General features: G+C 30.7%; 61 protein-coding genes (2 of these 61 running past the window's edge). 35 read left to right on the top strand and 26 right to left on the bottom strand.

Annotated features, from left to right (window positions below; all coding sequences use genetic code 11):
• The 7 genes from prmC to C8N27_RS07205 form a co-directional block, all read left to right on the top strand.
• Positions 1 to 462: the 3' portion of a peptide chain release factor N(5)-glutamine methyltransferase gene (prmC, locus tag C8N27_RS07235; protein ID WP_121146825.1), read on the top strand. 387 nt of this gene lie to the left of the window's left edge; only the last 462 of its 849 coding nucleotides appear in the window; its start codon lies beyond the left edge, outside the window; its stop codon occupies positions 460 to 462.
• Positions 463 to 770: 308 nt separating this feature from the next.
• Complete coding sequence (locus tag C8N27_RS07230; RefSeq protein ID WP_099214406.1) at positions 771 to 1,109, top strand: roadblock/LC7 domain-containing protein; 339 nt, start codon at positions 771 to 773, stop codon at positions 1,107 to 1,109.
• Between the two features lie 32 nt (positions 1,110 to 1,141).
• Positions 1,142 to 1,516: a hypothetical protein gene (locus tag C8N27_RS07225; RefSeq protein ID WP_099214407.1), complete on the top strand. Its 375-nt coding sequence runs from the start codon at positions 1,142 to 1,144 to the stop codon at positions 1,514 to 1,516.
• Positions 1,503 to 1,757 carry a hypothetical protein gene (locus tag C8N27_RS07220; RefSeq protein WP_099214408.1) on the top strand — a complete coding sequence of 85 codons (255 nt, stop codon included), beginning with the start codon at positions 1,503 to 1,505 and terminating at the stop codon, positions 1,755 to 1,757. The genes C8N27_RS07225 and C8N27_RS07220 overlap by 14 nt, the downstream gene beginning before the upstream one ends.
• Before the next feature lie 276 nt (positions 1,758 to 2,033).
• Positions 2,034 to 2,363 carry a hypothetical protein gene (locus C8N27_RS07215; protein ID WP_099214409.1) on the top strand — a complete coding sequence of 110 codons (330 nt, stop codon included), beginning with the start codon at positions 2,034 to 2,036 and terminating at the stop codon, positions 2,361 to 2,363.
• A 43-nt stretch (positions 2,364 to 2,406) separates the two neighbouring features.
• Entirely contained in the window at positions 2,407 to 2,781 is a 375-nt protein-coding gene (locus tag C8N27_RS07210) for a hypothetical protein (RefSeq protein WP_099214410.1), read from the top strand.
• Between the two features lie 11 nt (positions 2,782 to 2,792).
• A complete protein-coding gene (locus tag C8N27_RS07205) occupies positions 2,793 to 2,984 on the top strand; it encodes a hypothetical protein (protein WP_099214411.1) in 192 nt (63 codons plus the stop codon).
• A 6-nt stretch (positions 2,985 to 2,990) separates the two neighbouring features.
• Here C8N27_RS07205 and pdxR read toward each other — a convergent pair whose 3' ends face one another.
• A complete protein-coding gene (pdxR, locus tag C8N27_RS07200) occupies positions 2,991 to 4,478 on the bottom strand; it encodes a MocR-like pyridoxine biosynthesis transcription factor PdxR (RefSeq protein ID WP_121146824.1) in 1,488 nt (495 codons plus the stop codon).
• Positions 4,479 to 4,559: 81 nt separating this feature from the next.
• Here pdxR and C8N27_RS07195 point away from each other — a divergent pair, with 81 nt between their 5' ends.
• From C8N27_RS07195 to C8N27_RS07175, 5 genes are read left to right on the top strand one after another with little or no spacing between them, the layout of a single operon-like run.
• On the top strand, positions 4,560 to 5,078 hold the full coding sequence (locus C8N27_RS07195) for a DinB family protein (protein ID WP_121146823.1): 519 nt from the start codon (positions 4,560 to 4,562) through the stop codon (positions 5,076 to 5,078).
• Between the two features lie 36 nt (positions 5,079 to 5,114).
• Positions 5,115 to 5,405, top strand: coding sequence for a DUF1272 domain-containing protein (locus tag C8N27_RS07190; protein ID WP_099214414.1), 291 nt, complete (start codon positions 5,115 to 5,117; stop codon positions 5,403 to 5,405).
• Positions 5,406 to 5,408: 3 nt separating this feature from the next.
• Positions 5,409 to 6,068 (top strand): pyridoxamine 5'-phosphate oxidase family protein, encoded by a 660-nt coding sequence (locus C8N27_RS07185; RefSeq protein ID WP_121146822.1) that lies wholly within the window; start codon positions 5,409 to 5,411, stop codon positions 6,066 to 6,068.
• A gap of 38 nt (positions 6,069 to 6,106) precedes the next feature.
• A complete protein-coding gene (locus tag C8N27_RS07180) occupies positions 6,107 to 7,024 on the top strand; it encodes an ATP-grasp domain-containing protein (protein WP_121146821.1) in 918 nt (305 codons plus the stop codon).
• The gene (locus C8N27_RS07175) at positions 7,008 to 7,694 is read left to right on the top strand and encodes a hypothetical protein (RefSeq protein WP_121146820.1); all 687 of its coding nucleotides are present in this window, start codon (positions 7,008 to 7,010) and stop codon (positions 7,692 to 7,694) included. The genes C8N27_RS07180 and C8N27_RS07175 overlap by 17 nt, the downstream gene beginning before the upstream one ends.
• A gap of 75 nt (positions 7,695 to 7,769) precedes the next feature.
• On the opposite strand, the gene C8N27_RS07170 is transcribed toward C8N27_RS07175, so the two are convergent.
• The gene (locus tag C8N27_RS07170) at positions 7,770 to 8,633 is read right to left on the bottom strand and encodes an outer membrane beta-barrel protein (protein ID WP_121146819.1); all 864 of its coding nucleotides are present in this window, start codon (positions 8,631 to 8,633) and stop codon (positions 7,770 to 7,772) included.
• A gap of 132 nt (positions 8,634 to 8,765) precedes the next feature.
• Here C8N27_RS07170 and C8N27_RS07165 point away from each other — a divergent pair, with 132 nt between their 5' ends.
• From C8N27_RS07165 to nhaA, 5 genes are all read left to right on the top strand, one after another.
• Positions 8,766 to 9,947 (top strand): class I SAM-dependent methyltransferase, encoded by a 1,182-nt coding sequence (locus C8N27_RS07165; RefSeq protein WP_121146818.1) that lies wholly within the window; start codon positions 8,766 to 8,768, stop codon positions 9,945 to 9,947.
• A gap of 148 nt (positions 9,948 to 10,095) precedes the next feature.
• Positions 10,096 to 10,899, top strand: coding sequence for a formate dehydrogenase accessory sulfurtransferase FdhD (fdhD, locus tag C8N27_RS07160; RefSeq protein ID WP_121146817.1), 804 nt, complete (start codon positions 10,096 to 10,098; stop codon positions 10,897 to 10,899).
• Between the two features lie 101 nt (positions 10,900 to 11,000).
• On the top strand, positions 11,001 to 11,642 hold the full coding sequence (locus C8N27_RS07155) for an SPOR domain-containing protein (RefSeq protein ID WP_099214421.1): 642 nt from the start codon (positions 11,001 to 11,003) through the stop codon (positions 11,640 to 11,642).
• A gap of 10 nt (positions 11,643 to 11,652) precedes the next feature.
• Positions 11,653 to 13,176 (top strand): hypothetical protein, encoded by a 1,524-nt coding sequence (locus C8N27_RS07150; RefSeq protein WP_121146816.1) that lies wholly within the window; start codon positions 11,653 to 11,655, stop codon positions 13,174 to 13,176.
• A 113-nt stretch (positions 13,177 to 13,289) separates the two neighbouring features.
• Positions 13,290 to 14,618 carry a Na+/H+ antiporter NhaA gene (nhaA, locus tag C8N27_RS07145; protein ID WP_121146815.1) on the top strand — a complete coding sequence of 443 codons (1,329 nt, stop codon included), beginning with the start codon at positions 13,290 to 13,292 and terminating at the stop codon, positions 14,616 to 14,618.
• Positions 14,619 to 14,627: 9 nt separating this feature from the next.
• On the opposite strand, the gene C8N27_RS07140 is transcribed toward nhaA, so the two are convergent.
• On the bottom strand, positions 14,628 to 17,162 hold the full coding sequence (locus tag C8N27_RS07140) for a DUF559 domain-containing protein (protein WP_121146814.1): 2,535 nt from the start codon (positions 17,160 to 17,162) through the stop codon (positions 14,628 to 14,630).
• Between the two features lie 61 nt (positions 17,163 to 17,223).
• Between C8N27_RS07140 and C8N27_RS07135 the strand changes: the two genes are divergently transcribed.
• Both C8N27_RS07135 and C8N27_RS07130 read left to right on the top strand, forming a co-directional pair.
• Positions 17,224 to 18,435 (top strand): RsmB/NOP family class I SAM-dependent RNA methyltransferase, encoded by a 1,212-nt coding sequence (locus tag C8N27_RS07135; RefSeq protein WP_121146813.1) that lies wholly within the window; start codon positions 17,224 to 17,226, stop codon positions 18,433 to 18,435.
• Between the two features lie 295 nt (positions 18,436 to 18,730).
• The gene (locus C8N27_RS07130) at positions 18,731 to 19,162 is read left to right on the top strand and encodes a hypothetical protein (RefSeq protein ID WP_121146812.1); all 432 of its coding nucleotides are present in this window, start codon (positions 18,731 to 18,733) and stop codon (positions 19,160 to 19,162) included.
• A gap of 50 nt (positions 19,163 to 19,212) precedes the next feature.
• On the opposite strand, the gene C8N27_RS07125 is transcribed toward C8N27_RS07130, so the two are convergent.
• Genes C8N27_RS07125 through C8N27_RS07110 form a run of 4 tightly spaced genes read right to left on the bottom strand, consistent with a single transcriptional unit; the run spans position 19,213 to position 21,842 of the window.
• Positions 19,213 to 19,674 (bottom strand): MaoC family dehydratase, encoded by a 462-nt coding sequence (locus C8N27_RS07125; RefSeq protein ID WP_121146811.1) that lies wholly within the window; start codon positions 19,672 to 19,674, stop codon positions 19,213 to 19,215.
• A gap of 6 nt (positions 19,675 to 19,680) precedes the next feature.
• Positions 19,681 to 20,301: a trimeric intracellular cation channel family protein gene (locus C8N27_RS07120; RefSeq protein WP_121146810.1), complete on the bottom strand. Its 621-nt coding sequence runs from the start codon at positions 20,299 to 20,301 to the stop codon at positions 19,681 to 19,683.
• On the bottom strand, positions 20,302 to 21,420 hold the full coding sequence (locus tag C8N27_RS07115; RefSeq protein WP_121146809.1) for a DEAD/DEAH box helicase: 1,119 nt from the start codon (positions 21,418 to 21,420) through the stop codon (positions 20,302 to 20,304).
• Between the two features lie 35 nt (positions 21,421 to 21,455).
• Positions 21,456 to 21,842, bottom strand: coding sequence for an acyl-CoA thioesterase (locus C8N27_RS07110; RefSeq protein WP_121146808.1), 387 nt, complete (start codon positions 21,840 to 21,842; stop codon positions 21,456 to 21,458).
• Between the two features lie 89 nt (positions 21,843 to 21,931).
• Here C8N27_RS07110 and C8N27_RS07105 point away from each other — a divergent pair, with 89 nt between their 5' ends.
• Positions 21,932 to 23,269, top strand: coding sequence for an MATE family efflux transporter (locus tag C8N27_RS07105; RefSeq protein WP_099214431.1), 1,338 nt, complete (start codon positions 21,932 to 21,934; stop codon positions 23,267 to 23,269).
• Here the strand turns inward: C8N27_RS07105 and C8N27_RS07100 are convergent.
• Complete coding sequence (locus tag C8N27_RS07100; protein WP_121146807.1) at positions 23,266 to 23,940, bottom strand: DUF2461 domain-containing protein; 675 nt, start codon at positions 23,938 to 23,940, stop codon at positions 23,266 to 23,268. The two genes, C8N27_RS07105 and C8N27_RS07100, sit on opposite strands and share 4 nt — an antisense overlap.
• 81 nt (positions 23,941 to 24,021) lie before the next feature.
• Positions 24,022 to 25,113 (bottom strand): redox-regulated ATPase YchF, encoded by a 1,092-nt coding sequence (gene ychF / locus C8N27_RS07095; protein WP_121146806.1) that lies wholly within the window; start codon positions 25,111 to 25,113, stop codon positions 24,022 to 24,024.
• A 179-nt stretch (positions 25,114 to 25,292) separates the two neighbouring features.
• On the opposite strand from ychF, the gene C8N27_RS07090 reads away from it, so the two are divergent.
• Positions 25,293 to 27,980 (top strand): TonB-dependent receptor, encoded by a 2,688-nt coding sequence (locus C8N27_RS07090; protein ID WP_121146805.1) that lies wholly within the window; start codon positions 25,293 to 25,295, stop codon positions 27,978 to 27,980.
• Between the two features lie 79 nt (positions 27,981 to 28,059).
• Here the strand turns inward: C8N27_RS07090 and C8N27_RS07085 are convergent, their stop codons facing one another.
• A complete protein-coding gene (locus tag C8N27_RS07085; RefSeq protein ID WP_099214435.1) occupies positions 28,060 to 28,410 on the bottom strand; it encodes a 4Fe-4S dicluster domain-containing protein in 351 nt (116 codons plus the stop codon).
• A gap of 70 nt (positions 28,411 to 28,480) precedes the next feature.
• On the opposite strand from C8N27_RS07085, the gene C8N27_RS07080 reads away from it, so the two are divergent.
• From C8N27_RS07080 to C8N27_RS07030, 11 genes are read left to right on the top strand one after another with little or no spacing between them, the layout of a single operon-like run.
• Positions 28,481 to 29,542, top strand: a complete 1,062-nt coding sequence (locus tag C8N27_RS07080; RefSeq protein WP_121146804.1) for an acyl-CoA reductase — start codon at positions 28,481 to 28,483, stop codon at positions 29,540 to 29,542.
• 52 nt (positions 29,543 to 29,594) lie between these two features.
• Positions 29,595 to 30,659: a 3-phosphoserine/phosphohydroxythreonine transaminase gene (gene serC / locus C8N27_RS07075; RefSeq protein ID WP_121146803.1), complete on the top strand. Its 1,065-nt coding sequence runs from the start codon at positions 29,595 to 29,597 to the stop codon at positions 30,657 to 30,659.
• 44 nt (positions 30,660 to 30,703) lie between these two features.
• Entirely contained in the window at positions 30,704 to 31,657 is a 954-nt protein-coding gene (locus C8N27_RS07070; RefSeq protein WP_121146802.1) for a D-2-hydroxyacid dehydrogenase, read from the top strand.
• A 3-nt stretch (positions 31,658 to 31,660) separates the two neighbouring features.
• Positions 31,661 to 32,899: a DUF1015 domain-containing protein gene (locus C8N27_RS07065; protein WP_121146801.1), complete on the top strand. Its 1,239-nt coding sequence runs from the start codon at positions 31,661 to 31,663 to the stop codon at positions 32,897 to 32,899.
• A gap of 26 nt (positions 32,900 to 32,925) precedes the next feature.
• The gene (locus C8N27_RS07060) at positions 32,926 to 33,594 is read left to right on the top strand and encodes a YggS family pyridoxal phosphate-dependent enzyme (RefSeq protein ID WP_099214440.1); all 669 of its coding nucleotides are present in this window, start codon (positions 32,926 to 32,928) and stop codon (positions 33,592 to 33,594) included.
• 34 nt (positions 33,595 to 33,628) lie between these two features.
• Positions 33,629 to 34,726 (top strand): exonuclease domain-containing protein, encoded by a 1,098-nt coding sequence (locus C8N27_RS07055; protein ID WP_121146800.1) that lies wholly within the window; start codon positions 33,629 to 33,631, stop codon positions 34,724 to 34,726.
• Between the two features lie 33 nt (positions 34,727 to 34,759).
• Positions 34,760 to 35,575 carry an ion transporter gene (locus tag C8N27_RS07050; protein WP_099214442.1) on the top strand — a complete coding sequence of 272 codons (816 nt, stop codon included), beginning with the start codon at positions 34,760 to 34,762 and terminating at the stop codon, positions 35,573 to 35,575.
• Entirely contained in the window at positions 35,576 to 36,484 is a 909-nt protein-coding gene (gene miaA, locus C8N27_RS07045; protein WP_121146799.1) for a tRNA (adenosine(37)-N6)-dimethylallyltransferase MiaA, read from the top strand.
• A 58-nt stretch (positions 36,485 to 36,542) separates the two neighbouring features.
• Positions 36,543 to 37,046 carry an OmpH/Skp family outer membrane protein gene (locus C8N27_RS07040; RefSeq protein WP_099214444.1) on the top strand — a complete coding sequence of 168 codons (504 nt, stop codon included), beginning with the start codon at positions 36,543 to 36,545 and terminating at the stop codon, positions 37,044 to 37,046.
• Positions 37,047 to 37,052: 6 nt separating this feature from the next.
• Complete coding sequence (locus tag C8N27_RS07035) at positions 37,053 to 37,874, top strand: DUF1853 family protein (RefSeq protein ID WP_121146798.1); 822 nt, start codon at positions 37,053 to 37,055, stop codon at positions 37,872 to 37,874.
• Positions 37,875 to 37,916: 42 nt separating this feature from the next.
• Positions 37,917 to 38,315 carry a hypothetical protein gene (locus C8N27_RS07030; RefSeq protein WP_121146797.1) on the top strand — a complete coding sequence of 133 codons (399 nt, stop codon included), beginning with the start codon at positions 37,917 to 37,919 and terminating at the stop codon, positions 38,313 to 38,315.
• A gap of 63 nt (positions 38,316 to 38,378) precedes the next feature.
• On the opposite strand, the gene yiaA is transcribed toward C8N27_RS07030, so the two are convergent.
• Entirely contained in the window at positions 38,379 to 38,870 is a 492-nt protein-coding gene (yiaA, locus tag C8N27_RS07025) for an inner membrane protein YiaA (protein ID WP_121146796.1), read from the bottom strand.
• A 149-nt stretch (positions 38,871 to 39,019) separates the two neighbouring features.
• On the opposite strand from yiaA, the gene C8N27_RS07020 reads away from it, so the two are divergent.
• A complete protein-coding gene (locus C8N27_RS07020; protein WP_121146795.1) occupies positions 39,020 to 40,534 on the top strand; it encodes a hypothetical protein in 1,515 nt (504 codons plus the stop codon).
• A 62-nt stretch (positions 40,535 to 40,596) separates the two neighbouring features.
• Here the strand turns inward: C8N27_RS07020 and C8N27_RS07015 are convergent, their stop codons facing one another.
• The 4 genes from C8N27_RS07015 to C8N27_RS07000 all read right to left on the bottom strand — a co-directional run bounded on the left by C8N27_RS07015 (position 40,597) and on the right by C8N27_RS07000 (position 44,128).
• Positions 40,597 to 41,520, bottom strand: a complete 924-nt coding sequence (locus tag C8N27_RS07015) for an EamA family transporter (protein WP_099214446.1) — start codon at positions 41,518 to 41,520, stop codon at positions 40,597 to 40,599.
• Between the two features lie 121 nt (positions 41,521 to 41,641).
• Positions 41,642 to 42,316 (bottom strand): type 1 glutamine amidotransferase domain-containing protein, encoded by a 675-nt coding sequence (locus tag C8N27_RS07010; protein ID WP_099214447.1) that lies wholly within the window; start codon positions 42,314 to 42,316, stop codon positions 41,642 to 41,644.
• Between the two features lie 77 nt (positions 42,317 to 42,393).
• On the bottom strand, positions 42,394 to 42,963 hold the full coding sequence (locus tag C8N27_RS07005; RefSeq protein ID WP_121146794.1) for a Crp/Fnr family transcriptional regulator: 570 nt from the start codon (positions 42,961 to 42,963) through the stop codon (positions 42,394 to 42,396).
• A gap of 10 nt (positions 42,964 to 42,973) precedes the next feature.
• Positions 42,974 to 44,128: a class I SAM-dependent methyltransferase gene (locus C8N27_RS07000; protein WP_121146793.1), complete on the bottom strand. Its 1,155-nt coding sequence runs from the start codon at positions 44,126 to 44,128 to the stop codon at positions 42,974 to 42,976.
• Positions 44,129 to 44,246: 118 nt separating this feature from the next.
• Here C8N27_RS07000 and C8N27_RS06995 point away from each other — a divergent pair, with 118 nt between their 5' ends.
• Positions 44,247 to 45,713 (top strand): serine hydrolase domain-containing protein, encoded by a 1,467-nt coding sequence (locus tag C8N27_RS06995; RefSeq protein WP_121146792.1) that lies wholly within the window; start codon positions 44,247 to 44,249, stop codon positions 45,711 to 45,713.
• Between the two features lie 106 nt (positions 45,714 to 45,819).
• A complete protein-coding gene (locus C8N27_RS06990) occupies positions 45,820 to 47,241 on the top strand; it encodes an amidohydrolase family protein (protein WP_121146791.1) in 1,422 nt (473 codons plus the stop codon).
• An 89-nt stretch (positions 47,242 to 47,330) separates the two neighbouring features.
• Here C8N27_RS06990 and hisIE read toward each other — a convergent pair whose 3' ends face one another.
• The 11 genes from hisIE to C8N27_RS06935 all read right to left on the bottom strand — a co-directional run.
• Positions 47,331 to 47,915 (bottom strand): bifunctional phosphoribosyl-AMP cyclohydrolase/phosphoribosyl-ATP diphosphatase HisIE, encoded by a 585-nt coding sequence (gene hisIE, locus C8N27_RS06985; protein WP_121146790.1) that lies wholly within the window; start codon positions 47,913 to 47,915, stop codon positions 47,331 to 47,333.
• Entirely contained in the window at positions 47,912 to 48,664 is a 753-nt protein-coding gene (gene hisF, locus C8N27_RS06980) for an imidazole glycerol phosphate synthase subunit HisF (RefSeq protein WP_121146789.1), read from the bottom strand. The genes hisIE and hisF overlap by 4 nt, the downstream gene beginning before the upstream one ends.
• A gap of 3 nt (positions 48,665 to 48,667) precedes the next feature.
• Positions 48,668 to 49,384 carry a 1-(5-phosphoribosyl)-5-[(5-phosphoribosylamino)methylideneamino]imidazole-4-carboxamide isomerase gene (hisA, locus tag C8N27_RS06975; RefSeq protein WP_121146788.1) on the bottom strand — a complete coding sequence of 239 codons (717 nt, stop codon included), beginning with the start codon at positions 49,382 to 49,384 and terminating at the stop codon, positions 48,668 to 48,670.
• A 13-nt stretch (positions 49,385 to 49,397) separates the two neighbouring features.
• The gene (gene hisH / locus C8N27_RS06970) at positions 49,398 to 49,979 is read right to left on the bottom strand and encodes an imidazole glycerol phosphate synthase subunit HisH (RefSeq protein WP_099214454.1); all 582 of its coding nucleotides are present in this window, start codon (positions 49,977 to 49,979) and stop codon (positions 49,398 to 49,400) included.
• Positions 49,980 to 50,062: 83 nt separating this feature from the next.
• On the bottom strand, positions 50,063 to 51,196 hold the full coding sequence (gene hisB / locus C8N27_RS06965) for a bifunctional histidinol-phosphatase/imidazoleglycerol-phosphate dehydratase HisB (protein ID WP_121146787.1): 1,134 nt from the start codon (positions 51,194 to 51,196) through the stop codon (positions 50,063 to 50,065).
• A 14-nt stretch (positions 51,197 to 51,210) separates the two neighbouring features.
• Positions 51,211 to 52,269, bottom strand: a complete 1,059-nt coding sequence (hisC, locus tag C8N27_RS06960) for a histidinol-phosphate transaminase (protein ID WP_121146786.1) — start codon at positions 52,267 to 52,269, stop codon at positions 51,211 to 51,213.
• Positions 52,262 to 53,551: a histidinol dehydrogenase gene (gene hisD / locus C8N27_RS06955; RefSeq protein ID WP_099214603.1), complete on the bottom strand. Its 1,290-nt coding sequence runs from the start codon at positions 53,549 to 53,551 to the stop codon at positions 52,262 to 52,264. The genes hisC and hisD overlap by 8 nt, the downstream gene beginning before the upstream one ends.
• Positions 53,552 to 53,639: 88 nt before the next feature.
• Complete coding sequence (gene hisG, locus C8N27_RS06950) at positions 53,640 to 54,497, bottom strand: ATP phosphoribosyltransferase (RefSeq protein ID WP_121146785.1); 858 nt, start codon at positions 54,495 to 54,497, stop codon at positions 53,640 to 53,642.
• Between the two features lie 308 nt (positions 54,498 to 54,805).
• The gene (gene typA / locus C8N27_RS06945; RefSeq protein ID WP_121146784.1) at positions 54,806 to 56,578 is read right to left on the bottom strand and encodes a translational GTPase TypA; all 1,773 of its coding nucleotides are present in this window, start codon (positions 56,576 to 56,578) and stop codon (positions 54,806 to 54,808) included.
• Between the two features lie 193 nt (positions 56,579 to 56,771).
• Positions 56,772 to 57,080, bottom strand: coding sequence for an LETM1 domain-containing protein (locus tag C8N27_RS06940; RefSeq protein WP_099214460.1), 309 nt, complete (start codon positions 57,078 to 57,080; stop codon positions 56,772 to 56,774).
• Positions 57,080 to 57,671, bottom strand: partial view of a proline dehydrogenase family protein gene (locus tag C8N27_RS06935; protein ID WP_099214461.1) — the 3' portion only. The gene runs 572 nt beyond the window's last position; 592 of the gene's 1,164 nt are visible here — the last part of the coding sequence; the start codon falls outside the window, past its right edge; its stop codon occupies positions 57,080 to 57,082. Before C8N27_RS06935 ends, C8N27_RS06940 begins: the two co-directional genes overlap by 1 nt.

Raw genomic sequence — 57,671 nt, 5'->3', positions numbered from 1 at the left:
ATTAGTTTGAAAAAGCATTTACCTAAAACAACTGTAAGTACTATTGATGTTTCTGAAGAAGCTTTAAAAACAGCCAAACAAAATGCTGTCTTAAATAAAGTTGAAGTATCCTTTATGCATCAAGACATTTTAAAAACTGAGGAATTAAGTGGGGAGTTTGATATTATTGTTTCTAATCCACCATATGTACGTGAATTAGAAAAAGTAGAAATAAAAAATAACGTATTAAAAAACGAACCACATTTAGCTTTGTTTGTTGAAGATAACAATCCATTAATTTTCTATAAAAAAATAGCCGATTTAGCTAAGAATAGCTTAACTAAAACCGGACTGCTTTTTTTTGAGATTAACCAGTACCTTGGTTTAGAAACTGTTGAAATGTTAAAAAACAAAGGATTTAGACAGATTGAACTTCGAAAAGATTTATTTGGTAACGATCGAATGATTAAAGCTTCTTTGTAACTCCAACTCTTTAAATCCCTCTATATTACCTTATCAAATTAACTTTTTTATTAAAAAGTTAAGAAACGTATTTTTATACTTAAACCCTGTTTTATCAAAAAAAAATACTAGTATATCCTCTAAATATTCAGTTAAATTGAGACTAGAAAACTTTTGTTTTTAATTTAATTATCCTTAAAACATAAGCGATAAAACAAAAATTAATTCATTTATTTAACAAATAACCTGCGTTTTATTAATAAAAATAATATTCAAAGTTTTTTTTCAATAATAAAAAAGTTTATATTAGCTGTAAAAGTTATTTAAAATTGGATTTACAAAAATTACTATTAGAAACTAAAACAAGAGCAATTTATTTAATTGACGAAGAAGGTAAAATTATTGACTTTTACCCTCACGATAACGACTTGGTCGAAATAAAAGATAAAATTGCTGCATTCGATGCTGTTATCTTTAATATGTCCAGTAGTTTTTTTAACCTTTTCTTTAAGACAGAATTAAATGAAATGATTTTAAAATCTGACAAAGAAGCACTTCTGCTTTTTAAGTATAAAGAGTACGTACTTTGCTTTTTAGCCGACAAGAACACTAACATCGGTCTTTTAAACTTAATGTTTAAAAAAGAGACTAATACTATTAACATTTAATTATTACTTAACCTAAAAACCCCCCGGAATTTATGGAAAAAATCCTAAACGACTTAGTTCAAAATGTAAAAGAAAATATACCTGGGTATATTGCAATTAGTGTAGCTGAAATAGCTTCAGGTGAATCTTTAGCTTCTGATTCTGCCGACTCAAATTTTGATCCTGCTTTAGCTTGTGCTTATAATGTAGAAATTATAAATGCCAAGCGAAAAGCTATAGACATCTTAGGTCTAAAAGAAAACATTAATGACATTCATTTTAAACTTGATAATCATATTCATGTTGTAGATTTATCCCCAAGCGGAGAGTACTTTATTTATCTAGCTGTTGATTCTAATAGAGCTAACTTAGCTCTCACAAGAACAATGCTAAAAAAATATAAAACAGAGTTAAATGAAGTCTTATAAAGCTATTGATATCAAAAAAATGAGTATCGATAGTGAGTTTCAAAAATATATAAGTTTTTTTCAGAATGAATATAAAACTAAAGTTTTACTAAATGAATCAGCTATCGATTATAACGAAACTTCTAACATAAACAATGTTAATGACTTAAAAAATGCTGTTTATGATTTCTTTTTTGAACCTAGATTTGAGAATGTTCTCGATTTAGTCAAATTCAAAAAACAAAAACCACAAGATGATTAACAAAAAAAAGACTAGATATTAATCTAGTCTTTTTTATCTACTTCTATCTTCTATTTTCACTGGAATAAACAACTTTATTTTTCAACTTCTGACTTTTTAACTTGCTGTTTTTTACGCATCTAAAATTGTTAAAAAAATCATAAAGCATCACTTGTAAAAAAAAAAACAAAAATAAGGTAGTATTTTTGTGACCCTTTCTAAAAAACAGTGTCTTATATAGAGGAAGGAAAAAAAACAAAGAAAACAAAATAATATTATTTAAAGTTTTTAAACTTAATGGGGGAAGTAAGCTTACGAGCATTAATAGAAGAGTCTGAAGCAGATAAAGGACTTATTTTTAATTCCGAAGGAGAAGTAATTGATTCTCATAATATCACCAAAGAAAATAACATTGCAGCAATGGCAAACGTCATTGTTACAATGACTCATGAATTTTTTCAAGATGCTTTAGAATCTGAAAGCCTTGATCAGTTAGTTTTAACCTCAAATGAAGGAGTAGTAGTTATTAATAAATTTGATAAGAATCATATTGTTTGTTTGTTGGCTGATGACGTTTCAAAAGCGGCTATGATTAAATTAACCCTTAAAAAAGTTACCCTTCAATAAATACAGAGTCTTTTTTTATTAATTATATAACAACCATTTTACAATGAAAGAAATCATCAATGATTTTATCGAAAACTTAAAAAGTAAAGTTCCTGGATTTATTGCTGTATCAATAACAGATGTTGGTTCTGGAGAGGCCTACGATTCTTTTACAGTAAACCCAGATTTTGACCCTAACTTAGCTTCTGCTTACAATTTAGGAGTAGTAAAAGCTAAATTAAAAGCAATTGATGCGTTAGCATTAAATGAAGAAATTCAAGATATAACTATTACTTTATCTAGCCAAGTGCACATTATTAACATTGCTCCTAGTGGCACTTATTTTGTTTACTTAGCTGTAGATTCTAAAGAAGCTAACTTAGGTATAACCAAAGCTTTATTAAACAAGTATAAAGTAGAGTTAAATAACGCATTATAAAAAATATAACTGTGAAAAATACGAATCATTTATCTATAGATAAGCCTTTAAAAAAACACCTCAATCAAACACTAAAAGAGTTTCGTAAATATAGATTTTCTGAAGGTGAGTTGAAATCAGAAGAAAAGAAGAGTAAAGATTTTTTCGGGTTCTTATTTAAAGAATACGACAGTATGAATGATTTAGTAAAAGATATGTTTTAAAAGTGCTTAATAGGCACTTTTTTTTATACCCTCGAATGTCAGTTTCAACCTTTCAAAAAGCATCTTTATTTCCTCATTACTATAACTAGCAAAACCAATTCGTATTGAATTATGCTTTTTATTTGCTAAATCATATCGCTGCCACTCTCCTATTTCAAGTTGATGTTTTCTTGCTTCTTTTGCTACTTCATTCCAAGAATATTGTTTATTTAATTGAACCCAAATAGCCATTCCTCCTTTAGGAACCTTAAATTGAAAATAATCTCCAAATTCTTTTTTCAATAAATTACAGAATAAATCACGACGTTGTAAATATATCTTCATTAATTTACGTATGTGCCTATCTAAATCCCCAGACTTAATAAACTCAGCAAAAGTTAACTCTAGTAAAGCATCCCCTTGCCTATCTATATATCCTCTTAATTTAGCTGCTTCATTCACAAAGTCTTCAGATGCTACTAAGTATCCAATTCTAAAAACTGGAGCTACAGTTTTACAAACAGAACCTATGTAAATAACATTTCCAGATGTGTCATGACTTGCCAATGGTAAAATTGGAGCATGGTTATAATTAAAATCATAATCATAGTCATCTTCAATAATAGCAAAATTGTGTTTTTGAGCTAGATTTAATAAATGAATCCTCCTTTGAGCAGATAAAGTAACAGTTGTAGGGTGATGATGATGAGAAGTAACATAAACAGCCTTTATAGGTTGTTTTTTACATATTTTCTCTATTTGATCAACTACAATACCGTTTTCATCTACAGAAACTCTTTTTATTTGTGCCTTTTGATATTGAAAAGTTATATCTGCTGAAGAATAATTAGTTTCTCCAACAATTATAACATCATTTTCCTTTAAGAGTAATTGTGTAGACAACCACATTCCCATTTGACTACCACGAGTAATTAAAATATTCTCTTTAGTTACTTTTAAGCCTCGAGAACTGTTTAAGTAGGTAGCTAACACTTCTCTTAATTTTATATTCCCATGTGTTGAGTTGTAATCTAAAAAAGTATAAATACTCTTTTTAGAAGCTATTTTTCTGTAAATTCTAGCAATTTCTTCTGTTGGAGTAAGTCTTGTGTCTGAAGTGCCATCATTTATATAGATAACTCCTTCTTTTTTCTCCGTTTTCTTCTCTAATAAATGATTATTTTCATAGAAACCATACCCTGCACTTTTACTTTTAGATGTTTTAATAGTATTTACTAATGTTACTTTTTGAACAAGAGGTAAGTTCTTATTCACAAAAGTTCCTTTTTTAGGAACACTTTCTACCCACCCTTGTAATAATAATTCTTCATAACAAGCAACAACCGTTTTTCTGTGTACTAGTAATAAATCAGCCAAAGTTCTTGAACCTACTAACTTTGTTCCTGGTGGTAGCTTTCCCTCTCGGATTAATAAAATAAATTGATTTGCTAATTGCAAGTACAAAGGCTCTTTAAGACTTTTATTAAGCTTTAACGAAGTTTTATAAGGAAACATCTGGACTACTAATTATTTAAAACCTGGATTAAAACAATAGACCATAAATATACTACATTTGAAAAGTAAATAATATAAATAATGAAAAAACAAGAACTTCAACCAACTGAATTTAATGAATTTTACACGGGATACTTATCTAAAATACCAGACAATACAAGCTTAAAGAAGGGGTTTGAAGATGATAAAGAAAATGTTATAAAATTTTTCTCTTCAATTTCTAAAGATAAACTTGAATACCGTTATCAACCAGGAAAATGGAGTATAAAAGAAGTGTTACAACACATAATTGACACTGAACGCATATTTATGTACCGCGTATTGCGAATTGCCAGAAAAGACATAACTCCTATTGAAGGCTTTGACCAAGATATTTATATAAAACCTTCAGGTGCTAATGATAAAACAATAGAAGCTTTATTGGAAGAATTTAAAACAACCCGCTTGTATTCAATTAACTTATTAAACAGTATTTCGAACGAGAACCTATGCAGCATTGGAGTAGCAAACAACTCTCCTGCCTCAGCAAGAGCTTGTGCTTTTATCCTATTAGGTCATAGCGTTTGGCATATGGATATTATTAAAGAACGTTATTTATAGACTAAACAAGAAAAATCTAAATAAAACGACTTAAAAATGTTAGAGATTAGACCTAATTGTGAACACTGTGGTAAAGATTTACCAAATACTTCTACTGAAGCTATGATATGTAGTTTTGAATGCACTTATTGTAAAGAATGTGCTTTGGACGTTTTTGAAAATGTATGCCCTACATGCTCTGGAAATTTTGTTCCCAGACCAATTAGACCTCAAAAGTTTATTGAAAAACACCCAGCATCTTTGAAAAAAGTTTATAGTCCAAAGGATATAGACAAAGCAAGAGAAAAACGCTTGAAATTTAAAGATGTTTTACCCGAAAACAGATAACGTATGAAAGAATATCAAAAATCAAAAATCAATAGAGTAAAAAGAGGTCAAAATAGAGCAGTTTATGATGTTGAAAAAATCAATACTATTTTAGATGCAGGGTTTATTGGTTTTGTAAGTTACACATATGAAGGAAAAGCAATTTCTTTGCCTATGGCTTACGGAAGAAAAGAAGATAAAATTTATCTACATAGTTCACAGGCAAACAGAATGTTATTGTCGCTTTTAGAAGCTGGAGAAATGAGTATGACAGTAATGCATTTAGATGCATTAGTATTAGCGCGTTCAGGATTGCATCATTCAGTAAACTACCGTTCTACTACATTATTTGGTTCAGTAAAAACAATAGAAAAACCTAAAGAAAAAGAAGCCGCTTTATACTGTTTTATGGAACATATGATGAAGGGGCGTTGGAATGGAATTAGACCTATGAAACCTGAAGAATTAGATAGAACATTAGTTGTAGAAATGACAATTGAAACTGCTTCTGCAAAAGTGAGAGATGTTGGAGTAAATGATGAACCTGAAGATTATAATTCACCGATTTGGGCAGGTTTAATACCTTTAAAGCAGATAGCCCTACCTCCTATTTCTGATGAAAATTTAAAAGAAGATATACAAATACCAAATCACGTAATAGAGTATTATAACATGCATAAATAAGCATTTTATAACTTTAAAAATAGCGTTACATTGCATATATGAAAAAATACGATGTTATTATCCTTACCGATGAAAGGTATATAAAGCCGAAAATGCTTGATCGCTATATTCAAAACGTATTAGATGAAGATAACTATGTAAAATTAGCTCTTGAAAATCAAGGGCTAAAAGTAGCTCGTCTTTCTTGGGATGATACAGATTTTGACTGGTCTACAACAAAGTATATTTTATTTAGAACTACTTGGGATTACTTTGATCGATTTCCAGAATTTTCTAAATGGTTAAATGTTGTAAGTAAACAAACAACATTGTTAAATTCAGAAAAAATCATTCGTTGGAATATAGACAAACACTACCTACAAGATTTGCAACAAAACGGAATACATATTTGTGAATCCTATTTTATTGATAAAGGAACTCAGTTTACATTAAATGATATTTCTGAAAAATATAATTTAAAAGATTTTGTTTTAAAACCCTGTATTTCAGGTGCTGCAAGACACACTTACAAAATCAATATTGAAACCATAGACGAATATGAAACTATTTTTTCTTCATTAATTGCTAAAGAGGATATGATTATCCAACCTTTTCAGTACAACATAGTTGAAAAAGGAGAAATTTCGTTAATGATTATGAATGGTAAGTTTACACATGCTGTTTTAAAAATAGCCAAATCAGGTGATTTTAGGGTGCAAGATGATTTTGGAGGTTCTGTTTACAATTACACACCTACCGATGATGAAATTTTGTTTGCTGAAAACGCCGTAAAAGCCTGCATAGAACTCCCTATTTATGCACGAGTAGATGTTTTTACTGATAATAGTGGTAAATTAGCTATTGCAGAACTAGAACTAATAGAGCCAGAACTTTGGTTTAGAAACTACCCTTCAGCAGCAAATGAGTTAGCTAAAGGAATAAAACAATTAATGAATAAAAATGAAGAAGTTATTTAAAATATTAGGAGGATTATTACTTGTTGGAGCTATTGTATTAGCTGTTTTTTATTTTAAAAACAATGAGAGTCTTCCTAGAGGTCAACAAGGACCAAAAGCGGACGCTTTAGCAACAAAAATGCTTAAAGCGTTAAATTATGAAGCTTATAAAACCACTCATTTTATAGAGTGGAGCTTTAGAGGAAAGCATTTTTATAAGTGGGATAAACAAGAAAATATAGTAGAAGTATCTTGGGACTCTAATAAAGTAACCTTATATACAAAAAGCCCTGAAAAAAGTATTGTTTTAGTTGATGGAAAAGAAGTTGAAAACAAAGAAATACTTCAAAAAGCCATAGACTATTTTAATAATGATAGCTTTTGGCTAGTAGCCCCATATAAAGTTTTTGAAAACGGTATTGAACGTAGAATTGTAGAATACGAAGGTAAAGAAGCTTTATTAGTTACTTATACTACAGGAGGATCAACCCCTGGAGATTCTTATTTGTGGATTTTAGATGAAAAAGGTAGACCTACTAGCTATAAAATGTGGGTTTCTATAATTCCTACTGGCGGAATGGAAGCTACTTGGAATGATTGGATTACAACAGAATCTGGAGCTGTATTACCAACTAAGCACGAAATGTCAGTCGGGACATTAGATATGGGAAATGTAAAAGCTTACAATTAGTTTCACTTCTTACATAAACAATAAAAAAGAGCAGCAAAATTGCTGCTCTTTTAATTTTTATATAACTCGAAAATATTATTTACCGAAAGTATAAGTAATACCAAAATTAATTCCGAAAGAAGAATATGGTACTTTTTGAGATAACTGCTTAGAAGTATCTGTGTTTCCTAAAGGTAACTCATCAACATACTCTATATTATCATGAAATAATGCAGCTGCAGAATTCCCTCCTGCTGTTAAAATACCTCTTACCTGATCGATATTTAATGTTGCTCCATTTTCTCTAATAGAAGCTGAAAACTCAGACATTTTAGAAGTATCTCTAGTAACACTAATCCCCATATACTCAAATTCACCAAAAATAGCTACATTTTTAGATAAATCATGCTTATAACCAATTGCTGCAATAGCACCTAAAGGAAAACGTCCTTTAAAATCATGAACAAAATCAACATCTAAAGTTGTTTCTACTGGCACACCTGGTAAAGTTCCTGCAGGTAATTTAATTCCATGCATTTTTCCAATAGCTTCAGTTCTACCTCCTATTTTTGTTAAAAAACCTACTCTACCATAAATGTTATTAGTAAACTTATAAATTAAAGAAGCAGATGCACCGTAAGCTCTACCTCTTGAGTAAATATCAATTTCAGGTTGACCTGCTAGATTAACTTTGTTTATAGTTTGATCTGCTCCGTGTAAATAACCAAAAGAAGCTTCAACTCCAAAGGTATCATTAAAAAAATACCCTCCTCTTAACTGAGTATGTAATCCTTCTCCATAACTACCGTAGGTATTTTCTACGCCTGCAGCTGTTGTTTCAGTTCCAAAACGTACTCCTGCACTAGAAATTGAATAACCTCCTGCTGCAGAAACATAAAATTGAGCACTTGCGCTCGCTGTTGCTAAAATCATAGCAAGCATTAAAATACTTTTTTTCATAATAAATTATTTGTTAACTTTAATTTGATAATAAGTAAACAAACGTAGTGAAAATCTAGGATTAACAAGGCTTTATAACTGTTAAATTATTAGTATTATTGCGGTTAAAAGCTCAATTAAAACCACTTCTTTTTGAATAACAATATTTTACATCCTGAGGTTCAGAGTTATATTAATGATAGCTTAAAAGTCAATATCGAACAATTTATTTTTAAAGGAAGTCCCTTTAAAGACGTTTCTGTACAAGAATTAGCCAATCAAGTTATAGCAAAACAAAAATCAGAGAAGAAATTACCTACTTGGTTTCAAACAAAAAACATTTATTATCCACCTAAACTAAGTATCGAACAAACTTCTTCTGAAATAACAGCTGAATACAAATCAAAATTAGTTAATGGGGATTCAATAATTGATATAACAGGAGGATTTGGTGTTGACTGTTATGCTTTTTCTAAACGATTTAAAAAGGTTGTACATTGTGAGATAAATGAAGAGCTTTCAGAGATCGTTTCATACAATTATGAGCAATTAGAAGTTTCAAATATTAGAACTGTTGCCACAGACGGATTAGAGTACTTAAAAAATGCTTCTGAAAAATTTGATTGTATTTATATTGACCCTTCTCGAAGAAATGATACGAAAGGAAAAGTTTTTTTACTAAGCGATTGTTTACCAAACGTACCCGAAAATTTAGATTTTCTGTTTGAAATGTCAGATACAATTCTTGTTAAGAATTCTCCCATTTTAGATATTTCATCAACCATAAATGAACTAAAATTTGTAAAAGAAATTCATGTTGTAGCTGTAAATAATGAGGTAAAAGAGCTTCTCTTTCTGTTAAAAAAAGAATATAAAGTATTGGTTGAAATAAAAACACTTAACATACTGAAAAGCAAAAATCAGTACTTTGACTTTAAACTAGGAAATGATTTTAAATTTGAATACTCGATGCCATTTAAATATCTTTATGAACCTAACTCAGCTATTTTAAAGTCTGGTGGATTCAATCAAATAGCAAGTCAACAGAAAGTAAATAAATTGCACCAACATTCTCACCTATATACTTCAGAAAAATTAGTCAAAGATTTCCCTGGAAGAATTTTTGAAATCAACAATGTATTTTCCTACAACAAAAAAAAGATAAAAAAGGAGATAACAGAGACAAAAGCAAATATTACAACACGTAATTTTCCTAAAACAGTGGCTCAAATTAGAAAAGAAACTAAGTTAAAAGATGGTGGAAATTCTTACCTCTTTTTCACTACAAATATAAATAATGAACTAATAGTTATTGATTGCACAAAAACCGATTAATATTTATACTATTACTTATAATTTATCGTTTACCTAATTGATAGAAGCCCCTATCGAAAAGTATGTTTTATTGTTTAGGGGTAATAAAACATACTAAAAGCCTTGATTAACATCAGGGCTTTTCTTTTTTATATACATTTGTTTTATCATGAAACAGACACAAAGCTACCAATCTATTAAACTTTCTACTGATTCTTTAGAGAAATTTGATGACACTCTTGTTATAGAAGCTCCATTACAAATAAACATTAACAAAGAACCATATACAGTAGTTATGAGAACTCCTGGTAATGATAAAGAGTTAGTGAGAGGTCTATTATATACTGAAGATATTTACAAAAAACAAGATGATGTAAAAGTAGATATAATTAAACAAGAAAAAGACTTTTCTACAGTTCTAAACATAGAGGTTCCTGAAAAAAAATTAGGAAAAGGTTATTTAAATAAGCGTACTCTTTTATCAGTTTCTTCATGTGGTATTTGTGGAAAAAAAGAACTAAAAGATTTAAAAACTAATGGTAAAGCTCTAAAAAACGGTAACAACACAGGTGTTAAAGGGTTAGTAGAAGTTGTAAATCGTATTTCATTGAAAATGAACGACAAACAGTTTTTATTTAAAACTACAGGAGGTAGCCATGCTTGTGCTATTTTTAATAAAAATGAAGAGTTATTAACTATTAAAGAAGACATCGGTCGTCACAATGCTGTAGATAAATGTGTTGGTGATTTAATCAATCAAAACAAACTAAAGGAAGCCTGTTATATGTTAGTTAGCGGAAGAGTTTCTTACGAAATAGTTTCTAAAGCTTTCTTAGCAAAAATCCCAATTATAATTGCAGTTTCAGCATGTTCTTCTTTAGCTGTAGACTTTGCTAAAGAATTTGGAATTTTCCTTATCGGTTTTAGCAGAGATAGTAAAATGACTATATATTCCACACCACATGATTTATAGAAACAATCGAGTACAAAACCAATTATATTCTTTAAAACTCACGTATAAAAAAAGATTTGTACTTTAGTGCTTTTAATAATTATTAATTAATCCAAATACTTATGCCTTTTATAGAAGAAGAGAAGTTTAAGTTAATGCACGAAGACTTAGATAACGCTAAATTAAAAAGAGAAGAAGCAGAAAGCGAATTAAGTAGCACACAAGAAGAATTAGCTGCACTAAAAAAGAGCTCAAAAACTCTGCCTATTTTCTTGGGACTTCTATTAGGTTTAGCTTTAGGTGCTGCATACTATTTTTATGCTAATGGAGGTAGTAGCGCTATCAATAACATTGATATTGAAGCTGTAAAAAAGAAAGAAGCTTATAGAGTACTAGATAGTATAAATAGAGCTCAAGCTAGAGCAGCTAGAAATGCTGAAGAATCTGACAGTGATGTTTCATCTAATTCTAATTCTGATATTAATACAGAAACATTGGCTGATGAAGTAGTGCAAAATACAAATGGGCAAACAATTTATTCAGTACAAATTGGAGTACTTTCAGAAAACAAATATCCATTATTATCTTCAGAAGTTATTCCATCAACAGTTACTACTAATGATGGTTACTTTAAATACTCTTTAGGTTTATATACTACTTTGGATGAAGCTAAAGGTTTACAAAAAGAATTAATTAAAATTGGATTTAACGATGCATTCGTAGCCTCATATATAAACGGAAAACGCCAGAAAATACATAATTAAATAAAATTTAATGCTTAACATTATTTTTAAAAGAGCACTCATAGTAAGTTTACTAATGAGTGTTCATTTTTTTTACGCACAAACAAGTATTATACCTGAAAAGAAAACACAGTTTGGATTTGGTCAAATTGATTTTCTATCGATTAAAATGCCTGACGGAGAACAAAATATGGACTACACAGGGCTCCACTATAACCTAAAATTAAATGATTGGAGTTATGCAGGAGTTGGTCTATATGGAGCTGTAGGAGGTATTAGAGGAGGTTTTTTTACTTTGGGTGTAAATGCAGGAATTCAACAAAAAATAACTGATAAACTTTTTATTGATGCTGGACTTCATTTTGGTGGCGGCGGTGGTGCTTCTGCTCCTGATGGTGGTGGTGCATTTATATTACCCCATCTTAACTTAGGGTACGACTTTAAACATTTTTCTGCAACTGCAGGATATAGCTATGTTGACTTTTTTGATGGAGGAACTATTAACAGTAGCCAACTCAATGTGGCTGTACAAATCCCTCTATCTTTTGAAACAGCTAGATTTAAAAATAGAGAAACTACTTTTTCTGTAGAAGATTTAAAAAATACTTCATGGAACTCTTTAAGCAATAGAATTTCATTATTAGTTCATCTAAACAATGCTAAAGTAACAAAAGGTTCTTATAAAGGAAACACAATACGTTTAGCAGGTTTTGAATTAAATTCTTATCTTACAGATGATTTTTTCTTTTTCGTTAAAGCAGATGGTGCTTATCATGGAATTAAAGCAGGTTATATGGATGTTTTCCTTGGTGGAGGTTATCATTTGTCAATGAATAAGAATCGTACAAATATTTTAGCTAAATTTGGAGTAGGTGCCGGTGGCGGTGGCGGAGTAGATACTAAAGGAGGTTTTTTAATCTATCCAGACCTCTCTTTAGAGCAAAAATTATTTGATAATGTATATGCATCAATCAATAAAGGATACTTAATGAGTCCTGATTCTCACTTTGTGTCTTCAACTTTTGGTCTAGGATTGAAGTATTATATGGATAGAGATGGTATTTTACCAGATGAAAGAGAATTTTCAGAAGGAAAATTCAAAGGGTTTGACGCAGTTATTAAACAAGATTTATACTTGGATGCTGCTAGAGATGGTGATTTTGATCAAGATATGCATCAAATATCACTGCAATTAAATTTTTTCTTAAATAAATATTTATATGCGGCAGGTCAAACTTCTTTTGCTAACTTTGGTAATGCAGGAGCTTATGCAGAAGGAATTGTAGGTTTAGGAGTTCAAACAAATGACTTCTTTAATGGAAAAACCTCATTTTTTGCACAAGTTTTAGGAGGTGCAGCTGGTGGTGGTGGTATTAGTACAGGGCAAGGATTAATTGTTAAACCTAGTATTGGAGTTAATCAAAAACTTACTAATAACTTAAATTTAAGATTAGGAGCGGGTTATGTAAAAGCTAGAGGAGGAAATTTAAGTAGTACTCAAATAAATTTGGGTATTTCGTATCGTTTTTCCTTCTTAAGTGTTAAAAAGTTTTAAAAATTTAACTTTTCGTTAAAGTTTGATGAATTATCTTCGCTTTCTGAAACAAAAAAATTAATATCCTTGCTTTTTTTCAAGTTAAAAAAGCAAGTTACAATCTATATACAAACATGAATAAAAAGAGTATAGCATCTCCATTTAAAAAATTTTTAAAAACTGAAAGTGCTAGTGGTGTTTTATTATTAGGAGCTACTTTATTGGCCCTCATTTGGGCAAACTCTCCTTTTAGAGACAGTTACAGTGCTTTATGGGACTATAAAATAGGTTTTAAGTCTGAACACCTTGAATTATACAAACCTTTAATACTTTGGATTAACGATGGGTTAATGGCTGTATTTTTCTTTTTAATTGGGTTAGAAATTAAAAGAGAATTCTTAATAGGTGAATTAAACTCTACTAAAAAGCTAGCGTTTCCTCTTTTTGGAGCAGTAGGTGGAATGTTATTTCCTGTTTTGTTTTTTATTCTTTTAAATGAAGACCCGGAAACAGCACATGGTTGGGGGGTTCCAATGGCTACAGATATTGCCTTTTCTTTAGCTGTTTTAAATACTTTAGGTAAAAGAATACCACTAAGTTTAAAAGTATTTTTAACTGCTTTTGCTATTGTTGATGATATAGGGGCTGTTTTAGTAATCGCTTTATTTTACAGTACTAGTATAGATATTACATTGATATCTATCGCTATAGGTTTATTAGCTTTTCTTTATTTTATTGCTCATAAAGGTTTTTATTCTCACTACGTAACTTTTATGTTTGGTGCAGTTATTTGGGTTTTATTTTTAAAAGCAGGAATACACCCAACGGTTGCAGGTATATTAATGGCTTTTGCTGTACCGATTAGACAAAAAGCACATACCCCTGAGTTTTTAGCTAATTTGTCTCAGATAATGGATAATATTAAAAAAGCGAAGGTTTCACCTAAACCAATATTGTCAAAAGAGCAAATTAATGAAATAGATAACTTAGATCACTGGATAGAAGATTACCAATCTCCTCTTCAACTTTTAGAACATAAATTACACGATATAGTAGCGTATGCAATTATTCCTGTTTTTGCTTTAGCTAATGCAGGGGTTTTAATAATGGATAGTAATGCGCATTTAGACTCTTCCTTAATAATACACATAGCTTTATGTTTAGTTCTAGGGAATAGTATTGGAATCACCACAGTTATTACCACAGTTAAAAAGCTTAAAATAATTGAAGTTCCTAAAGAAATAAATGGTCAGCACATTGTTGGTGTATCATTTTTAGCAGGAATCGGGTTCACTATGGCAATATTCATTGCTAGTTTAGCTTTTGCTAAGAGCCCTGAATTTTTAGGATCTGCCAAAATTGGTGTACTTTTAGGTTCTCTTATTTCTGCAATAATAGGATATATAATACTTAGGCTTAATAAAAGCGACAACGAAGAAGAAGAGTTAAGTACTACTAGCTAGTACTTAATTCTAACTTATATTACTCCAAATTCCACTTGTCTTTCTAAGCTTTTCATAAGCTTTCAGCAAGCTGGAATTTTTTGTTTCTGATAAATTAGGATCTTCTTGAAGTAAATTTATAGCAGCTTTACGAGCTATATGTAATATTGGACTATCCTTAACAACATCCGCTATTTTAAGGTTTAAGACTCCACTTTGTTGTGTTCCCATAATATTTCCTGGACCACGAAGTTTTAAATCTACTTCGGCAATTTTAAATCCATCTGTAGTTTCTACCATTGTTTGTAAACGAGTTTTTCCGTCAGAAGATAATTTATAACTCGATAATAAAATACAGTAGCTCTGTTCTGCACCACGCCCTACTCTACCTCGTAATTGATGCAACTGACTTAATCCAAAACGTTCTGCACTCTCTATAACCATTACAGAAGCATTAGGCACATTTACTCCCACTTCAATAACTGTAGTAGCTACCATAATTTGAGTATCTCCTTTGGCAAATCGCTCCATTTCATAATCCTTATCAGCAGGTTTCATTTGTCCATGAACAATACTTATTTGATATTTAGGAGAAGGGAACTCCCGAGAAATACTCTCATAACCATCCATTAAGTCTTTGTAATCCATTGCTTCAGACTCTTGAATTAATGGATATACTACATATGCTTGTCTTCCTTTAGCTATTTCATCTTTCAAAAACTTAAAAACCCCTAAACGATTACTATCATAGCGGTGTACAGTTTTTATTTCTTTACGTCCTGGAGGCAGTTCATCAATTACAGAAATATCTAAATCACCATAAACGGACATTGCCAATGTTCTTGGTATAGGCGTTGCAGTCATAACTAAAATATGTGGAGGAATAACAGCCCCTCCAACCTCCCCTGAGGGGAGGCTTTTTAAAGTTTCTTTTATGTTTTCTAGAACATTATCAATGTTGCCAATAACTTCTTCGTTGGTAAATCTAATTACCTTATATCCAAAATCAGTTAAAATTTCTGTACGCAAATTGTCTGCTTCTTCTTGTTCAGGAGTTTCATGATATTTCCCATCTACTTCAACTATGAGTTTTTTCTCTAAACAAACAAAATCAACTATAAATTCATCAATAATATGTTGTCTTCTAAATTTATAGCTTAATTGTTTTGTTTTTAAACTTTCCCATAAAACTCGCTCAGCAGGTGTTGTCTGTTTTTTACGTTGTTCTTGTAGTTCTTTTAAAAGTTTATATGTTGAAGGACGAGCTGTCATATATTTTTTACGAACTTCTTCTCCCTTCCCTTTGGGAAGGGCTGGGGTTGGGCTTCCTTTTTCCCATAACTTTCTTCTCTGTGCAACTCCAAAACGATGTTGCTCATCAATAATAGCAATACCTAGGTTTTTAAATTGTACTTTATCTTCTAAAATAGCATGTGTTCCTATCAGGATATGTAGCGAACCATCTTCTAAACTTTCATGAATTTCTCTACGCTTTTTTGTTTTGGTAGACCCTGTTAATAATTCAACTTTAATATCAGTTTTCTCTAATAATTCTATTATCCCATTATAATGTTGTGTTGCAAGAATTTCGGTGGGAGCCATAATTGTAGCTTGATAACCATTATCAATGGCCAACAACATAGTCAATAATGCTACAATCGTTTTCCCAGAACCTACATCCCCTTGCAATAATCGATTCATGTGTGCTCCAGAGCCAACATCTTTACGAATCTCTTTCAATACTCGTTTTTGAGCCCCTGTTAAGTCAAAGGGCAAGTGATTGTTATAAAAATTGGTAAACTCCTCTCCTACCTGTTCAAAAACGAATCCTTTTAGTTTTGATTTTCGGATGAGTTTTTTCTGTAGTAATTGTAATTGAATAAAAAATAACTCTTCAAACTTTAATCGATATTGAGCCTTTGCTAGTAGTTCTTGATTCTTAGGAAAGTGAATATTTAAAAGTGATTCTTTTTTACCTAAAAATTGATGTTCTTCAATAAAATAAGCAGGAAAAGTTTCTTCAATATCATTATAAGCTTGCTGAAACAAGTTTTGAATCATCGTACGCATGACCTTGTTACTTATTCCTTTAGTGCTTAGTTTTTCAGTAGAAGGATATACTGGTTGCATAGCCATTTGTAGCTTGCTTTTGTATTCTTTTACTGTTTCCATTTCTGGATGTGGCATATTAGGAGTGCCATTATACCAATTTAATTTTCCATAAATAACATATGGAACATTTACTTTTAAACTATCTTTAATCCATTTAGCCCCTTTAAACCAAACCAATTCCATGGTACCTGTAGTGTCAGAAAAAGTAGCCACTAACCTACTACCTCTTTTTTGTTTTACGGTTTTTACGCCTGTAATCTTACCTACTATTTGTACTTCAGCAGAGTTTTGTTGCAACTGATTAATCGTATAAAACTGTGTTTTATCGATATATCTAAACGGAAAAAGGTGCAATAAATCGTTACAAGTTTTAATACCTAACTCGGTAAATAACAACTCTGCTCTAGCAACACTAATTCCTTTTATATATGTTACGGGGTTATTTAAATTCATTAAGAACGAAAATACAAAAAGCCATTAAAATCAACTATCTTTGCACTCTTAAATTCATCAAATGAGATTACATAGAAATTTAGTTTTCGCGGTTATTGATAGCTTACGCGATATTTTTAATGAAGATGTATATGCAGATAAAGCTGTTGAAAAAGCTTTGAAGAGAGATAAACGTTGGGGAGCACGTGATAGAAAGTTTGTTGCTGAAACTATTTATGATGTGGTTCGTTGGAAACGATTATATGCAGAAATAGCAAATGTAAAAGCACCTTATTCTCGTCCTGATTTATGGCGATTATTTGCTGTTTGGTGTGTGTTAAAAGGAATTCAATTACCAGATTGGAACCAGATAGAACCTACTCCTACAAGAAGAATTAAAGGTAAGTTTGATGAGTTATTAAAGATAAGAAAGTTTAGAGAATCTATTCCTGATTGGATTGATGAAGTTGGGGTTCAAGAGTTAGGAGAAGAAGTTTGGACGAAAGAAATAGCTGCTTTAAATAAACAAGCAGAGGTTATTTTACGTACAAATACCTTAAATACAACCAAAGCTCATTTACAAAAACAATTAGCTTCTGAAGGAATTGATACAGAGTTTATCAAAGGATATGATGATGCTTTAAAATTAGTAGAAAGAGCGAATGTTTTTAAAACAGAAGCCTTTAAAAAAGGTTTTTTTGAAGTTCAAGATGCATCTTCACAATTAGTAGCTGCTTATTTAGATGTTGAACCTGGTATGAAAGTGGTAGATACATGTGCTGGTGCTGGTGGTAAAACATTACACTTAGCTTCGTTAATGAAAAACAAAGGGCAAATTATAGCAATGGATATTTACGAAAGTAAATTGAAAAAACTAAAAGTTCGTGCTCGTAGAAACGGAGCTCATAATATTGATACTCGTGTAATTGATTCTACAAAGGTTATTAAGAAGTTACAAGGAAAAGCTGATAGAGTATTAATTGATGCTCCATGTTCTGGTTTAGGAGTTATTAGAAGAAATCCTGATAGTAAATGGAAATTACAACCTGAGTTTTTAGATAAAATTCGTGGTACTCAGCAAGAAGTATTACAACAATACTCTAAAATGGTAAAGCCAGGAGGAAAAATGGTATATGCTACTTGTTCGGTATTACCATCTGAAAATCAACAACAAGTTGAATTCTTTTTAGCTTCTGATGCAGGAAAAGATTTTAAATTTGTAAAAGACGAAAAGGTATTGTCGCATAAATCTGGTTTCGATGGGTTTTACATGGCTCTTTTAGAAAGAAAATAATCTTTTTAAAAATAAAGTATATTAAAAAAGGCTCGGGATAATATCTCGAGCCTTTCCTTTCAATCAACTATTAAAAACTAACTAATCACTAAACATTACTGTTAAGTAATTATATGCTTATATGACGATTATTTTCTATTGTCGTTACAATTACCATATGTCTTTAACATTATTTTAAGAAGACAAATTTACCACTTTCACTTATCTACTACTCTACTGACTGATTTACAGTGAGTTTTGTATTTTGAGTTATTTATAACTACATTTATCAGTAACTAACTAAAAAACTATTTTTATGACAGATTCAAACAAACCCACTACACTTTTTTGGATTATTGGTGTTGCAGCCTTAGTTTGGAATGGGCTAGGTGTTATGCAATATTTAGGAATGGCTTACATGACAGATGAAGTTAAAGCTGCTTTACCTGAAGCAGAAAGAGCTTTATATGATAATATTCCTTCATGGGTTACTGCTGCTTTTGCTATTGCTGTTTTTGGCGGATTAATAGGTAGTGCTTTTTTACTAATGAGAAAAAAGTTAGCAAGACCTATGTTTTTAATTTCATTAATAGCTATTATTGTTCAAATGTCGTATAACTTATTTATGAGTAGAGCAGCTGAAGTATATGGACCAGGAAGTGTTATAATGCCTATAATGGTAATTGTTATAGGTGTATTTTTATTGATGTATTCTAAAAAAACAATAGCCAAAGGCTGGTTGTCGTAACCCTAAAAATATATAATTTAAATGCTGTCTTGAAAAGGACAGCATTTTTTTTATTCAAATAGAACAAAAATAAATTCAGCAACACAAGCAGGTTTTTCTTGGCCTTTTATTTCTATTGTGCAATCAAAGGTTAGCTTTTTACCATTCTGAAAATCTTCTATTAGTTTAACAGCACTAATTAAACGTAATTCACTATTTACAGGTACAGGGTTTGGGAAACGAACTTTATTCAATCCGTAGTTTAACCCCATAGTTACACTTTTTACTTCAAATTGTTTAGAAATCAGTTCCGATAACATAGAAACAGACATAAATCCGTGTGCTATCGTTGTTTTTGTTGGAGAATATTTAGCTGCTTTTTCTTCATCAATGTGAATCCACTGTTTATCTAATGTGGCATTCGCAAAATCATTAATCATTTGTTGAGTTACGGTATACCACTCTCCTACTGGTAATTGTTTTCCTTCTATATTAGAAAGTTCTTTTAAGTTTTCAAAAACTAATTTTTTCATATTCTTTTATTTACCAAAAACATCCTTTTTAATACGAGGAAGCTCTAATTTATACTGTACGGCAATTGTTCTTACAAGAATAATTATTCCTGCAGAAATAACAAACAGTACATCTTCATTCATGTTTAAAGGATATAAAAGTAGGTATACAATTCCTCCCGATAAACAGGCTGATGCATATATTTCTCTATGAAAAATTAACGGAATTTCATTTGTTAGCACATCCCTAATTACACCTCCCATTACTGCTGAAGACATCCCCATTACTAAGGCTACAAACGGATGTAGATTAAAATTTATTCCTTTTTGAACACCTAATAACGTAAACACACTTATACCAATAGTATCGAATAGAAACATTGTTCTTCTTAACGGTGCTATTTTACTTCGAAATAAAAAAGTTGCTGCAACAGCTATTAATATTGTCCAGATATAGTTAATATCTCCAATCCAGTTTATAGGATGCGCGTTAATAAGCACATCTCTTGTCATTCCGCCTCCTACGGCAGTAACAAAAGCTATGATAATGACTCCAAAAACATCAAACTTTTTTCTAATAGCAACTAATGCACCACTAATAGCAAAAGCAAAAGTTCCAGCAATGTCTATGGCGTAAATTACATCCATTTATATTGATATTTCAGAAAATTGTATTTGTAATATTCTTTCAACTTCAGCTAAACGACTTCTTTCATTTTGAAGAATTAATGCTAATGAAACTCCCCTTTTTCCTGCTCTTGCTGTTCTACCGCTTCGGTGTGTATAATATTCCAATTGCTCTGGTAATTGATGATGAATAACAAAAGCTAAGTTTTGAACATCTATTCCCCTTGCAGAAACATCTGTAGACACCAATACTTGAAGATTTCCATTTTTAAAAGCACGCATTACCTTATCACGCTCTTTTTGCTGCATATCTCCTTCTAAAGCCTCTACCGAAAAGCCTTCTTCTTTTAATTCTTTTGTTAGCTTTTGAGCACCTGCTTTAGTTCTTGAGAAAATTATACCTCTTTCAGTATGTCTTTTTTCTAAAAACTTAATAATAACATCTGTTTTTTCAGGAATGGTAGTTGTTACGAATTGATGTGTTATATTGGCATTCACCAATACATTTTTGTTTACTTCAACTTGTTTTGCTGAAGCATTCATGTATTTTTTTATAATACTTCGTATTTCATCAGGCATTGTTGCTGAAAACAACCATGTTTTACGAGTACCTGAAGTGTATTTTAAAATACGATTTAACTCTAATTTAAACCCCATGCTAAGCATTTCATCTGCCTCATCAAGTACTAAGGTTTTAATATTTTTTAAATCTACATCACCTCTTTCTATTAAATCAATCAAACGTCCTGGAGTTGCCACAATAATATGTGTGGTTCTCTTTAAATTGTTGATTTGACGTTCAATCTTTTCACCACCGTAAACAGCTTCTACAAAAATTTTATTATCAACATATTTTGTAAACTTAAATAGTTGTTTCTTTATCTGTTGTACCAGTTCTCTTGTAGGTGATAAAATTAACGCTTGAACATTGTCTTTTGAAGCATCTATTTTATGCAAAATAGGTAGACCATAAGCAGCTGTTTTACCTGTTCCAGTCTGTGCTAACCCTATAAAATCTGAATTATTCTCAAGTAAATAAGGTATTGCTTCTTTTTGTACTTCAGTAGGAGTTGTTATTCCTAACTCTTTCAATCCCTTAACATATTCTTTTCGTACTCCTAATGCGGTAAATGTTGTCATTCTATAAATTTATAAGTGCAAAGATATTGTTTCTTTTACGGTAACAATAAGTTTGTTACTTCTTTCGTAATTCTTTTAGGTTTTTTGGTATTAGCATCTAACAAACAAAAAGTAGTTTGAGATTTTACTAATAAAGTTTCACCTCTGTACATTTCAAAATGACGAACAGATCTTATCCCTTCTGTTTTACCAACCCATGTTCTAAGCGTAACTTCGTCCCCTAATACGGCTTGATTTTTATAATCAACTTCATGACGAATAACAAACCAAACATAGTCGATGTTTTTAACATTTTTAGAAAGTTCTTTCCAATGAGCATCAGAAATATTTTGCATCCATTGTACATACACTACATTATTTACATGGTTATATTCATCTATCTCTTCTGGAGTTACGATATGTTTTTGTTCAAATAAATTCATAAAGCAAACTTACAGGATTGATGTTAATTATTACTTAAATCTAACGCTGTTTTTATTTTTGATGGATAATTCACACTAATTTAGTCAACATGAATAAAATCGCCAACGACTTAGGTACTAAAAGTATCAGTCAACTTATTTTAAAACAAGCTATCCCTGCTTCTATTGGAATTCTAGTAATGTCGATTAATATGATTGTTGATACCATTTTTGTTGGTAGATGGATTGGCGTACTCGCTATCGCAGCAATTACCGTAGTATTACCCATAGCTTTTTTAATATCATCAATAGGTATGGGAGTTGGAATTGGAGGTAGCTCTATAATTTCTAGAGCATTAGGAGCTAACAAAGATGATAAAGCATTTGAGGTTTTTGGAAATCAAATTTCATTAACTATTGCATTATCTATTTTATTTGTATTGTTAGGAACGTTTTTCAGCACTCCTATTTTAAGGCTTTTTGGAGCCAATGGAGACATTATAACACCCGCTACTGAGTATTTTAATGTAATTGTTTGGGGAGTTCCGTTTTTAGCTTTTGCTATGATGGGTAATCCTGTTGTTAGAGCAGTTGGGAAACCTAATTATGCCATGCTCACCATGTTATTTCCTGCAATTGCTAATATTTTTTTAGATGTTATTTTCATTAAGTTTATGAATCTGGGAATGTATGGAGCTGGTTTAGCTACTTCTATTTCATATGCAGTAAGTGGATTATTCATTTTATGGTTTTTTATTTCAAAAAGAACTGAATTAAAAATTATTCCAAAGTATTTTAAATTGAATTTTTCTATTGTAAAAGAGATTATTTCTTTAGGAGGAATAACTGTAGTAAGACAAGGAACAATAAGTATTTTGACCATTATTTTAAATTATTCTCTTTTTAAGTACGGAGGTGAAATTTCAATAGCAATCTATGGTATTATTAATAGAGTTATGTTATTTGCTTTGTTCCCTGTTTTAGGAGTAACACAAGGCTTTTTACCTATTGCTGGATACAATTATGGAGCTAACAATACAAAGAGAGTTAAGGAAGCTATAAAAACATCCATACTTTATGGTACTGGTATTGCTGTTTTAATTTTTATTATGATAATGTTATTTCCTAATGAGTTGGTTGGTATCTTTACAGAAGACGAAAAGTTATTAAACCTTACTCCTAATGCATTAATTATAGCTTTTTTAGCAACTCCTGTAATTACTACTCAATTAATTGGGTCTGCATACTTTCAAGCGGCAGGCAAAGCTTTACCTGCGCTATTGTTAACACTCTTAAAACAAGGAATCTTTTTAATTCCTTTAGTGTATATACTTCCTAAATTTTATGGTGTAAATGGTGTTTGGATGTCTTTTCCTATAGCTGATGTTTTATCTACTGTACTTACCTATGCTTATTTAAAAAGAGAAGTTAGATTACATCTGAATTAATCTAAAATACTTTCTCCATTTAAGTTTGTGGTTAACACATCACTCATGTAATTAAAAAACGGACGCAAAGCTTTAAAAGCACCATCTACCTTTGTTAAAAAGTCTGGTGCTAACACTTCTTTATCAGAAAAACGCTGAATAGCTATATAACCTTTTTTACGAATCAAATCGATATCTGGATGCTGTTTATCAAATCCTTTAGGAGCAGTTTTAAGCTCATCTCCTTCTAGTTTACCTCCAAAATGTTGTACATAGTTCTTTTCTTTTAAAATCTCTCTAATTTCAGAAGCATCTACTTCAAATTCTTTACGAATACGTAAAAGATCCTCTTTGTTTGGTTCCCAGAATCCACCAGCAACAAAACTATCTCCAGGACAAATATGTAAATAATACCCACCTCTTAATTCTGGCTTTTTTCTATGAAAAGAACCTCCAAAATGCGTTTTATAAGGTGTTTTATCTTTTGAAAAACGGACATCCCTGTAAATTCTAAACAACTTAAACTTATCAATCTCATCATGCTTATTTAAGTTTTCTTGAATAGTCTTGTACACTTCTTTCGCATTATTTTGGGCTTCAGTAAAGTCTTTTTTATGCTCTGTAAACCAATCTCGATTATTATTTTCTTTTAAGTCTTTTAAAAACTGAAATGTTTGTTTTTCTATTTGCATTATAAGCGATTTTAAACTTCTAAGGTACAAAAAAACTCCACTAAAAATTAGTGGAGTTTATGCTTTATTCTTTAAAAAAAATTACACGTTAAATCTAAAATGCATGATATCACCATCTTTAACTATGTACTCTTTTCCTTCTACTCTCATTTTACCAGCTTCTTTTACTTTAGCTTCACTACCAAACGCTACATAATCATCATAACCAATTGTTTCAGCACGAATAAATCCTTTTTCAAAGTCTGTGTGAATAACTCCTGCTGCTTGTGGTGCAGTTGCTCCTACAGGAATTGTCCAAGCTCTCACTTCTTTTACACCTGCAGTAAAATAAGTTTGTAAGTTCAATAATTTATAAGCCGAACGAACTAAACGAGAAACACCCGCTTCTTCTAATCCTATGTCAGCTAAGAACATTTGACGCTCTTCATAATCATCTAATTCTGTAATATCTGCTTCTGTTCCTACAGCTAATACAATAACTTCAGCATTTTCATGTGCTACAGCTTCTTTTACTTTATCAACATAGGCATTTCCTGAAACTGCTGAACCTTCATCTACATTACAAACATATAAAACAGGTTTTGCAGTAATAAACTGTAAAGGCTTTACAAATTCCTCTTCTTTTTCTGTAAACTCTATAGAACGAACAGATTTTCCTTCTAGTAATGTTGCTTCAACCTTTAATAAGATTTCTAACTCTACTTGAGCCTCCTTATTACCAGTTTTAGCAGTTCTTTTTACACGCTCTAAACGTTTTTGAACTGTTTCTAAATCTTTTAATTGAAGTTCAATATCAATAGTTTCCTTATCTCTTATAGGATCAACAGAACCATCAACGTGTACTATATTATCGTTATCAAAACAACGTAATACATGTAAAATAGCATCTGTTTCGCGAATATTAGCTAAGAATTGGTTACCTAAACCTTCTCCTTTACTTGCTCCTTTTACCAAACCAGCAATATCTACTATTTCTACAGTTGCAGGTAAAACTCTTTCAGGATTCACTAGTTCTTCTAGCTTTTCTAAACGAGTATCAGGTACGTTTACTACTCCTAAATTAGGCTCAATGGTACAAAACGGAAAGTTTGCACTTTGCGCTTTTGCATTAGATAAACAGTTAAATAAGGTTGATTTCCCTACGTTTGGTAATCCTACAATTCCAGCTTTCATTCTATTGTTTTATTGAAATTTTGCGAGTGCAAATATAGTGCTTTGCTTTCTAAATTTTCTATTTATTTATGATTCATTTAAGTTTGTTTTTAGTTAGCAATTTTATGTTTTTAACATTTTTTTAAGATTTAGATTGATTTTTTACTATTTTTAAGAAATTAACTAAAAAATATATTTAAATGAAAAAACAGACCCTTCTTATTATTTACCTGTTTTTTTGGGGACTTCATATGTTAAGTGCTCAAACATTAATTAAAGGAACAATAAAAGATACAAACAACGACCCTTTACCTGGAGCTAATGTTTTAGAAAAAGGAACTTCTAATGGTACTTCTACAGATTTTAATGGTGAATTTTCTCTTAACGCTAATGCTAATGGAACTTTAATAATTAGTTTTTCAGGTTTTGAAACACAAGAAATTCCTATTAATGGAAAAACTAGCTTTAATATAGTTTTAAAAGAAGGTTTAGAATTAGATGAAGTTGTTATTGTAGGGTCTAGAAACCCTAAAAGAACTGCTATAGACACCCCTGTACCTGTTGATATAATTGATGTAGCGGATTTAGCTACTAAAAATGGTAAAGTAGAAGTAAATGACATACTTCAATACGCAGCACCTTCGTTTAACGCAACAAAACAATCAGGATCAGATGGTGCCGACCATATTGTACCTGCTTCTTTAAGAGGTTTAGGACCTGATCAAACATTGGTATTGATTAATGGAAAAAGACGTCATCAATCATCATTGGTCAACATTTTTGGAACACGAGGACGTGGTAATTCAGGAACTGATTTAAATGCTATTCCTTCTGCAGCTATCAAAAGAATTGAAGTTTTAAGAGATGGAGCTTCAGCTCAATATGGTTCTGATGCTATTGCAGGAGTTATTAATATTGTTTTAAAGGATAATACCGATGGTGTTTCAGGGAGTGTTGGATATGGTGCCTACAGTACAGCCATCGGAAATGGATGGGCAGAAGCTACAGGAGAAACTTTATACAATGTGGAAGGAAAAAATAGATTAGATGGAGAAGACAAAAGTTTTGATGGAGGAACTTTTAAATTAGATTTAAACTACGGAGCAAAACTGAATGATAAAGGAGGTTTTGTAAATTTCACCACTGAATTGTTATCTAAAGAACGAACGTTGAGACCAGGATTTTCTTGGCGAAAAGGATATGGTAGTGCAGCTATTGATGGGTTCAACTTTATGGTAAATGCAAGTTTACCTATAAATGACAACACTGAAGTATATGCTTTTGGAGGCAGAAACTTTAGAGATACCGACGCCTATGCTTTTTCTAGAGATAGTTTTGATGAAGGTGACAATAGAAGTGTTCCTAGTATACATCCAAATGGTTTTACACCAAGAATCACCTCTAACATTACTGATATTTCAGTTTCCGCAGGAATTAAACATAAATTAGAAAATGGTTGGGAAATTGATTTTAATAATACTTACGGAGAAAATAAATTCCATTATTTCATCAAAGACTCAAACAACGCTTCTTTAAAAGATGCTTCACCTACCGATTTTAATGCAGGAGGACATAGTTTATCACAAAATACTACTGGATTAGATTTTAGTAAGTACTTAGAAGATTTAATGAGTGGAGTTAACCTAGCTTTTGGTTTAGAATATAGAACAGAAAACTTTATCATTTTTGCTGGAGAAGAAGCTTCTTATGGATTGTATGATGATAACGGAGTATTAATGACAAATCCTGCTGTTCAACCAGTAGCTGTTGACAGCAATGGAGATGAACTACCTGGGGGATCTCAAGGTTTCCCTGGCTATGGACCAGATAATGAAGTAGACCGTTCAAGAAGTAATGTAGGTATCTATTTTGATTCTGAGTTTAACTTTACAGAAAAATTCTTAGTAGGAGCAGCAATTCGTTTTGAAGATTACAGCGATTTTGGTAGTACATTCAATTTTAAATTAGCTTCAAGGTTTAAAGCAAATGATAATTTAACCTTGAGAGGTTCTATTTCTTCTGGTTTTAGAGCACCATCTTTAGCTCAATTATATTATAATTTAAAATTTACCAATATTGTTAATGGTGAATCACTTCCTTCATTATTATCTGCTAATAACAGCACCGTAACTAGAGCTTTCGGAATAGAGCAGTTAAAAGAAGAAACAGCATTCAATGCTAGTTTAGGATTTACTTATAAAATAGGTGGATTTACCGCTACCATTGATGCATACTCTATAACTGTTGATGATCGTATTATTTTAACAGATAACTTTGATGCATCAGGATTAAACTTAGGGGTTGATGCAGCACAATTCTTTGCTAATGGTGTTGATACAAAAACTCAAGGATTAGATATTGTTTTAAACTATAAGAAATCTTTTGAAGATCATAGAATAGACGTAGGATTAGTAGGAAACTTTAACGATACTAAAATTGAAAAGATTAAGAACGGAAATTTAAATAGATTTACTTTCTTTAGCCCTTTTTCTGAAGCTTATTTAAAAGCAGCTGCTCCAGATCACAAACTCGGTTTAAATCTTGGATATGGATATAAAAAACTAGATGTTGCTTTAAACTTTACAAAGTTTAGTGAAGTTCAATTACAAGATTTTCAATGGGTAGACTCACCAGCAACTACACAAGCAGAAGCAGACGCTTTATATGCTGTTGCTACAGATGTTTATGATAGTAAAATAACAACTGATTTAAGTTTAAGTTATGCTTTCACTGATAAAATTACGTTCACAATTGGAGGAAATAATATTTTTAACGTGTACCCTACTCCACAATTTGATGGGTGGACTGATCAGGGAGGATTAGCTGATTCTGTACAAATGGGATCAGACGGTGCTTACTTCTTTACTCGGCTAGGATTTAAACTTTAATAGACTTTTTATAAAACAAAAATCCTGAGAATACTCTCAGGATTTTTTTTATTTCTTAACTCTAAAAGCCAAGACTTTATTATTCATTATGCATAAAACGTTGTTTCGCTAATAACTCTTCTTCTGTTTCTACATTATCTTCATCAGGAACACAACAATCAACAGGACAAACAGCAGCACACTGAGGTTCTTCATGAAAACCTTTACATTCTGTACATTTATCTACAACGATGTAATAAATTTCATCCGAAATTGGCTCTTGATCTTCATCCGCATTAGCAGATTTACCGTTTGGTAAAACTATATTTCCTGTTAAATCAGTTCCGTCAGCATACTTCCAGTCATCTGCACCTTCGTAAATAGCTGTATTTGGACATTCAGGTTCGCAAGCCCCACAGTTTATACATTCATCAGTTATTATAATTGCCATAATTAATCTCTTTCAGTTTTGTAACTTTGCATTCGCAAAAATAGTTCCAATTTAATTTAGAACCAAATAAATGGATAGTATAAAAAGTAGAATTAACGCTTTTCATAAACTAGGAGGATTTTTAAGCCAGTTTTCTCAAGAGAAAATAGAGAAAAAAGAAGGTATAGAACATAACGAATTGTTTTTTGATGGATTTAAGCATCAACTAAAAATAGCAGGAGAAAATAACACTTGGTTTACTAGAGAAAACCTATTGTTTTCTATTAAAAATTGGGCAAAAGCACTCACTTCTGATAATTTAACTCAATGGGTAGCTAACGAAGATTTAGGTAAAAATAAAACTAAATTAGTTGCTGTTATTATGGCTGGAAATATTCCTTTAGTTGGCTTTCATGATTTTTTATCAGTTTTAATTTCAGGACACTCCGTATTAGTTAAACAATCTTCTAACGATAAACACTTACTTCCTTTTTTGGCAAAGTATTTAGAGTATGTTGAGCCTGAATTAAAAGGAAAAATTACGTTTACTGAAGAAAAACTAACAGGTTTTGATGCCGTTATTGCCACTGGTAGTAATAATACAGCACGTTATTTTGAATATTATTTTAAAGATAAACCTAGTATCATAAGAAAAAATAGAAACTCTGTGGCTGTTCTAACAGGAAACGAGTCTGAAGAACAACTGCAAAACTTAAGCGAAGATGTTTTTCGTTACTTTGGATTAGGTTGTCGCTCAGTTTCTAAAGTATTCATCCCAAAAGATTATAATTTTGATGCTTTTTTCAACGGAATGTATCAACAACATGAAATCATTAATAATACTAAATATGCTAATAATTATGATTACAACAAAGCAGTGTATTTAATGAGCGAATTTGACATTCTAGAGAATGGTTTTTTAATGATTAAAGAAGATAAAAGCTACGCCTCTCCTATCGCTTCTGTTTTTTATGAGTATTATGACAATGCAGATGATTTAAAAATTAAACTGTGGGAAGACAGAGATCAAATTCAGTGTATTGTAGCCAATAATTTTATTGAAAATGAAATAGCGTTTGGACAAACACAACATCCAAAGTTATGGAACTATGCCGATGGTGTAAACACACTAGAATTTTTAGCTAAAATTTAAAAGAGTCTCTATATAAATTTGCACCTTTGTGTAGCAAAACACAACAACACAAATGAAAAAACATAACTTTAGTGCAGGACCTTGTATTTTACCTGAAGAAGTGCTAAAAAAAGCATCTGACGCTATTATTAATTTTAATAGTGACAATTTATCTTTAATCGAAATATCACACAGAAGTCAACCTTTTGTTGATGTAATTGAAAAAGCGAGAAATTTAGCATTAGAATTATTAGGACTAGAAAATAAAGGTTATAAAGCATTGTTTTTACAAGGTGGAGCTAGTATGCAATTTTTAATGGTTGCTTATAACCTATTAAACAAGAAAGCAGCTTACTTAAATACAGGAACTTGGAGTGACAAAGCAATTAAAGAAGCTAAACTATTTGGCGAATTAGTAGAAGTAGCTTCTTCAAAAGATAAAAACTTCAGTTATATACCTAAAGCATATGAAATTCCTACTGATGTAGATTATTTCCACTGTACTAGTAATAACACTATTTATGGAACACAAATGAAGAGTTTTCCAGAGACTTCTGTTCCAATGATATGTGATATGAGTTCTGATATTTTTTCTCGTGAATTGGATTTTTCAAAGTTTGATTTGATTTATGCAGGGGCTCAAAAAAATATGGGACCAGCTGGTACTACACTTGTTGTAATAAAAGAAGACATTTTAGGAAAAGTAGAACGTCAAATCCCTTCAATGTTAAATTATCAAATAATTATTGATAAAGAAAGTATGTTTAATACACCTCCTGTATTTGCAGTATATACTTCCATGTTAACTTTGCAATGGTTAAAAGATTTAGGAGGTATCGAATTCATTGAAAAAGTGAATGAGAAAAAATCAGCACTGTTATATAGTGAAATAGACAGAAACCCTTTATTTAAAGGAGTCGCTGCTATAGAAGACCAAAGTCATATGAATGCTACTTTTACCTTAGCTGATAAAAACTTACAAGCTAAGTTTGATAAAATGTGGCAAGAAGCCAATATCAATGGATTAAGTGGTCATAGAAGTGTTGGTGGTTACCGTGCAAGCATGTACAACGCCTTACCTTTATACAGTGTCCAGGCCTTAGTAGATGTAATGCAAGAATTAGAAAGAATAAGTTAGATACAACGTCATTTTTTATAATGGCATTTTTAATATAAAGAACGATGAAGATATTAGTGACCGATGGAATTTCCGCTAGCGGAATACAAGCTTTAGAAGACAAAGGCTTTGAAGTAATAAACACTAAAGTTGCACAAGAGCAATTAGAAAACTATATAAACGACCATACTATTGATGCTATTACAGTAGGTAATACTACACAAGTACGACAAGAGTTAATTGATGCTTGCCCAAGCATTAAACTTATTGCTTGTTTAGGAACCGAAATGGATAATATTGATGTTGATTATGCTATTGATAATGGAGTTCACGTTGTGAATAGCGAAAATGCTTCTGCTACTTCAATTGCAGAACTAGTATTTGCGCATTTATTCGGAATGGTTCGTTTTTTACATCAATCGAACCGTGAAATGCCTTTAGAAGGAGACATGCGTTTTAATGCTTTAAAAAAGCAATACTCACAAGGAACTGAATTAAGAGGTAAAACATTAGGAATTATTGGGTTTGATACCATAGGACAGGAAGTTGCAAAAACTGCATTAGCTTTGGGTATGGAAGTAATAGCTAGTGATGCTGAAGTAGATAATGCAACTATCACAATTCCTTTTTTCGATGGTCAATCGGTAGATTTCTTTATTGAAACAGAAACTATAGATAACCTATTATCAAAGTCAGACTTTATAACCTTACACCTTCCTGCACAAGAAGGATATGTTATCGAAACATCTTTATTAAATAAAATGAAAGACGGTGTAGGAATTATAAATACTTCTCATGGAGGTGTTTTAAATGAAGTTGATTTAGTAAAAGCTATAGAAAGCGGAAAAGTTAAATATGCAGGATTAGACGTTTTTGAAAGTCAACCGAGGCCAGAAATTCAACTATTAATGAATCCTGAAATATCGATGACACCTCATATCGGTGCTTCAACTGTTGAAGCAAAAGATAGAGCTGGAATTGAACTTGCTAATAAAATCATCGAATTACTAAGCGAATAATCTATGGCAATTGTAAAACCATTTAAAGCTGTTAGAGCCACTCGAGATAAAGTCGCTTTAGTATCTTCTAAATCGTACGAAATTTATACCCCTGCGGAAATTGGAGCAAAACTCGATTTTAATCCATACACTTTTTTACACGTAATTAACCCAGGTTATAAATATCATAAACAAGATGTGACAGGAGAGCAACGCTTTAAATTGGTACACAATCGTTATTTAGAGTTTAAAGAAAATGAAGTCTTTAAGCAAGATGAAGCCCCAGCATATTATGTATATCAAAAAATAACTCCAAATGATGATTTCTGTGGAATAATCGCAGCAACTTCAGTTGAAGATTATCATAATGAAGTTATTAAAAAGCATGAAGACACTTTAAAAGAACGTGAATTACTGTTTGAAAACTATCTAAAAAATACAGGTTTTAATGCAGAACCTGTACTACTCACCTATCCTGATAATACTGTAATTAATTCTATTGTAAAAAAATATCAGAAAAAAAGAGCTGAGTATGAGTTTTCTACATCTGATAAGGATTTACATTTTTTATGGGTGATAAGTGATGAGAAAGATGTTGAAGAAATAGCTAAAGCGTTTAATGATGTTAACACCTTATATATTGCAGATGGACATCATCGCTCAACATCTTCGTGTTTATTAGCACAAAATTTAGCTGAGAACAATCCTAAGCACACAGGAAAAGAAGACTATAACTTTTTCATGAGCTACCTATTACCTGAAAGTCAGGTGAAAATTTATGAATTCAATAGATTTATAAGAGATTTAAACGGATTAACTCCTGAAGAACTTTTAATGGAACTTGACACCCATTTTAGAATTGAAAACCGTGGACAAGAACTTTATAGACCTAAAGAAAAACATCATTTTAGTATGTACTTAAATGGTGAGTTTTATGCATTGTATTTACGTAAATCAGCTTATAATTTTACCGATTGTTTAAGTGAATTAGATGCTTATATTTTATACACAACTGTATTAGAACCTATTTTAGGAATTGAGGATATAAGAAACGCTTCTAAAATTGTATACTCACAAGATAAATCTGACGGATTAGAGCTAAAAACAAAAGTAGATAGTGGTGAGTTTAAAGTTTCTTTTGGAATGTTACCCACTAACATTCAAGAACTAAAAACTATTGTTGATGCTGGTTTAATGATGCCACCGAAAACAACCTATATAGAACCAAAATTAAGAAGTGCTTTAACTATTTACGAATTTTAGGTTATAAGACCTGACAAACAACTATTATGATTACAGGAATTAAAGAAAATCTTCAAAAAATAAAATCAACACTACCAGAAAATGTAACGTTAGTTGCTGTTTCTAAAACCAAACCTATTGCTGATTTACAAGAAGCTTATGATGCTGGTCAGCGTATTTTTGGTGAAAATAAAATACAAGAAATGGTAGCTAAATACGATGAATTACCTAAAGACATAAAATGGCACATGATTGGCCATTTACAACGTAATAAGGTTAAGTATATGGCACATTTTGTTGATTTAATTCATGGTGTAGATAGCTTTAAAACATTAAAAGAAATAGATAAGCAAGCCAAAAAACATAATAGAGTTATTAATTGTTTGCTACAAGCTCGAATTGCTAAAGAAGATACTAAATTTGGCCTACCATTTACTGATATTGAAGATATTTTAGCTTCAGAAGAATTCAAAGAGTTAAAAAATGTAAAAATAGTAGGCTTAATGGGAATGGCCACTTTTACAGACAACCAAGAACAATTACAAGAGGAGTTTTCATCATTAGCTAATTTCTTCAATAAAAATCAGGAAAAATACCCCGATTTATCAATTCTTTCAATGGGTATGAGTGGTGATTATGAGTTAGCCATACAAAATGGCAGTACTATGGTACGAATAGGAAGCTCTATTTTTGGAGTTAGAAATTATATTGCTTAGATTTACATAAATCAGCTTAAAAAAAGGGAGAGATTTGTACGCTATTTTAGACATTGAAACTACTGGAGGAAAATACAACGAGGAAGGAATTACTGAAATTGCCATCTATAAATATGACGGACATCAAATTATAGATCAGTTCATTAGCCTTGTAAACCCAGAAAGAGATATTCAAGAGTTTGTTGTAAAACTTACAGGAATTAATAATAAAATGCTACGAAATGCACCTAAGTTTTATGAAGTAGCGAAAAGAATTGTTGAAATAACCCAAGATTGTTTCATTGTAGCACACAATGCTAATTTTGATTACCGCATTCTTCGTACTGAATTTGATAGGTTAGGTTATAAATACAAACGCAATACACTTTGTACAGTTACTTTAAGTAAGAAACTTATACCTGAATCTCCATCACATAGCCTTGGAAAATTATGTAAGTTTTTAGGAATTCCTATGTCAGATCGTCACAGAGCTACAGGTGACGCTTTAGCCACTGTACAATTATTCAAATTATTAATAGATAAAGATGTTGAAAAGAATATTATTCAACAATCTATAAAATACTTTGATAATAGACACGAAAAGTTTCGCATTCAAAGAATATTAGATAGTTTACCTGAAAAAGAAGGTGTTTTTTACGTTCATAATCATGAAGGAACTATCATTTTTGTTGGTAGAGGTAAAAACATAAAACAAGAAACCAACAAACTCTTTTTAAAAGAAACTAGAAAAGCTTTAAAAGTAATAAAAAGGGTAGCTAGGGTTTCTTACGAAGAAACAGGGAATATGCTTTTTACGCGTTTAAAATACCATTTAGAGCTCGAAAAACTACGACCTAAGTACAATATCATACGAAAAAGAAAGATTACAGATAAAAGCTTTAATCACGATAATATGCTTATTATCGATAAAGGCAGAGCTCCAGAAGAACACGCTGTAATTTTAATTGAAAAAAACGAAGTTGTAGGATATACATATACCAATCTTGCATTTCAAGAAAACCAGTTGTCTATTCTAAAATCAATGCTCACTCCTATTGAACACAAGGAGCTAGCAAAAACAATAATTAAAAATTATTTACTAAAAAATAAAGTGTCTAAAATAGTACGATTACAAGTTGAAAATAATTTGTAATATTGCTATAAAGCATTCAAAAAAACTAATCTTTTGGATAAAAAAACACTTAATTGGAGAGATAAATTACATGAAGTAATCTACGAAGCAGACACGCCTGCTGGTAGACTATTTGATATCGTTTTGTTATTTGCAATTTTAGCAAGTATTATACTAGTAATGCTTGAAAGTGTAGAAAGTTTTGATAATAAGCATCATGATTTCTTATATATTTCTGAATGGATTATTACTTTCTTTTTTTCAATTGAATATATCCTTCGAATTATTTCAATAAAAAAACCAACAAAATATATTTTTAGCTTTTATGGTATTATAGATTTACTTTCTACCATTCCTATGTACCTAACGTTCTTTTTTGTGGGTACACATAGTAGTTTAATAGCTTTGAGAGCATTACGCCTATTAAGAGTTTTTAGAATTTTAAAAGTATCTAGATACATTGGAGAATCAAATCAATTAATCAAAGCATTAAACGCGAGTAAAGCTAAGATTGGGGTATTTCTTTATTTTGTATTGATTATTTGTATCATTTTAGGTTCTGTGATGTATTTTATTGAAGGGGCAGAAAATGGTTTTACAAGTATTCCTAGAAGTATTTATTGGTCAATAGTAACACTTACAACTGTTGGTTATGGAGATATTGCTCCTCAAACCGCTCTAGGACAGTTTATTGCGAGTATTACTGTAATTATTGGTTATGCTATTATTGCAATTCCTACAGGGATAGTAAGTTCTGAAATGACTAAAAAGAAGGTGCATCTAAATACACAATCTTGCCCAAATTGTTCTTATGATGGGCATAAAGATGATGCAGAATTTTGTTATCATTGCGGAACAAAACTGAACTAAATGTTACAAAAAAACACGTTAATTACAATTGTTGGAGCTACGGCTATTGGTAAAACAGCACTAAGCATTAAACTAGCTCAACATTTTAATTGTGATATTATTTCGTGTGACTCTCGTCAATTTTATAAGGAAATGACCATAGGAACAGCGGTTCCTGAACCTGAAGAATTAGCTGCTGCTCCACATCATTTTATCCAAAACAGAAGTGTTTTTGAAGATTATTCAGTAGGTCAGTTTGAAAAAGATACTTTAGCTAAGTTAGATGAGTTATTTTCCAAAAAGCCTATTCAAATTATGGTAGGCGGAAGTGGTTTGTATGTAGATGCTGTTTTAAAAGGATTAGACTATTTTCCTGATGTAGATCTACAAATAAGAATAGATTTAACTATCGAATTAGAGAATAAAGGAATAGAATATCTTCAAAAAAAATTAAAAGAACTTGATATTGAAGCTTACAATACGATTGCTATTGACAACCCACATCGATTAATCCGTGCCTTAGAGATTTGTATAGGAACAGGAAAAACATATAGTTCTTTTAAAAACAAACCAAAAACTCCTCGTAATTTTCAATCTATAAAAATTGGATTGACAGCCGATAGAGAAATTATGTACGACCGTATTAATCGTCGTGTAGATATTATGATTGAAAAAGGTTTGATAGAAGAAGCTAAAAAGCTACATCCTCATAAAAACCTAAACGCACTACAAACAGTAGGATATAGAGAGTTATTTGAATATTTTGAAGGTAACTTTACTAAAGAATTTGCTATTGAGGAAATTAAGAAGAACTCAAGAAGGTTTGCTAAACGGCAAGGAACATGGTTTCGCAAAGATTCAAACATTTTATGGTTTGATTTTCAAGAAGATGTTCAAAATATTATAAAAGCTATTGAAAATAAACTTTAACGCTTTTTAAGAACACTAAAAAAATCACTTTTTTATATTTGTCAAAAAACAGAAATACATGAAACTTAAAATCACTTTTATAATAGCTTTAATTTTTATCGGTTTTACCAATGCTCAAACCAAAGTTGGAACGGTAAACAGTGAATTGATTATTAGTAAAATGCCACAAATGAAAGGAGTTTTACAACGAGTAGAAAATTATGGTAAAAAACTAGATTCTAGTTTTCAAATAAAAGCTAAAGAATATAAAGCAAAAGTAGATTCTTTTAAAGCAGAAGAAAAAATTATGACGGAAGACGATAAGAAAACAAGATTCCAAGAACTAAGAACGCTTGAACAAGAAATGGGTAAGTTTCGTCAAAATGGATCAGCAATGATGCAAATACAAAAAGAGCAAAGCTTACGTCCTTTATATAAAAAATTAAGTGAAGTAATTACAGAAGTAGCAAAAGCAAACGGGTATACGCAAATTTTAACGACTACAGGAAATGAGTTTGGATACATTGATGAGCGTTTTGACATTACTCAATTGGTACTAGATAAGTTAGGAATTAAAGAGTAATTCTTTATGTATCAAAAACAAAAAGATTTACAATTACAATACGAAGGATTTTTAAAAACACCTTTTCTATGGCATGGAAAAGGTGTTTTTAATTTAGAACAATTTACTATTTCAATAACTCGAACAAGTTCGTTTAACCAAGAGATTACACAAAAATTACGTTTAGGAAAATTGGTAGAACGTTTTGTTTCATTTGAATTAAATCAAGATACTTCTGTATCAATCCTTGCTGAGAACATTCAAATTCAAAAAGAAAAAATTACTATAGGAGAATTAGATTGTTTATTGTTAAAGGATAAGAAACCAATTCATTTAGAAATTATATATAAGTTCTACTTATATGATGCTTCTGTTGGTAATTTTGAAGTTGAACATTGGATTGGACCAAATCGACGAGATTCTCTTATTCAAAAGCTAACAAAGCTTCAAGAAAAACAATTACCACTACTCTACTCCAATCATACTGAAACTTATTTAGATGAATTAAAATTGAGTGTAGATAAAATAATACAACAAGTATATTTTAAAGCACAATTGTTTGTTCCTTTAAAGGATTTCGGAAAAAACTTTAAACAACTAAATAATGAGTGCATTTATGGGTTTTATATCTATCCGAAAGAGCTACAACAATTTTCCGATTGTAAATTCTATATTCCAACTAAACATAATTGGTTAGTAAATCCACATTCAAATATTAACTGGTTAACTTATGAAGCTTTTCAAAATAAACTTCATCAATTTTTAAACGAAGAAAATGCTCCTCTTTGTTGGCTAAAGAAACCAAATGGTGAACTTTTTAAGTTTTTTGTGGTTTGGTGGGATAATTAGTGTATATCAAATTACTTATTAAATTTGCCCACTAAAAAATCTATGAAATATTTCAAACTCTCTTTTTTACTTCTATTCACTTTAATCACATTCACATCTTGTTTTGAAGTAGAAGAAGACACTCCTTCTTGTATTAATACTGATATAACTTTTCAAGATGATTATTACAAATTAGAAGCTGAAGTTTATTCAAGTAAGTATATAGAAGTTAACCTAATAAATGAATGTAACTTGGATATAAAGGTTACTGGAATAAAGGTTGAAGGTCAACACCGTGAAGATATTCAGGTTGAAAGTCTATCAATAGGCACAAGTATAACAACAGCTACTTATTTTAATATTGTTTTTACCCCTACACAATTGGGAACTAGAAAAGGAATCATTATAATAAGGCACGAAGCGGGTGAATTAGTAGTTAACTTATCAGGTGAAGGAATATAACTTTTAATAATAAAAAACGCTTAGAAATGATTTTCTAAGCGTTCTATTTATTATAAATTAAGACTATTCACTACCTTCTTTTTCTTCTATTTTATTTATATACTCTAAATCTCTAGTGTTTTTTTGTACAGAAATGGCTGCATAAACACTTAAAGAAAAAGACATTGCATAAAATCCTTTTTCACTTAATAATAAGTTTGCATTCCATAGTCCAACTACGAGTAAAACTATAGAAGCAACGGTTGTAAACCAGCTAATACTATAGTAAATCTCTGTTACTTTTATTCCTTCTAATCTATCTCTAACAGATTTTTGAACAGATATTACTGAGAATAACGCGAACAATAAAACCGTAAAATAATAACCTTTTTCATTAAGTTCCATCTCTACGTTCCATAAACCAATACAATAAGAAGAAATTCCTATTAGTAATGCTACCCATGACGCACCAATATAGGCTGAAGTTGGTTTTTGATTGTATACTTTTAATATTTTCTTTTTTTCTTTCTTTGTTTTCTTGTTTTGATCTAACGACCATTCTGATTGATTATTCATAACTTTTAGTTTTTAATTATGCTCAAAAATGCTTCATTTTGAAAGATTCATAAAAACATTATTAATAAAAACCTAATGATATAATTCACAAATTAAACTTAATAATCGCTATATTTACTAATGAAAATACAATTATATATAACGATTAAATGAATCAACTTCATAGTATAATCTCTTCTTTTTCTATAGAAGAACAGCAACGTTTTATGTTATTTTTAGAAAAGAGGAACAAAAGAGTAGATACCAAAAACATTCAATTGTTTAAAATAGCTCAAAAAGGAGAAACTTCTACAAAACTTATTTGTGAAGAATTATACGGTACTCAAAAAAAAGAAGCTTTTTATACGCTCAAGCAACGTTTGTATGAATCGTTAATTGATTTTATAGCCAATAATAAAATCCAAGGAGAAAACTCTGTAGACATGCTTTTGATAAAGTATATTTTAGCTGCTAGAGATTTTTTACTTCATAAAAACAACAAAGCAGCTTATAAAATTTTAGATAAAGCCGAAGTAATTGCAAAGGAATATCAACTATTTTCTATTTTAAATGAAATATATCATACCAAAATTCAGTATGCACATACCAATCCCAATATAAACTTAAATGAAACTATTACATACTTCAAAGAAAATCAAAGAAACCTTTTTTTAGAAGAAGAATTAAATATTGTATACGCAAAAGTTAGAAACACATTAAAAGTAAGTCCACATAAAAAGAGCTTAGATTTTCATTCATTAATTAATACACTTTTTGAAGAACATAAAATTAATGTACAACAAGATTTATCTTTTAAATCTCTTTATCAACTGATTTCCATCGTCAACATTTCGGCTTTTATACATAAAGATTATTTAAAAACGGAAATCTTTTTAACCGAGACTTATCGCCTACTGAATGAAAAAAAAGGAAAAGAAAAACAGGTATTCTATCATATTAGGGTTTTGTATTTAATTGCTAATACTCTTTTTAGAAATAAAAAATTCAAAGAATCATTAGAGTATTTAAATAGTATGCACTCTTATATGTTACAGAATAAAAAAAAGTATTTTAATAGTTTTTATTTGAACTATACCCTATTATTAGCTCTAAATTATAATTACACTAATAATCAAGAAATTGCTATTAAATTATTAGAAACTGTTTTGAAAAAAAAGCATTCTGATATAAAAACTATTTTAGAAATAAAATTAAGCCTAATTACATTTTATTTTCAGAGTAATGAGTTTAGGAAAGCTTTGCAATTATATAATACGTTTTATCATTCAGATCAATGGTATATTGATAAAGCTGGAATTGAATGGACTGTAAAAAAGAATTTAATTGAAATTCTATTACATTTAGAATTACAAAATATAGATTTATTTGAATCTAGATTATTAAGTTTTAAACGAAAACATATTCAGTTTTTACTAGAGATTAATCAAGAAAGAGTAATCACATTTTTAAAACTAGTTGAACAGTATTATAAAAACCCAGACATAGTAACTACTTCTGATTTTTTTAACTTAGTAGAGAATTCATTTGTTTTTGTTGGAGCTAAACAAGAAGATATTTTTGTAATGAGTTTCTATGCTTGGCTAAAAAGTAAAATGACACAACAACCTATTTATGACGTTACTTCAGCTTTAATAAAAGAAGTACAACTTCAAAGTCCACACTAAAAACTTTAATTTTTTTAATATTAGAGAACAACTCTTTCTTTAAGAATATAAAGTTAAACTGCTTATACTTTTTGTGGTTTCGAAGTTACTTTCAATTTTGATATTCGTTTTCTTGAAGTAATAAAATAAACTCCTGATAATAATACAATAGATGCTATTACCGATTGTGTTGTTAAGGTTTCATCTAAAAAATACCACCCTAAAAATAAGGCTACAACTGGATTTACATACGCTGATGTCGATACTTTTTCCGTTGGAACAATTTTTAATAAATAATTAAAAGATGTAAATGCAACAATACTTCCAAAGACAATTAACAAAAACATAGCTCCTTGCGCTTTAAAAGACCAATCTAAAGGAGAAGACCAAGTTTCTTTTAATAAAAAGGAACCTATAAAAAGAAAAAATCCTGCAAATAGCATTTGATAACCTGTACTTACAAAGAAGTTTTTAGGAAGCGTAGCTTTTGCCACAAAAACACTACCGTAACTCCAACTTAATACGCATGAAAAAATCATAAAAATTCCTATTAGCATATCTTTTGAAGTCGTGATTTCATTTTGACTTACTAACAAATACATTCCTATAATTCCTAAAACAACTCCAATAATAGATTGTCTTTGCATTTTTTTTCCATCAATTAAACGTAATAGTAACAATACAAATAAAGGCTGTGTTGCCGCTAATAAAGCACCAAAACCACTATCTACAAATTTTAATGCCCACACAAACATCCCATTTCCATACACTAAAAAAAGAAAACCAGCTATCGCAGAATTTAAAAGTTGCTTTTTAGTCACTTTTATTTCTCTTTTTAAAAGTTTAGCTATTAGCATGATTAGCGCTCCCGATATAGAAAAACGAATAGCTGCTAATAACAGTGGAGAAACCTCAGTAACAACAATTTTATTTAGCAAATAGGTTGATCCCCAAATAACATAAATAGCTATAAAAGCAGCTATAACAAGCGGTTTAGATTCTTTCATTTTATCTATATTCTAATATGCTAAAAGTACAATAAAACCTTTTTGCTTGTTCTTGAAAAAGAAAAAATCGTTTGAAAATATTTTCAAACGATTTTTTTCTTAAACACTCACTATTTAATAGTTATAATTTTGCAAATAATTTTTCTGCGACTAATTCTGATGATGCTGGATTTTGTCCGGTAATTAAGTTTCCATCTTCAATCACATACTCTTGCCAGTCTCCTGCTTTGCTATAAATACCACCATTATTTTTTAGTTCATCTTCTACTAAAAACGGTACAATTGAAGTTAATTGCACTGCATCTTCTTCTGTATTAGAAAAGCCTGTTACTTTTTTATCTTTAACTAAAGGATCTCCATTTACTTTAGCGTCTTTTAATACAATAGGTGCATGACAAACTGCTCCTACTGGTTTATTGTTTGTATAAAAAGTTTCTATTAAAGCTACAGAGTCTTTATTTTCAGCTAAATCCCATAAAGGTCCATGTCCTCCAGGGTAAAAAATTGCATCATAATCACCTTCTTTAACTTCACTCAATTTCATTGTGTTTGCCAATACAGCTTGAAGTTCTTCATCTTTATTAAAACGATGTGTAGCAGGTGTTTGAAAATCTGGTTCGTTACTTTTTGGATCAATTGGCGGTTGTCCTCCTTTTGGAGATGCTAAAGTTACTTCTACTCCTTTATCTTTTAATAAATAATAAGGTGCTGCAAATTCTTCAATCCAAAATCCTGTTTTTTCTCCTGTATTTCCTAGTTCTTCATGACTAGTAAGTACAAATACTACTTTTTTCATATTATTTCTATTTTTAAGTTACCTCAAAATTAGTATATGAAAGTTGAAAAAAAATTGATGTATGGTAATAAAAACCTTTATAAAGTTTCTTTTCGTATTCTACTTAAACTTTCTGTTGTTATTCCTAGGTAAGATGCTAAATGATAATTTTTAATTTGCTGCTCTATATTTGGGTAGTTTTGTAAAAATAGATGATATCTTTCTTTGGCTGATAACACTAAATTATTTAAAATTCTTTTTTGAAATCTTACCGTTGAACGTTCTAACTTCTTTCTAAAAAAATGTTCTATTTTGGGTACTTTTTCATAGATATTATCCAAATCCCTCTTTGCTACTTTTAACACAGTAGCATCTGTAATACACTCAATAGAAAGTACGGATTCTGATTCAGAAAAATAACCTATATAATCACTTATCCACCAATCGTTAATAGCAAATTGTATCGTATGCTCTTTTCCTTTAGCATCCATAAAAAACGTTCGTAAACAACCTTTTATCACATAATATTGGTAGTATACTTTTTCATTCGTTTGTAATATGGTATCGCCTTTTTTATACGTTACCTCCGAAAAAATACTCTCAACTACTTTTAACTCTTCATTTTCTAGCTGAAGATTTTTAAATACATTACTAACAGATGTACTCATTATAAAAACATTATAGTAATCCTTCTAAATAGTGTTGCTCAATTTGATAAGCTTCTTTTAAATCTGAAATTTTAGCTTCAATACGTTTTTTATCTACTTTTTTAGATGATTTAGCACCAATTAGCATTACATTTTTACGCGTGTGCTCATTACTTATAAACTCAAAAACCTTGGTAGTATAATTGTTTTTCTCTAAAATTAAAGCACGAATGGTGTCAGTAACCATTTCAAACTGACGTTCCTTAAAAATTCCATATTTTAATAAAGGGCTCTCCTGCTCTTTTCCTTTCACTTGCTGACGGATTTGCTTATGACAGCACGGAGCACAGATAATCAATTCTGCTTTTGAAACCAAACCTTTGTAAATAGCATCATCGGTCGCTGTATCACATGCGTGCAAAGCAATTAAAATATCTATTTTATTGTTATCGTATTCCTGAATTGGTTGTGCTACAAAAAGTAATCCTTTAAAATCACACTTTTTGGCAATATCATTACAATAATCAACTAAACTCTGGCGTAACTCAATACCTGTTACACTGGCAGTATATCCTTTTTGATTGACCAAGTAATCGTACAATGCAAAAGTTAAATAGCCTTTTCCTGAGCCCATATCTACAATATTGATATGCTTAGGTAATTTAACTGATTGTATTTGCGCTTCTATAATTTCTAAATACTTATTGATCTGACGGTATTTATCTGCCATTTTAGGAATTACTTTTCCTTCTTTATCCGTTACCCCCAAATGATATAAATATTCGCTGTTTTCAGCTCTTTTTTCTTTGGGCTTATCATGAGTTTCTGGTAACTTGTTTTTAAAACTAGGCTGTGTAGTTTTATAACTTACTTTTTTCTTTTTAGAAATAAAGACTAGCAAATCGTTTTCTAACGTAAATAATGTCGCCGCTCTAAACTTTTCTGAAAGTAAATGAGTTAGTTCTTCAATACTTTCTTCAAACGAATAGTTTTTTGTTTGATCATTTGTTTTATATCGATATAAGAACTGAAAACAAACGTCTCCTTTCAACGTTATCTGGCGAACGTATACATTCGATAATTCATCACTTTTACGAATTGGTTTACTTAAAGTTAATTTTACAAAATCATTTTTTTGTATGCTATTTTGAAACTCAGTAAACAGTTGATGTAAGGCTTCTTTCATATTACAAAAATAGACAATCAAATTTGTTTAGTAACAAATAAAAAGTGCTATCATTTCCATTAAAACTGCAACGCTAAATAAAAGTTATCGTTTCTATTAAAACAAATAACGAAATACTATGAAAAAATTAATCACACTTTCTTCCCTTTTACTATTATTATTTAGTTTTTCTTGCTCTAACCAAAAGAAGGAAAACAATACTGCTACCATTAAAAATGAAATTGACTCTTATTTAACAAAAGCTATGGAGCTACATAATATTCCTGGATTAGCTTTAGCAGTAATTAAAGATGATGAAATAGTTTATAAAAATTATTTTGGCGAATCATCTTTAGAAAATAACAAACCGGTTAATGAAAATACATTATTCAGAGTTTTTTCAGCGACAAAGCTTATAACTTCCACAGGAATATTTCAGCTTATACAAGACAAACAGCTAAGTTTAGAAGATAAAATTTCAAAATACATAAATGATTTACCACAACAATGGCAAGAGATAAAAATTGAAAATTTACTAAGTCATTCTTCTGGTTTACCTGATATTATAAGATATAAAAGTACATTAACTGACGAGGAATTAATGAAAAAACTATTTAATGGCAGAATGAATTTTGCTATTGGAAATCAGTTTCAATACAATCAAACAAACTATTGGTTACTCGCTCAAATTATAGAGAAAGTTACAAAAATGTCTTTTGATGATTATATTCTTAAAAATCAGTTTGATAATTCTACAAATGGAGTTTTATTTTCTTCTAACTCGCTAGAAAATATTCCAAATCGTGCTACAAGATATTTTTATAATGAAAAGACAAAAGAATTTGAAAAAGACACAAATAATAGTGGTGTAAGAGGACATTCAGGAAACGGGCTAAACATCACTCTTAAAAAATTCATTGAATGGAACAAGAAATTGGACGACGATATCTTGTTAAGTGATAAGATGAAAACAGAAATGTGGGAACCTTTCAGTTTTACGAATCAAAAAGACCATTTTTTACATGGTTGGAATAGCATTCAAGTAAACGGATTAAATTCTTATGGATTTTCGGGTGGAAATTTAGCTGCATTTAGAAAATTCACAGATAATAATACAACGATTATTTTATTGTCTAACGGTTATAAAATACCAGCTTATGATATTATTATTAATGATATAGCAAGAATTTCAATCCTTGAACTTAAAGTAAAAAAGTTAACAAAAGAGGAAGATGTTATGAGTTTTGTTATTCGTCATCAACTTAACGAAGCTATTCAATCATTCAAAAAGTTAAAAGAAGAAAATCCAAATTCAGACTTTGATAACTTAAAATGGAATATTAACAGTATAGGTAATTCTTATGTTTATAGTAAAAATAACATTGAAAATGCTATTGATGTATTTAAGTTTAACGCCGAAGTTAATCCTAATTGGTGGGTATCAAAAGCGAGTTTAGCTGAAGCTTATGAAATGAAAAATGATAGTCTTAAGGCAATTAAAAACTATAAAAAAGCAATTCTACTCAATGAAAGCAATGAATGGAATTATAATGAGCAAATGAAAAACAAAATTGCAGAATTAAAAAATAACATAATAAACATATAAGTAAATCAATGGCTGAATTTAGTATTTAAAAATTCAGTCATTTTTTTAAATATTGGTTTCTTGTAACATTTTTTATTCTAAAACGTCTACAAGAAAACTAAACTGCATGAAATATCTAAAAATTAGTAATTTATTATTACTCCTAACAGTATCATTTTTATTTCTTAACTGTACAAAAAACAACAAAACTAAAATTGAAAAAGAAAACAATACCTACGTTATAAAAAACGTCAATATAGTACCAATGACAGAAAATAATAATGTTATTGAAAATGCTATAGTGGTAATTCACAATAACAAAATAGAATCTATAAATGATTCTGTACCTTCTAAAGCAACAATTATTGATGGAAAAGATAAATGGCTTATTCCTGGACTAATTGATATGCACGTACATACGCTGAGCAATGGTAGTTTTTCTCAAGGATATGCTACTAGAGGTTCTACAGTAAACTTTAACACACAGAACTTAATGACTCCATACATTGCTAATGGAGTTACTACAGTATTTGAGTTAAGTGGAAGGCTTGGACACTTTTCGCAAAGAGATAAAATAATGGAAAAAAGTGTTATTGGGCCTCGTATGGCAATAGCTGCTGTAATTGATGGTAAAGGCAATGAAATAAAAGCTACAACTCCTATAGAAGGAAGACAATCGGTTAGAAATGCTAAAGGTTTAGGATATAGATTTATAAAGGTTTATACATGGTTAAACGAAGAAACCTTTAAAGCTGTTATTGATGAAGCTGAAAAACAAAATATGAAAGTTGTTGGACACATTCCTACAGCCTTTGAAGATAAACCTGCTGAAGATTTATTTGTACCACATTTCGGACTCATTGCACATGCTGAAGAATTATCTAAACAAACGAATGATTTTAGTTATGAAAAAGCACAAGAGTTTGCTCATTTAGCTAAAGAAAATAATACTTGGTTAATTCCGAACTTATCTAACATGGTTTGGATTTTAAATCAGGCTAAATCATCAGAAAATATTCAAAACCTATCAAGTTTAAAGTATGTACACCCATTAATGCAGAGTAAATGGTTAAACTCGAATCGTTTTTCTGGATCTTCTCCTAAATTAATCGAATTCTTTAACAAACAAAAAGATTTTCATAAACAGATTGTTAAAGCTTTTAAAGAAGAAGGTGTGCCTATGCTCGCAGGAACAGATGCTGGTATTTCTGGAATTGTTTGGGGATTTTCTCTTCATGATGAATTGGAATTACTAGTAGAAGCTGGATTAACACCTGAAGAAGCATTAACTTCGGCAACTCGTTTGCCAGCTGAATGGCTTGAAATTAGCGATAAAACTGGAACTGTGGAAACAGGAAAGTTTGCTGATTTAATTTTACTGGATAAAAATCCATTAGAAAATATTAAAAACACACGTACCATATCTGGCGTATTTGTAGATGGAAAATGGCTAGATAAAGCTGAAATTGATACAATGCTTTTAAAAGTAGCTAATTGGAACGATGCTAATAAAGAAAAGTTTCAATGGAAAAATAGGAAGAATTTATAGCTCTATAATCAACAATATACAATATTACAATCCAAATAGAAAGCTTTATAAACTTTCTATTTGGATTGTTACATAATTAACTAAGCTTGTTAATTTCTACTTTTTAAAACATTTTCTATATCAGTAATCGTAAAACCTTTGGCTTTTAATAAAATTAAATAGTGATATAATAAATCGGCAGCCTCGTTTTTAAATAATTCATCATTGTTGTCTTTCGCTTCAATAACTACTTCTACAGCCTCCTCTCCTACTTTTTGAGCTACTTTGTTAATTCCTCTTTTGTAGAGTTTATTAGTATAAGACGTTTCTACATTATTGTCTATTCTGTCAGAAATAATACTTTCTAACGAATACAAAAAACCTTTAGACGTTTCCTCACCAAAGCAAGAAGTTGTTCCTTTATGACAAGTAGGTCCTTCAGGAGTAGCTTTAATCAACAAGGTATCATTATCACAATCTACCTGAATATCTTTTACCCATAAAAAGTTTCCTGATTCCTCACCTTTTGTCCAAAGTCTATTTTTACTTCGGCTATAAAAAGTAACTTTTCCTTCTTTTTGCGTTTTAGTGAAAGCTTCTTCATTCATGTACCCTAACATTAGTACTTGTAATGTGGTATTATTTTGTATTACTACTGGAACCAATCCATTTCCTTTTGAAAAATCTATATTCATCGTATAGCTATGTTTTGTTTTTTTAATTCGTTTTTTAGTACGGGTACCGGTATTTCACCAAAGTGAAAGATACTAGCAGCCAATCCTGCACTGGCTTCTGTTTTTGTAAAAACTTCTATAAAATGCTCTACCTTTCCTGCTCCTCCTGAAGCTATTACAGGAATATTTACCGTTTTACTCACTGCATTGGTTACTTCAATGTCAAATCCGTTTTTGGTACCATCATTATTCATAGAAGTTAATAATATTTCACCAGCACCTAATTTTTCTACCTCTTTTGCCCAACTCACAGTTTCTAATTCGGTTTCAAAAGTGCCTCCTTTAGTGAACACTTTCCAATTACTATTTACATTTTTAGTATCAATGGCAACCACAACAAACTGACTTCCAAATCGATTTTTTAAATCACTTATTAATTGCGGATTTTTTACTGCGGAAGAATTGATACTTACTTTATCTGCTCCGGCTTGTATTAAGGCTATAGCATCTTCTACAGTGCTGATTCCTCCACCAACAGTAAATGGAATATTAATTTCTTGCGCAATTGTTTTTACCAATTCAACCAAGGTTTTTCTATTCTCTAAAGTAGCTGTAATATCTAAAAATACTAATTCATCTGCTCCTTGTTTTACATATTGTTTTGCTAATTCTACTGGATCTCCTGCATCCTTAATATCAATAAAATTAACTCCCTTTACAGTTCGTCCGTTTTTTATATCCAAACATGGGATAATTCTTTTCTTTAACATCTCTTAGCTTATAAATTCTTGTAATTCTTTTAAACTTATGTTTCCTTCATAAATAGCTTTACCTACAATGGCTCCTTCACAACCAATTTCTTTTAATCGATGTAAATCATTGATATTGGCTACTCCTCCACTCGCTATTAAGTTTACTGAGGTTTTACTTAAAATTTCTAAATATAAATCTAAAGAAGCACCTTGTAACATTCCATCTTTAGCTACATCTGTACAAATAGTATTTGTAATACCTATTTCTTGATATTCACTTATAAATTCAACAACATCAACTTCTGAGGTTTGCAACCAACCATTGGTCGCAATTTTTCTGTCTTTACAATCTGCTCCCAAGATTATTTTATCCATACCATATTTAGTTAACCATCCTATAAAAACATCTGGATCCTTTACCGCTATACTTCCTCCTGTTATTTGATTTGCGCCACTTCCAAATGCTATTCGAGCATCTTCATCTGACTTTAAACCTCCTCCAAAATCAATTTTTAAATTGGTTTTTGTTGCTATTTGTTCTAATACTTTGTGATTTATAATTCGGTTAGATTTTGCGCCATCTAAATCAACAACATGTAAATATTCTATTCCGTTTGCCTCAAATTCTTTAGCTACTTCTAACGGATTTTCATTGTATATTTTTTTTGTGTCATAATCGCCTTTAGTTAAGCGGACACATTTTCCTTCTATAATATCTATTGCAGGTATAATTCTCATTTTTAATCTCTTTTTATAACTCTAAAAAATTATTCAATAATTGCTCCCCGACATCGGCTGATTTTTCAGGATGAAACTGCATTGCATAAAAATTATCTTGCTGCATAACGGTACTGAACGGAAGAATATAATCACAGGTAGCCAGTGTATTTTTAGATACTTCTGCATAATACCCATGAACGTAGTATACATCATCTTCTAGAGCTATGTTTGTAAACAGTTTAGATGATTTTAATTCAGAAAAATTATTCCACCCCATATGTGGTACTTTTTCTTTTGGTGGGAACTGTTTTGTACGCGCATCAAAAATGCCCAAACATTTGGTATCTCCTTCTTCTGAATATGTACACATTAGTTGTAGTCCCAGACAAATTCCTAGTACAGGCTGTTTTAGGGAAACAATTAATTCATCAAGATTTCTTTCTTTTAAGTATTGCATTGCTGAACTAGCTTCTCCAACCCCTGGAAATATTACTTTATCTGCCGATTGTATTTCTTCTGGATTATCGGTAATAATACTTTCATACCCCAAGCGAGTTAACGCATTTTGTACCGATCGTATATTACCTGCGTTATATTTTATAATAGCTATCATATTTTAATTATGAATGATGAATTTTAATTACAAATTATTTCCTCATACTATTGAATAACTCATAATTCTTAATTCGTAATTGATTACAGAACTCCTTTTGTTGATGGTAAAATCATCTTCTCTACATCTCTTTTTACAGCTACTTTTATCGCTTTTGCAAAAGCTTTGAAAATGGCTTCTATTTTGTGATGTTCGTTAGTACCTTCTGCTTTGATATTTAAGTTACATTTAGCACCATCTGTAAACGACTTAAAGAAGTGATAAAACATTTCCGTAGGCATTTTACCTATCATTTCTCGTTTAAAATCAGCTTCCCAAACCAACCAGTTTCTTCCGCCAAAGTCAATGGCTACTTGAGCTAAGCAATCGTCCATTGGTAAACAAAATCCGTAACGTTCAATCCCTAGTTTATTTCCCAATGCTTTATAAAACACTTCTCCTAATGCTATCGCTGTATCTTCAATAGTATGATGCTCATCTACCTCTAAATCACCTTTTACTTGTATATTCAGATCCATTTGACCATGACGCGCTATTTGATCTAACATATGATCGAAAAAAGCAATACCCGTATCAATCATACTTTTCCCTGTTCCATCTAAATTTACTTCTACTTTTATTTGAGTTTCATTGGTGTTTCTCTCAATAGAGGCAGAACGTTCTTCCAACTTTAAAAATTCATAAATCGTGTTCCAATCGTTACTCTCTAAAGCTATAAAATCATTTAACTCCTCTCTTTTTACAGTAATTTCATCAGTTCCTAAATTCGTTTCATCATTGATATAGATAGCTTTGCTTCCTAGGTTTTTAGCGAGTTCTACATCGGTTAAACGGTCACCTATTACAAAAGAATTTTTCAAATCATACTCTTTAGAGAAGTATTTTGTTAACAAACCTGTGTTTGGTTTTCTTGTAGGTTGATTGTCTTTAGCAAATGTTCTGTCAATGATTTCTTCTGCAAACTCAATACCTTCTTCTTTTAAGGTATTCATCACAAAGTTGTGTACTGGCCAAAACGTGTTTTCTGGATATGCTTCCGTTCCTAATCCATCTTGGTTCGTGACTAACACTAATTCAAAGTCGAGTTCTTTGGCTATTTTACTCAATCCTTGAAAAACCTTTGGATAAAATTGTAATTTTTCAAATGAATCTGTTTGTTCATCTGCTGGTTCTTTGATTAAGGTACCATCTCTATCTATAAATAATATTTTTTTCATCGTCTTTTTAAAATTTAAAGTGAATTTTCAACTTTATCAGATGTAACACTTAATTCTTTTAATGCTGTCATTAATTTTTTGTTTTCTTTCTCACTTCCTATTGTAATTCGTATGCAATTATTTACCAAGCTATTCCTGTTTCTTGTTATAATTTTTTGCTCTACTAATTTGGTATACAATTCATTCGCATTTGTAACCTCTATTAGTATAAAATTAGCATCTGAAGGATATACTTTTTTAACCAGCTCAACGTCCTCTAGCTGCTTTTCTAATTTTTCCTTTTCATTAAGAATTATATTTTTTTCAATTTCAAACTGAGCTAAATTATCTAGCTTATTAAGCACAGCTTCTTGATTTAAAGCACTAATATTATAAGGAGGTTTTACCTTATTATAGAGGTCTATAATATCCGAATTAGCATACGCTACTCCAACTCTAACACTTGCTAATCCCCATGCTTTACTGAAGGTTTGGCTAATAATTAGATTTGGATAGTTTTTTAATTGATTTATAAAAGATTCTTTAGTGCTAAAATCAATATAGGCTTCATCAATAATTACAATTCCCTTGAATTTACTAAGAATAAACTCAATTGTTTCATTTTTAAAACAATTTCCTGTTGGGTTATTTGGTGAGCAAATGAATATTAATTTTAAATTTTCATCTTCTAAATAACGTTCTAAAACATCTGTATTTATCTGAAAATCTTTATTTAGGGCTAATTCAATCAATTCAATATCATTAATGGCTGCGGAAACATTATACATTCCATAAGAGGGTGTAAAAGTTAGTGCTTTGTCTTTCCCTGGATTACAAAATATTCTAAATGCTAAATCGATTACTTCATCACTTCCATTTCCTATAAAGATTTGATTCTCATTTGCATCTTTAATTTCAGACAATCGTTTTTTAATTGCTATTTGTTGTGGGTCTGGATAACGATTTAAGATACCAAATGGATTCTCATTGGCGTCTAAATACACTTCAGCAACTCCTTTGAATTCATCTCTAGCAGAAGAATAGGCTTTTAGCTGTTGAATATTAGGACGTACTATTTTTTCTAAATTAAACATTACTAAGCTCTTTTAATCTAACTGTTATTGCATTTTTGTGTGCTTGTAAACCTTCAGCTTCTGCCATCAATTCTATAGCTTCACCTAAGTTATCTATACCTTCTTTAGTTACTTCTTGAAAGGTTATTTTCTTTACAAAACTATCTAACGAAACACCACTGTAGTTTTTTGCATAACCGTTTGTAGGCAATGTGTGATTAGTTCCGCTAGCATAATCCCCAGCGCTTTCACAACTGTAATTTCCTAAAAATACTGAACCTGCATTCATAATTCCATCAATATATTCAGAAGCTTTTTCTGAAGCTATAATTAAGTGTTCTGGAGCATATTCGTTACTAAAGTTTATACATTCTTCTTTAGAGTTAAAAACCACTGTAAAACTATTTTCTATTGCTTTTTTTGCAAGTTCTTTTCTAGGTAAATCTTCTAACTGTTTCTTTAACTCTACTTCCACATTTTTAGCAACTTCTTCTTTAGTAGTTACCAATACTGATTGACTGTCTGCTCCGTGTTCTGCTTGCGACAACAAATCAGCTGCTACAAACACAGGATTGCTAGTTTCATCTGCAATTACAAGTACTTCACTAGGACCCGCTGGCATATCAATAGCTACTCCTTGTTGTTGTACCAACTCTTTTGCCTTAGTTACAAATTGATTTCCTGGTCCTAAAATTTTATATACTTGAGGAATTGTTTCTGTTCCGTATGCCATGGCTCCAATTGCCTGTGCACCACCTACTTTAAAAATTTTAGTTACTCCTACTAAAGATGCAGTATATAAAATAGCTGCATTCACTTTACCTTCCTTATTGGTTGGTGTGCATAATACTATTTCTTTACAACCTGCTATTTTTGCTGGAACTCCTAACATTAGAATTGAAGAAAATAAAGGGGCTGACCCTCCTGGAATATATAAACCTACTTTTTCGATAGCAACGTTCTTCCTCCAACAAGTAACTCCTTTTGTTGTTGTTACCTTTTTAGTTTCTTCTTTTTGAGAAGTGTGAAATTTTTCAATATTAGATTTTGCTAATTGTATAGCAGATTTTAACTCGTCTGAAACTAGTTTTTCTGCCTCTTCCAGCTCTTTTTCAGATACTTTTAAAGAGTTTAGAGAGACTCCATCAAATAATTGAGTATACTTTTTTAAGGCTTTATCTTTATTTAGCTTTACATCATTAAGTATGGTTTTCACAGTTTCTTGCAAGCTGTTTTCATTTATCGTAGCCCTTTTGCAAAGTGAACTCCAAGTTTGTGCTATTGGATTTTTTATAATTTTCATCTGTTTATTTTTATTGTTTTTAACTGTCATACCTCGACTGTAGTTCGTATAAGTACGAGGAATTAAATCCTTGTCTATCTCCCTGCTATTAAACAACCATTTTTTCTATTGGACACACCAAAATTCCTTCTGCTCCATTGTTTTTTAACTCGTCTATAATTTCCCAAAACTGATTTTTATTTAATACAGAATGTACAGAGCTCCAACCTTCTTCTGCTAAAGGAAGTACTGTTGGACTGCGCATTCCTGGTAAAATATCAATGATTTTGTCTAGTTTTTCATTCGGAGCATTTAGCAACACATATCTTGATTGTCTTGCTTTTAATACTGATTGAAGCCTAAATTGTAATTTGTTAAGTATTGCTTGTTGTTTTTCTTGAATCTTAGGTGAAACTGCCAATACAGCTTCCGATTTTAATAGAACTTCTACTTCTTTTAAGTTGTTTTTAAATAAAGTTGAACCACTAGATACAATATCACAGATTCCGTCTGCTAAACCTATATTTGGAGCTATTTCTACAGAACCGTTAATGATATGTAATTGTGATTTTATGTTCTTCTTTTCTAGAAATTTTAAAACTGTGTTTGGATATGAAGTTGCTATTTTTTTATTCTGAAAGTAGCTTATTCCTGTATATTCCTCATTTTTAGGAATTGCTAAGGACACTTTACATTTTGAAAAGCCTAGTTTTTCTATGAATTGAATTCCTTCTCCTTTTTCTATTAACAAGTTTTCTCCGATAATGGCTATGTCAACTACTCCATCTTTTAAATACTGTGGAATATCTCCATTTCTTAAATAGAATATCTCTAACGAGAAGTTACTTGCTGAAGCTTTTAATTGATCTTTACCGTTATCAATAGAAACTCCACAATCTTTTAAAATTTGTAGGGAGTCTTGATTAAGTCTTCCTGATTTTTGTATGGCTATTTTTAATTTACTCATTTCTAGTTTTGAATGGGTTTGAGTAAATCGTTTTTGAGAAGATTGTTTCCTGGCGCCTTGGAAATAAAAAACCCGTTTGATTTACTCAAACGGGTTTAAAATATATCTTGATTTTATTCAATACATTTTCAGCTCGCCTGAGTGCAAGTATGAAAATGATGATGATGTAATTGAATAAAATTCATTTCTTTGTTTTTGTTGTTACAAATATCTGTAATAAAAATTGAATTATGCAAATTATTTTTAATAAAAAATAAAACCACCTGAATTACAGGTGGTTTTTATGTTTATACCTAAAGTAGGTTGTATTATTTTACAAAATCAATTTTACGCATACGTAAGCTTTCAGGAGTAACTTCTAAGTACTCATCAGCTCTAATATACTCCATACATTCTTCTAGAGAAAAATCGATTTTTGGAGCAATTTTAACACTATCATCGTTACCTGAAGAACGTACATTAGTTAATTTTTTTCCTTTAATTAGGTTTACAGCCATATCATCTGCTTTGGCATTTTCACCAACAACCTGACCTTTGTATATTTCTTGGTTAGGATCGATAAAGAAGCGTCCTCTATCTTGTAAACGGTCAATTGCATAAGCAGTAGCCTTTCCTGTTTCAGAAGAAATAATAGCTCCTTTTAATTCTTCAGCAAATTCTCCTTTATATGGTCCGTATTCACTAAATCTATGGTTTATAATTGCTTGACCAGCTGTTGCTGTTAATATTTTATTACGTAAACCAATTAATCCTCTAGATGGAATTGTAAACTCTAAGTGTTGTAAGTCACCTTTTGGTTCCATTACTAATAAATCTCCTTTACGTAAAGAAACTAAGTTAATTGCTTTAGATGCTACATCTTCAGGAACATCAATAGATAATGTTTCGTATGGTTCACTCTTAACTCCGTCAATATCTTTTAAAATTACTTGCGGACGTCCAACTTGTAACTCATACCCTTCACGACGCATTGTTTCTATCAATACTGATAAATGTAATACTCCACGTCCGAAAACGTTGAATTTATCTTCAGTATCCGTTTCATCAACACGTAACGCTAAGTTCTTTTCCATTTCCTTAAACAAACGATCACGTAAGTGACGAGAAGTTACAAACTTACCTTCTTTACCAAAGAATGGAGAGTTGTTAATTGTAAATAACATACTCATAGTAGGTTGATCTACTTCAATTCTTGGTAATGCTTCTGGATTTTCTAAATCTGCAATAGTATCACCTATTTCAAAATCATCAATACCAGTAATAGCACAAATATCTCCACTACGTACTTTATCAGTTTCTGCTTTACCCATTCCTTCAAAAACGTGTAATTCTTTGATACGTACTTTTTTCGTAGATCCATCCGCTTTACAAAGCATATATTCTTGGTTCTTTTCTAAATCTCCACGATATACACGTCCAATAGCAATTCTTCCTTTAAAAGAAGAATAATCTAACGATGTAATTTGCATTTGTGGTGATCCTTCACGATAAGGTGCTTCAGGAATTGTTTCGATAACAGCATCTAATAAATCAATGATATCTTCCTTTGGATCTTGCCAATCTGTACTCATCCAACCATTTTTAGCTGAACCGTAAATGGTTGTAAAGTCTAATTGATCTTCATTTGCTTCTAAAGCAAACATTAAATCAAATACTTTTTCGTGTACTAAATCTGGTGTACAGTTTTCTTTGTCTACTTTATTTACTACTACGATAGGAGTTAATCCTAATTCGATAGCTTTTCCTAATACAAAACGTGTTTGAGGCATTGGCCCTTCAAAAGCATCAACCAATAATAAAACTCCATCTGCCATCTTTAATACACGCTCTACTTCTCCACCAAAGTCGGCGTGACCAGGAGTATCAATTACATTAATTTTAACTCCTTTATAGTTTACTGATACATTTTTAGATAAAATAGTAATACCGCGTTCACGCTCTAAGTCGTTGTTATCTAATAATAAATCAGTACGCTCTTTACGTTCGTCTAAAATTTTAGCTTGATCTATAATTTTGTCTACCAAGGTTGTCTTTCCGTGGTCAACGTGTGCTATAATAGCAATGTTTCTTATTGATTGCATTCGTGCTTATTTTGAAGCTGCAAAAGTAGTGTTTTATTGTTTATGAATTACGAAATTTTATTTATGAATTCGTAATGTTTCATTTAAAACCTTATAAAAGCGTCTTTTTATATGCTTTTCTCTTGTTTTTAAAGAGTTTTAAATGATTTTATTTTTTATCATACTTAGATAAAAAGCATAATTTATAGGGAAGTTATTCTAACTTAGGGTCTTCCAACTCTTCATCATCTGCCTTAAAAGCGCTTGGTAGAATGTCTGGAATTAATTTTATAAGTAAAGGCAAAAGTAATGCTCCTCCTGGTAGCATAAACACTGTAAATGCAGGAATTGCTTTGCAAATATCAAGTGTTTGTTCTTTTACTTTTGCCTTTTCTTCGTCTGTTAATGAAGTTGTTAGTGACTTTCTAACAAGAAAGATAAGCTCCTTACTTTCTTGGAGCTCTTTAGCTAATCTTTTTTTGTTTTTATTGATAGCTACTTTTATTTCATCAACTGTATTCATTAAAGCTTTCTACGTGCTTTTTCTGTTTTAAGTAAATTCAATTCTCTCGAAGTTTGTCCAGCTACGGAAGTATTTTCCTCTGCCCTACGTATTAAATACGGCATAACGTCACGAACAGGCCCAAAAGGAACATACTTCGCCACATTATATCCTTCTTTAGCTAAATTAAAACTAATATGGTCGCTCATTCCATATAATTGACCAAACCACATACGTTTATCATTAGCCGCAATATTATGTTCTTTTGCTAAGTCCATCAATAAATATGAACTATCTTCATTATGAGTTCCAGCAAAAATTGCCATATTTTTGTGATCCATCATATAACGAACTGCTTCGTTATAATTGTCATCAGTTGCTTGTTTATCTACACAAATAGGAGATTCATAACCTTTTTCTTTGGCTCTTTCACGCTCTTTTTCCATATAAGCTCCACGAACAACTTTCATTCCAATATGATATCCTTTTTGATGTGCTCTTTGGTGTAAGTTTCGTAAATACTCCATACGATCGTGACGATACATTTGTAGCGTATTAAAAACAATAGCCTTTTCTTTATTGTAAATTTCCATTAACTCTTCAATTAAATCA

This window comes from Tenacibaculum discolor, from assembly GCF_003664185.1.
GTDB classification, from domain to species: domain Bacteria; phylum Bacteroidota; class Bacteroidia; order Flavobacteriales; family Flavobacteriaceae; genus Polaribacter; species Polaribacter discolor.
This window is presented reverse-complemented; position numbering and strand designations above follow the sequence as displayed.

Coding starts and splice junctions, on each gene's coding strand:
- C8N27_RS07140 (WP_121146814.1), bottom strand. CDS start 17,162: ATGAATTTAAATAACCCCGTAACATATATAAAAGGAATTAGTGTTGCT.
- C8N27_RS07065 (WP_121146801.1), top strand. CDS start 31,661: ATGGCAATTGTAAAACCATTTAAAGCTGTTAGAGCCACTCGAGATAAA.
- C8N27_RS07185 (WP_121146822.1), top strand. CDS start 5,409: ATGAAAGAATATCAAAAATCAAAAATCAATAGAGTAAAAAGAGGTCAA.
- C8N27_RS07020 (WP_121146795.1), top strand. CDS start 39,020: ATGAATCAACTTCATAGTATAATCTCTTCTTTTTCTATAGAAGAACAG.
- C8N27_RS07120 (WP_121146810.1), bottom strand. CDS start 20,301: ATGGATGTAATTTACGCCATAGACATTGCTGGAACTTTTGCTTTTGCT.
- nhaA (WP_121146815.1), top strand. CDS start 13,290: ATGAATAAAAAGAGTATAGCATCTCCATTTAAAAAATTTTTAAAAACT.
- C8N27_RS07010 (WP_099214447.1), bottom strand. CDS start 42,316: ATGAAAAAAGTAGTATTTGTACTTACTAGTCATGAAGAACTAGGAAAT.
- serC (WP_121146803.1), top strand. CDS start 29,595: ATGAAAAAACATAACTTTAGTGCAGGACCTTGTATTTTACCTGAAGAA.
- C8N27_RS07170 (WP_121146819.1), bottom strand. CDS start 8,633: ATGAAAAAAAGTATTTTAATGCTTGCTATGATTTTAGCAACAGCGAGC.
- C8N27_RS06990 (WP_121146791.1), top strand. CDS start 45,820: ATGAAATATCTAAAAATTAGTAATTTATTATTACTCCTAACAGTATCA.
- C8N27_RS07035 (WP_121146798.1), top strand. CDS start 37,053: ATGTATCAAAAACAAAAAGATTTACAATTACAATACGAAGGATTTTTA.
- C8N27_RS07135 (WP_121146813.1), top strand. CDS start 17,224: ATGAGATTACATAGAAATTTAGTTTTCGCGGTTATTGATAGCTTACGC.
- hisH (WP_099214454.1), bottom strand. CDS start 49,979: ATGATAGCTATTATAAAATATAACGCAGGTAATATACGATCGGTACAA.
- C8N27_RS07150 (WP_121146816.1), top strand. CDS start 11,653: ATGCTTAACATTATTTTTAAAAGAGCACTCATAGTAAGTTTACTAATG.
- C8N27_RS07215 (WP_099214409.1), top strand. CDS start 2,034: ATGGGGGAAGTAAGCTTACGAGCATTAATAGAAGAGTCTGAAGCAGAT.
- C8N27_RS07070 (WP_121146802.1), top strand. CDS start 30,704: ATGAAGATATTAGTGACCGATGGAATTTCCGCTAGCGGAATACAAGCT.
- C8N27_RS07085 (WP_099214435.1), bottom strand. CDS start 28,410: ATGGCAATTATAATAACTGATGAATGTATAAACTGTGGGGCTTGCGAA.
- C8N27_RS07175 (WP_121146820.1), top strand. CDS start 7,008: ATGAAGAAGTTATTTAAAATATTAGGAGGATTATTACTTGTTGGAGCT.
- C8N27_RS07180 (WP_121146821.1), top strand. CDS start 6,107: ATGAAAAAATACGATGTTATTATCCTTACCGATGAAAGGTATATAAAG.
- C8N27_RS07060 (WP_099214440.1), top strand. CDS start 32,926: ATGATTACAGGAATTAAAGAAAATCTTCAAAAAATAAAATCAACACTA.
- C8N27_RS07000 (WP_121146793.1), bottom strand. CDS start 44,128: ATGAAAGAAGCCTTACATCAACTGTTTACTGAGTTTCAAAATAGCATA.
- miaA (WP_121146799.1), top strand. CDS start 35,576: ATGTTACAAAAAAACACGTTAATTACAATTGTTGGAGCTACGGCTATT.
- pdxR (WP_121146824.1), bottom strand. CDS start 4,478: ATGTTTCCTTATAAAACTTCGTTAAAGCTTAATAAAAGTCTTAAAGAG.
- hisD (WP_099214603.1), bottom strand. CDS start 53,551: ATGAAAATTATAAAAAATCCAATAGCACAAACTTGGAGTTCACTTTGC.
- C8N27_RS07015 (WP_099214446.1), bottom strand. CDS start 41,520: ATGAAAGAATCTAAACCGCTTGTTATAGCTGCTTTTATAGCTATTTAT.
- hisA (WP_121146788.1), bottom strand. CDS start 49,384: ATGAGAATTATACCTGCAATAGATATTATAGAAGGAAAATGTGTCCGC.
- C8N27_RS07220 (WP_099214408.1), top strand. CDS start 1,503: ATGAAGTCTTATAAAGCTATTGATATCAAAAAAATGAGTATCGATAGT.
- C8N27_RS07225 (WP_099214407.1), top strand. CDS start 1,142: ATGGAAAAAATCCTAAACGACTTAGTTCAAAATGTAAAAGAAAATATA.
- C8N27_RS07115 (WP_121146809.1), bottom strand. CDS start 21,420: ATGACAACATTTACCGCATTAGGAGTACGAAAAGAATATGTTAAGGGA.
- C8N27_RS07190 (WP_099214414.1), top strand. CDS start 5,115: ATGTTAGAGATTAGACCTAATTGTGAACACTGTGGTAAAGATTTACCA.
- C8N27_RS07130 (WP_121146812.1), top strand. CDS start 18,731: ATGACAGATTCAAACAAACCCACTACACTTTTTTGGATTATTGGTGTT.
- C8N27_RS06995 (WP_121146792.1), top strand. CDS start 44,247: ATGAAAAAATTAATCACACTTTCTTCCCTTTTACTATTATTATTTAGT.
- C8N27_RS07005 (WP_121146794.1), bottom strand. CDS start 42,963: ATGAGTACATCTGTTAGTAATGTATTTAAAAATCTTCAGCTAGAAAAT.
- yiaA (WP_121146796.1), bottom strand. CDS start 38,870: ATGAATAATCAATCAGAATGGTCGTTAGATCAAAACAAGAAAACAAAG.
- C8N27_RS07040 (WP_099214444.1), top strand. CDS start 36,543: ATGAAACTTAAAATCACTTTTATAATAGCTTTAATTTTTATCGGTTTT.
- hisB (WP_121146787.1), bottom strand. CDS start 51,196: ATGAAAAAAATATTATTTATAGATAGAGATGGTACCTTAATCAAAGAA.
- C8N27_RS07105 (WP_099214431.1), top strand. CDS start 21,932: ATGAATAAAATCGCCAACGACTTAGGTACTAAAAGTATCAGTCAACTT.
- C8N27_RS07125 (WP_121146811.1), bottom strand. CDS start 19,674: ATGAAAAAATTAGTTTTTGAAAACTTAAAAGAACTTTCTAATATAGAA.
- hisC (WP_121146786.1), bottom strand. CDS start 52,269: ATGTTTAATTTAGAAAAAATAGTACGTCCTAATATTCAACAGCTAAAA.
- C8N27_RS07195 (WP_121146823.1), top strand. CDS start 4,560: ATGAAAAAACAAGAACTTCAACCAACTGAATTTAATGAATTTTACACG.
- C8N27_RS07080 (WP_121146804.1), top strand. CDS start 28,481: ATGGATAGTATAAAAAGTAGAATTAACGCTTTTCATAAACTAGGAGGA.
- typA (WP_121146784.1), bottom strand. CDS start 56,578: ATGCAATCAATAAGAAACATTGCTATTATAGCACACGTTGACCACGGA.
- hisF (WP_121146789.1), bottom strand. CDS start 48,664: ATGTTAAAGAAAAGAATTATCCCATGTTTGGATATAAAAAACGGACGA.
- C8N27_RS07110 (WP_121146808.1), bottom strand. CDS start 21,842: ATGAATTTATTTGAACAAAAACATATCGTAACTCCAGAAGAGATAGAT.
- hisG (WP_121146785.1), bottom strand. CDS start 54,497: ATGAGTAAATTAAAAATAGCCATACAAAAATCAGGAAGACTTAATCAA.
- C8N27_RS07030 (WP_121146797.1), top strand. CDS start 37,917: ATGAAATATTTCAAACTCTCTTTTTTACTTCTATTCACTTTAATCACA.
- hisIE (WP_121146790.1), bottom strand. CDS start 47,915: ATGAATATAGATTTTTCAAAAGGAAATGGATTGGTTCCAGTAGTAATA.
- C8N27_RS07090 (WP_121146805.1), top strand. CDS start 25,293: ATGAAAAAACAGACCCTTCTTATTATTTACCTGTTTTTTTGGGGACTT.
- C8N27_RS07155 (WP_099214421.1), top strand. CDS start 11,001: ATGCCTTTTATAGAAGAAGAGAAGTTTAAGTTAATGCACGAAGACTTA.
- fdhD (WP_121146817.1), top strand. CDS start 10,096: ATGAAACAGACACAAAGCTACCAATCTATTAAACTTTCTACTGATTCT.
- C8N27_RS06940 (WP_099214460.1), bottom strand. CDS start 57,080: ATGAATACAGTTGATGAAATAAAAGTAGCTATCAATAAAAACAAAAAA.
- C8N27_RS07210 (WP_099214410.1), top strand. CDS start 2,407: ATGAAAGAAATCATCAATGATTTTATCGAAAACTTAAAAAGTAAAGTT.
- C8N27_RS07100 (WP_121146807.1), bottom strand. CDS start 23,940: ATGCAAATAGAAAAACAAACATTTCAGTTTTTAAAAGACTTAAAAGAA.
- ychF (WP_121146806.1), bottom strand. CDS start 25,113: ATGAAAGCTGGAATTGTAGGATTACCAAACGTAGGGAAATCAACCTTA.